Origin of the sequence: Dinghuibacter sp., from assembly GCF_035492835.1 — a bacterium.
Lineage (GTDB): Bacteria > Bacteroidota > Bacteroidia > Chitinophagales > Chitinophagaceae > Dinghuibacter.
Genome location: NZ_DATJIY010000193.1, coordinates 1 through 44,488 on the forward strand (window position 1 = coordinate 1; position 44,488 = coordinate 44,488).

The following is a 44,488-nucleotide window of genomic DNA, read 5'->3' on the forward strand; positions in this document are numbered from 1 at the left end:
CTGGTCCCAATTATTAACAAAATCGACGCTGTCGTTCCCGGTGTCCCAGGGTTTGTTTAGCGTTACCTTATCCTTTAGGGTAAAGAGATCGCCATCGATCATTACTTTGGTTTCGTCATCGGTATTGAACCATTTGATGAGGTGAGGGGGGATTTGAATGCTGGTTTGGTTCCCTTCGGTGTTGTTGACGACAACCGAGGGTTGGATCTCGTACGTGTAAAAATAGTCCGTCAGCATTTTTTCCGGAGATGTTGCCGGAACGGTCTTTTTGCTGACGCAGGACTGGAGGAGACAGGCAAGGACTACGATTGCAATCGCTTTCATAGAAGAAAGATAGGGATATGTTGCCATTTATGCCCGCCTACAAGGATTTGGTGCCGCCCAGTTGGGACCTAATGATCCTAAATTACAAGAATACAAAGGCAATTCTATCTAATTTATAAAAATCCCTCCCCGTTAGCCGAATATTAATCCCTCCGTTAGTCTTAAATCCCTTGCTTTGTAGCACTAACGAACCAACCACATGATACGATGCTTGCTGTTGACAGCATTGGCGTTACAAACAGCCGTGAGCCACGCGCAAGGCCCGAGGCCGCAAAACCATGGCCCGAACCAGCAAAACCAGACCGAGAACCTGAAACTCTGGTACGACTCCCCTGCCGGCGCCACGTGGGAGTCCGCCCTCCCCATCGGTAACGGCCGCCTGGCCGCCATGATCTACGGGAACCCCGACGAGGAGACGATCCAATTGAACGAATCGACGGTTTGGAGCGGCGGCCCTAACCGGAACGACAACCCGAACGCCCTGAAGGCGCTACCCGAGGTCCGCCGCCTGATCGCCGAAGGCAAAACCGCGGAAGCCGCCGATCTGGCCGCGAAGAACATCCAGTCGGAACGGATCAACGGTATGGAGTTCCAGCCGGTCGGCAACCTGAAGCTGACTTTCCCCGGCCACGACCACCCCGATGACTACTACCGCGACCTCGACCTGGAAACGGCGACCCAGACGACAAGGTACAAAGTTGGTAATACCACCTACACCAGGACGGTCTTTGCTTCGATCCCCGACCAGGTCATCGTCATCCATCTCACCGCCGACAAGGAAAAGAGCCTGACATTCGCAACAACATTCGAAAGTCCGCAAAAGACAACAAGCACAGCAAAAGAGAACAAGCTCAACCTCGACGGCATCACCGGCGACAAGGAAGGCGTAAAAGGCGCCGTAAAATTCCGGGCGACCGCACAAATCGACGCCAAAGGGGGAAAGGTCGAAACGACAGGCGACAAGATAACCGTAACCAACGCCGACGAGGTCACGATCCTCGTCGAAATCGCCACCAACTTCGTCAACTACCACGACCTCAGCGGCGATCCGGTAGAAAGGACAAACGATTATCTCAAAAAGGCGGAAACAAAATCTTACGAAACCCTATATAAAGACCACGTCCAGGCCTACCAAAAATATTTCAACCGCGTGAGCCTCAAGCTCGGCAACGATCAAAAAAACCTCCAACCCACCGACAGGCAGCTCGCGGGCTTCGACACCGACAACAACCCCCACCTGGCCGAGCTCTACTTCCAGTTCGGTCGCTACCTCCTCATCTCCTCCTCCCAGCCGGGTGGCCAACCCGCCAACCTCCAGGGCATCTGGAACAACAAGATCCACCCGCCCTGGGGCAGCAAGTACACCATCAACATCAACACCGAGATGAACTACTGGCCGAGTGAGGAGGACAACCTTCCGGAAATGCACGAGCCGCTCATCCAGATGGTAAAAGACCTAAGCGTGACCGGCGAAAAAACCGCGAAAGTTATGTATGGCGTAAACGAAGGCTGGGTCGCCCACCATAATACCGACCTCTGGCGGATCACCGGCCCGGTGGACGGCATCTATTCCGCCATGTGGCCGATGGGCGGCGCCTGGCTCTGCGAGGACCTCTGGCGGCACTACCTGTACACGGGGGACAAGGAGTACCTGAAAACAGTCTACCCCGCGCTAAAAGGCGCCGCGGAATTTTATGAAGGCTTCCTTATCGAAGAGCCCACCCACCACTGGCTCGTAGTGAGCCCCAGCATGTCCCCCGAAAACAACCCCAAAAGCACTCCCGGCCACTCCATCGCCGCGGGCACGACGATGGATAACCAGCTCCTGACCGAGCTTTTCACGAACGTAATAGACGCGGCAAAAACACTAAACACAGACGAAGACCTACAGCAAAGACTAAAAACCAAAAGGGAAAAACTTCCCCCGATGCACATCGGCCAATACGGCCAGCTCCAGGAATGGCTTCAGGACCTGGACGATCCGGATGACCACAACCGCCACGTATCCCATCTCTTTGGCGTGTATCCTGGAAATCAAATCGCACCCAAAAGAACACCGCAATTATTCGCAGCCGCAAAACAATCCCTCCTCTTCCGCGGCGACGTCTCTACCGGCTGGTCGATGGGATGGAAGGTCAACCTTTGGGCCCGTTTTCTGGATGGGAACCACGCCTACCAGCTGATCCGGGACCAGCTGACCCCCGTGGGCCGCAACAAGGGTGGGGGAGGCACCTATCCGAACCTGTTCGACGCCCACCCGCCCTTCCAGATCGACGGCAACTTCGGTTGCACCGCAGGCATCACCGAGATGCTGCTCCAGTCCGCCGACGGCGCCATAAGTCTGCTGCCCGCCCTCCCCGACGCGTGGCCCGATGGGAAGGTAACCGGTCTAAAAGCCATCGGCGGGTTCGAGATAAAAGATTTGGAGTGGGAAAACGGGAGCCTTAAAAAAGTAACGATCCTATCGACGCTCGGCGGCAACTGCCGGATAAGGACAAGCGCGCAGCTGAACCTCAGGAAAGCGGAAGGTGGCAACCCCAACCCATTCTTCCAGCTGCCACCCACTAAGGATCCGATCGTCAGCGAAAAAGCGCCACAACTGGCGGCAGCGACCCCGAACGAAACCTACGAATACGACCTGAAAACCGAACCGGGCAAAACATACACCATAGACGTAAAACCGGGAAACGCCCAAAGGAAATTCAACACCTACAAAGGCCTCCTCATGGCCGGCTACCAAGGCTGGTTCAACGCCCCCGACGACGGCGCCGGCCGCGGCTGGAACCACTACCACGCCCGGGGCCCTTTCGAAGACGGCAACTGCAAATTCGACCTATGGCCCGACGTCAGCGAATATGCGAAAACCTACCCTACGCCGTTCAAACACGCCGACAGCAGCACCGCCTACCTGTTCAGCTCCTACGACGCCAGCACCACCGACCTCCATTTCAAATGGATGAAGGACTACGGTATCGATGGCGTTTTTATGCAACGTTTCGTAGGTAGCGTCCGCAACGATCCCAGCCGTCACCACACGAACGTGGTGCTGCAACACGCACTGGAAGCAAGTAACAAATACGGAAGGGCCATCAGTGTCATGTACGACCTCTCCGGCATGAACGACAGCAGCGACATCGACCTCGTCAAAAACGATTTTAAATACCTGAGGGACAGCGTCATAAAAAATGAATCCTACCTCTTCCACAACGGCAAACCGCTGATCGCCGTATGGGGCGCCGGTTTCAATGACCACCGTAAATATGGCGTAGAAGCGGTAGAAAAAATCATCGACTACCTCAAACAACAAGGCTGCGCCATCCTCCTGGGTGTTCCCACCTATTGGAGGGACGCCGGCAGCGACATGGAAAAGGATCCACGATGGCTAGCGCTTTATGCAAAAGCCGACATCATCCAACCCTGGATGGTGGGTCGCTACCACGAGGATACCTATCCCAAATTCAAGGACCGGATAAAGGATGACATCGCCTGGTGCAAAGCCAGACATATAGACTATGTCCCCGTCGTTTTCCCCGGCTTCAGCTGGCATAATATGAACCCCCGTTCGCCGTCGAACCAGATCCCCCGCGACAGCGGCCGGTTCTTCTGGGAGCAGGTGACGGGCGACCTCCAGGCCGGTGCGGACATGCTCTACGTCGCCATGTTCGACGAAATCGACGAGGGTACGGCGATCTTAAAGTTGTCGGAAAACCCGCCCGTCGGCCAGAGCACCTTTGTGCCCCTTGACCCGGGTATTCCGTCGGATTACTATTTGTACCTTGCCGGATATGCCGCTAAAATGCTCAAATACGAAAAACCCTTCGTAACTGAACCCCCAACAGAAAAGAAATGAAAAGACTCACAACCGTAGTCGCGCTTATAACAGCCCTAACGACAAACGCCCAGCAGCACCTCACCCAATACGTCAACCCCCTCATCGGCGCCGGCGGCCACGGCCACGTCTTCGTGGGCGCCAGCGTGCCCTTTGGCGCCGTCCAGGTGGGCCCGCAAAACATCCCCAAGGGCTGGGACTGGTGTTCGGGCTACCACTATTCCGACAGCCTGCTCATCGGTTTTTCCCACCTTCACCTCAGCGGCACCGGTGGCGGCGACCTGGGCGACGTGCTCATCATGCCTTTCACGGGTAAGACGGAGACCAAAAGAGAGCTTTACGGCTCCTATTTCCACAGGAACAGCCAGGAAGTACAACCCGGCTATTACAAAGTCCACCTCGACAAATACGACATCGACGCCGAGCTAACGGCTTCGGCCAGGGTCGGTTTTCACCGGTATCATTATAAGGGACCCGCGAAGGTCCTGATCGACCTCAAAGAAGGCGTCGACGACAAAACCACCGACAGCTACCTCAAAAAGGTCGACGATCACACCATCGAAGGCTGGCGCTTCTCCAGGGGCTGGGCCCGCGACCAGCGCGTCTATTTCGTGATAAAAACCGACCAGCCCATAACCGATATAAAACTCTACAACGACAGCGTCCAACTAACGGGCGACGCCGCCGAAACCGCCGCCGTCAAGGGCATACTGACCTTTAAAAAGAACACCCTTAGCCTCAAGGTCGGCATCTCCCCGGTCAGTATGGAAAACGCGGAGAAAAATATAGCATCAGAAATTCCTGGATGGGACTTCGACAAAACAAAACAAGCCGCGGACAATGCCTGGAACGACGAGCTCAACAAGGTCCGGGTCGAAACCCCGAACAAGGAAGACAAAATCGTCTTCTACACCGCCCTCTACCACACCATGATCGACCCCACCCTGTACAACGACCACAACGGCGACTACCTCGGCACCGACAAAAAGGTCTACAGGAACGCACCTTTCCAGAACTACACCGTCTTTTCGCTCTGGGATACCTACCGCGCCCTCAACCCGCTCTACACGCTCATCCAACCCGAACGCGTAAACGACATCGTGTCTTCGATGCTGGCCATCTTCCAGCAACAGGGCAAGCTCCCCGTGTGGCACCTCGAGGGCTGCGAGACCAATACCATGCCCGGTGTCAGCGGCGTACAGGTCGTGGCCGAAGCCTATACCATGGGTTACCGGGGTTTTGACACCGCCCTGGCCTGGCTCGCGGTGGACAGTACCCTGCACCGTAAGGACTTTGGGCTCAACTACGACCAGCAGGATGAATACATACCGTGCGACAAGGTCCGCGAAGCCGTCGCCAAGGCCCTCGAATACAGTGTGAGTAACGCCAGCGTCGCCCTCATGGCCAAAGACATGGGGCGCACAACAGCGTACGAATATTACCGGAAGAGAAAAGAGAACTATAAGCTCTACTGGGATGCAAGCACCGGCTTCTTCCGCGGTAAAAAAGCCGATGGCTCCTGGAATCCCGTTTTTGACCCCGTCAAATCCTCCCACCCCTGGATCGACGACCTCAGCGAAGGCAACCACTGGCAATACCTCTGGCTCGTACCGGGGGACGTTGAAGGTTTGATGCGCCTCATAGGTGAAAAATCATTTACCAACCGGCTGGACTCGCTCTTTACGATCCAGGCCCCCCCGGACCCGAACGCGCCCCCGGACATCGCGGGTCTGATCGGCCAATATGCGCACGGCGACGAGCCCGGTCACCACACCATCTATCTCTACGCCTATGCCGGCCAGCAATGGAAAGCCGCGGAAAAGGCGCGCTACATCTGCACGAACCTCTACCGCGACAGCGTGGACGGCCTTTCCGGTAACGAAGACTGCGGCCAGATGTCCGCGTGGTACGTCCTGTCGTCGATCGGTTTCTACCCGGTCTTCCCCGCCGGCGGTCAATACGTCCTGGGCAGCCCGCTCTTTAACAAGGCGACCATCAAGGTCAGGGACGGTAAAACATTCACCGTGGAGACGGAGAATAACGGTCCCGGTCACCCGTATATCCAAAGCGTGACCCTCGACGGCCGTCCTTATACGCACGCCTGGCTCACCAACGACGACATAGTAAAAGGCGGTGTCCTAAAAATCACCATGGGCGCTACCCCCAATAAAGCATTCGGCGCGGCCACGACCGATCGCCCGTTTACCGTAAACTAAGCATATGAAAAGAACGATTGCCATAGCCTGCATCATGGCCGCAACACAAGCGACCACCGCACAAACGTACAAAGACCCCACCAAATCCTTCTCCGAGCGCGCCCAAGACCTCGTCTCCCGGATGACCCTCGAAGAAAAGGTCTCCCAGATGATGAACAACTCCCCCGCCATCGACCGCCTGGACATCCCGGCTTATAACTGGTGGAACGAGGGGTTGCATGGCGTGGCGCGCACGAGCAAGCACGCCACCGTTTTTCCCCAGGCCATCGGCAACGCCGCCACCTTCGACGAGCTTAATCTACACAACATGGCCACTATGATCTCGATAGAGGCCCGCGCGCTCCACAATGAATTCGTCCGTGAAGGCAAACGCGGTATCTATGAAGGCCTGACCTTCTGGAGCCCGAACATCAACATCTTCCGCGATCCCCGTTGGGGACGCGGCCAGGAAACCTACGGCGAGGACCCTTACCTCACCGGCCGGATGGGCATGGCGCTGGTAGAGGGTTTCCAGGGGAATGATCCGCACTATCTCCGGATCACCGCCTGCGCCAAGCACTTCGCCGTCCACAGCGGCCCGGAGTCGACCCGCCACACATTCGACGCCAACATAAGCCCGTACGATCTGCGCGACACGTATCTCCCCGCCTTCCGCAACCTGGTGGTCGACGCCCGCGTCGCCTCGGTGATGTGCGCCTACAACGCCCTGGGCGGCCAGCCCTGCTGCGGGAACGACCTCCTCATGACGAACATCCTGTATAACGAGTGGCACTTCAAGGGATACGTCACGTCCGACTGTGGCGCGATCGACGACTTCTACCGCGGCCATAAAACCAGCGCTGACAAAGAGCACGCCTCATCCGACGCCGTCCTCCACGGCACCGACATCGAATGCGGCAGCTCCTACAAATCCCTGGTGGACGCCGTCCACAACGGCCTGCTCCCAGAAAGCAAAATCGACAGCTCGGTCCTCCATCTCCTGGAGATCCGCTTCCGGCTGGGGATGTTCGATCAAACCCCGATGGACACCATTTCGATGGCGCAGGTGGAAAGCCCGGAGCACCAGGCGCAGGCGCTGCTGATGGCGCGGGAATCGATCGTGCTGCTCAAAAACGACCGCCTGCTCCCCTTAAACAGGCAGATCAAAAAGATCGCCGTCGTCGGCCCCAATGCCAACGATAGCACAGTCGTCCTCGGCAACTACAACGGCTTTCCGACCCACACCGTAACCGTCCTCGAGGGTATAAAATCCAAAGTCCCCAACGTCTACTACCAAAAAGGCGTAGACTATGTCAACGGCGACATCGACCCCGATTTGATAAAGAATGTACAGGACGCTGACGTCATCGTCTTTGTCGGCGGTATCTCCCCCCGGCTGGAAGGTGAAGAAATGCCCGTCAAGGTCGAAGGCTTTAGCGGCGGCGACCGTACCTCCATTTCGATCCCCGCCATCCAAACCAAATGTCTCCAGGCCCTCCAGGCTACCGGCAAACCCGTCGTCCTGGTGATGATGACCGGGAGCGCGTTGTCCACCGAGTGGGCATCCCAAAACCTCCCCGCCATCGTCGACGCCTGGTACGGTGGCGAAGCCGCCGGTACCGCGGTCGCCGACGTCCTCTTTGGCGACTACAACCCCGCCGGCCGTCTCCCGGTAACCTTCTACCGCTCCGTCGACGACCTCCCGGCCTTTGACGATTACAGCATGGCGGGTCGCACCTACCGCTATTTCAAGGGCACACCCCTCTATCCCTTTGGATATGGCCTCAGCTACACCACCTTCCAGTACGAGGAGCTGAAGGCCCCGGAAACGCTGGACATACAGTCGCTAAAAGCCCTCAGCATAGCGGTAACCCTGCGCAACACCGGTAGGCTCGCCGGCGACGAAGTCGTCCAACTCTACGTAAAGCATGAAACCGGACCTAAGTGGGCCCTCAAAGGCTTCAACCGCGTCCACGACATCCAGCCCGGGGGCAAGGCGGGTGCCGCCCTATACCTGACCCCGCGCGACCTCGCGCAGGTAGATGAACAAGGACGCATCTGGATAAAACCCGGTCTCATCGACCTCTATGCCGGCGGCGGCCAACCCCTCCCCGGCGCCAAAGTGCTCCATAAACAAATCCGGCTGACCGGTCAACCCATCGAGCTCCCGCAATGAAACATATACTCGCCGTCATCGCCCTGCTGAGCGTAACCGCCATCAGCGCCCAGGTCCATTATACCAAAGCCTTCGCGCCCACCGACGATTACGTCCCCGCCCCCGAACGCCCCTACCGCGACGCCGTCTGTCTGAACGGCTACTGGCGCTTCGCCCCCGCGACACACGAGGCCAGCAGCAACGCGCCTGCCGGCAGCGGCACACCCGATTGGGACCCCACCCCCATCAAGATCCCCTCCCCCTGGAACGTCAACAGCTTCGCCGGCAAAAACGGCGGCGACTTCGTCACCTACCCCAGCTACCCCGCCTCCTGGGATACCGTCCACACCGCGTGGCTGGAGCGCGACCTCCCCTACAAAAAGGAATGGACCGGCAAACGACTGATCCTCCATTTCGAGGCCGTCGCCGGTATCACCGAAGTCTATATCAATGGAAGAAAGGTCGGCGGGAACGCAGACATTTTCCTGCCGTTCGATATCGACATCACGCAAGACGTCAAACCCACCGACCAGAACCGCCTCACCCTAAAAGTCACCGACCCCGCCCTCACCAACCGCCCCGGCCGCTACGGCCGCCGCCTCTACGTCGCGGGCTCCTTCTGGGGCCAGCACATCCGCGGTATCTGGCAGGACGTCTATCTCCTCGTCAAACCACCGGTATACATTACGGGAACTGCCCTCAACCCACAGGTATCAAAAGACACCCTGAGCATATCCGTCACCGTAGCCAACAACACGAACATCCCGCAACTCATCGGTCTGACCGCCCACATACAACCCTGGAACGGCGGCGTACCCAACCCCGAACCCCACTGGACCCTTGGCGTTCCCGTGCTGAACGCCGCCGCGCGCGCAAAAACCGTCGCCGCACACGACAGCACGACCATAACGATAAAGGTCAAAGTAGACAGCAAACTAAAACAATGGTCCCCGGACCAGCCAAACCTCTACGGCCTGGTGGTCGATGCAACGGCCGGGCCCGCAACTGCCGGGTCCGCAACGGCGCCAAAAACCGCAGATGTGAAATACACCCGCTTCGGCTGGCGCGAATTCCACATCGACGGGAAAGACCTCACCCTCAACGGCCACCCCATAAAGCTCCGCGGCGACTCCTGGCACTTCATGGGCATCCCCCAGATGACGCGCCGGTATGCGTGGGCCTGGTACACCGCCATGAAGGACGCGAACCTCAACGCCGTCCGGCTCCACGCCGAGCCCTATCCCTCGTTCTACCTGGACATGGCGGACGAGATGGGTATCTGTGTCCTGGACGAAACCGGTATGTGGGCCAGCGATGGCGGTCCCAAGATCGATTCCAAAGAATACTGGGAGCGCGCCGACGACCATCTCCACCGGCTGATAAACCGCGACCGGAACCACCCGGGCGTTTTTGGCTGGAGCGTTTGCAACGAAAACATACCCGTAGCTGTTAATGTATTCCACGCACCTGACAGCCTGGTCCAGCGCCAGCTCCAGGCCATCGACCACTGGGTCGACATCGCCCGCGCCGACGATCCCAGCCGTGACTGGATTTCCGGTGATGGGGAGACGGGCCGGCCGACGACGCTACCCACGCTCGTGGGTCATTACGGCGGCGAACCCGCGCTAAAACAATGGTCCGCCCAACCCCTGGTATGGGGCGTGGGGGAATCGGGGATGGCCTACTACGGTACCCCCCGGCAGGCCGCGAACTATGCGGGAGACGTTGCCTACGTCTCCCAATACGGCCGTATGGAAGGCGTAGCCGCCGAAGCCACCAACATATTCAACCTCCATCAACAATACGGCGCCACCTACAGCTCGGTCTTCAACCTGGTATGGTATGGGCTACAGCCCCTCGAGCTCGGGCTAAAAGACACGTCGCGCGCGCCAAAGTCAACGGACGGCATCTTTTTCCCACCCTATAAAGAAGGTCAGCCCGGCGTCCAGCCCGAGCGGCTGGGCCCCTACACCACGACGCTCAACCCGGGCTACGACCCGAGCCTGCCGTTGTACCGTCCGTGGCCGCTCTTTGACGCGATAAAAAAAGGCCCACAAAAAATAACACAACCCACTCCCACAGACAAAGCAACAAGAAACGGCACCCATACGATAACGCTGCTCAGCACTGACGACACGCTGAAGAACCTGTTACAGGACCTCGGCGTCACCCTCAGCGATACATCGACCCTTGTCATCATCGACGGCGCCCACCCGGTGAAACTGAACCGACAAGCCGAAAAGGTCCTCATCTGGAACCCACCCGGCAACACCGACCGCGCCGCGACCAGCTTTATCCTGACCCACCCCGACTCACTAACCGAAGGCTTAGAAAACGCCGACTTCTACTTTACAGAGAACACGACCGGTCCTGTAAGTCGTCACGGCCTCGAGCTGAAAAACGGCACGACCCTCGTTACCGACTGTAACACCGATTGGGCGAAATGGAACAACCGCGCCGAATATGAAAAGACCGCGGCCGTCCTTCGCAGCCAGCGCGAAGCCAAACCCCGCGGCGACGTCCTCGTCAAAACCGGCAACACCTATTACCTGATGATGGACCCCATGGTCATGGCCCGTGCAAACGAAAAGACCGTGCAACGGCTACTCGTCAATTTCGGCGCGGCGCTCCGGGACCGAGGGAATGACAGCCCGCTCGACCCCACCGGCCGCCTCAGGGAGGCCATGGTCAACGGCCAGGCAAAACGCGCCTACGGCGGCAGCTTCGACCTCAACCCCAGGATGGACACGGCGCTGACATTCTACCTGTACAGCCCCCGGAGCCTGGTCAACCTGCTCGTCGAGCCCAACATCCCCGTCCTGAAAATAACGGCCAAAGAAATACGCGTCAACGGCAAACCCGCCGACCCCAACGCCCTGCCCCTGGAAAAAGGCTGGAATGCCATCACCATCAAAACAAAAAACCGTACCGAGACCATTTCGCTGACCAGCGACCAACCCGGTTTTATCCAGCAGTGCCAGACAGCCCTAAAGCCCCGGTAGGTCGCAGCATTTTCAAGATTAGTTGACAAGCGGTCCCGGCAAACACGCCGACGCCGTAATTTTCAGGCAAATCAAGCAAATGGATCAACCTCTTGGACCACTCATGCTGGAAGTCGAAGGCCTCAACGTCCGCTATGGCAGCTTCCACGCCGTAAAAGACGTCTCCTTCGACGTCCGCCCGGGCGAGATCTTCGGGATGCTGGGCCCAAACGGCGCCGGCAAAACGAGCACGCTCAGCGCCATCGAAGGCCTCCTGAAACCCACCTCCGGGAACATCCGCGTGGCGGGCTACGACCTCCGTCAGAAGCCCCTCCACGCCAAGGCCGCGATGGGCGTCCAGCTACAAGCCACCAGCTTCCAGGCCGAGCTTACCGTCTCCGAAATCATCCGGCTCTTTGCCGGTATCTATGGCGTACCGATGAGCGCCGACAAGATCGAGCACCTGCTGGAAGAAATAAAACTGGCTGACGCCGCCGGCAAAAAATTCGGCCAGCTCTCCGGCGGTCAGCAACAACGCGTGTCCCTCCTCATCGCCACCATCCACCAGCCCCGGCTGGTGCTCCTGGACGAGCCCACCACCGGTCTGGACCCCCAGTCCCGCCGTCAGTTGTGGGAACGCATCGAAGCCATCCGGGAAAAAGGCTACGGCGTCCTCCTCACCACCCACTCCATGGAAGAAGCCGAAGCCGTCTGCGACCGCGTCGCGATCATCGACCACGGCCAGGTCATGATTACCGACCAACCCCAGAACCTGATCGACCGCTACCGCCAAGACCCCGAAGTCCTGGCCGTCTCCCGCCGCGGCAAAGTCACCCTCGAAGATGTATTTATCGCCCTCACCGGTAAAACCGTACGCGCATGACCTCTATACCTTCTTCCACCAACGTACTGGGCGCTCTTTTCCGCGCCGACATGACTACCCAATGGCGTAACCGCCGCTCCGCTGTCCTCTCCCTGCTCGTGCCGGTGATCATGCTCATTTCCTTCAAAAATTTTGTCAGCGTTGTGGGCGCCGCCTATGTCATGTCCACCAGCATCACCATAGGCATCGCTGCCTCCTGTCTCATGGGTTATACCAACGCCCTTGCCCGCGACCGCGATAAGGGGATATTCCAACGGCTACGCGTAGCGCCCATGCCAACCTGGGCCATCATGATGAGTAGGCTTGGCGTCCAATTGGTAACGATCGTCGTATCCGTGTTGGGAGTATATGTCATCGGTTTTTACATCGACCACATCCAATTAACCCCCGCCGCTTATGGATTCGGGATGTTGGCGGCTCTGATTGCCGCCTCGGCGTACCTGGGTCTGGGACAATTGATCGTCGGCCTCGTCAAAAACCCCGAAACGGTCAACTCGACAACACGTCTTGTTTACCTGTCCCTGATCATCATCGGCCTGTTTGGTGAAAGAGGCGGCCTTGGCGAAGAAATGAAGACGATCACGAAATGGTCCCCCTACGGCACCGTCAAATCCGTCCTCGCCGCCGCGCTGGAACCCGGCGCCTGGACCCACGACAGTACGATTGCGCTGCTCGCCACCCTGGGCTACGCCGTCGTCTTTACCGCCGCCGGCATCCGCAACTTCAGCTGGACGAGCCGTTGAGTAACGGCAGGAGACCCGTCTGACGCGCGGCTTCGATCAGGTCCCTGACCGAAGTCACCCCAAACCGGTGCTGTAGTTCATACAGGTGCGTCTCCACGGTACGCTTCTTACACCCGAGCTTGAACGCGATCTCCTTATGGCTGAACCGCTTCTCCACCAGCTTGAGCACCTGCTTTTGCCGGACGGTCGCGCCGTGCGGGTTGGCGAGCATAACGTCGCGCAACCACTTTTCAGCGGCAGAGATATCCTGGCATAACGCCGCCGGTATACCCGGCATACATACCTCGACCACGGCATTCCCCTGTTGCCAGGTAACATGGTCCGGCGCGACGATGGCCGCCGCCGCGATCCCCCGTATGCCGGAGGCGCTGGCCAGAAAAGCCGCCGCCTCCGGCTCGACAGTATTCCCGTGGGGATTACAGATAACGATGTACATCGTTTTCCCGAGCCGCCGGACGGCCGCAGGCGAACAGCGGTCGGAAACGATCTTTAAAGCAATGGGGAGGGTTATTATTCCGATCGGCTTATACGTTCCGATCCATATGCCAGATGATAATCTGACATAAACTACGTGTGTGGTTTCGAACATGGTATCCGTATTTCAGCGGATAAATCTACGTCTTTAAACGGATGCTCTTCTCTGTATTTATACGTAGTTAACGATAAAACTGATGTATTAACTTCTTTTTTCCCACACGTAGTAGGTTGATCGGAGTGAGAAAGTTGTTCATTACTTTATAAACTTGCTCCTCTTTGCCGCCAGCACCAGGTCCACCGTATTATGGACCCCGAACTTCCTCCGCAGGTTTTCCCGGTGCTTATTCACGGTCGGTTCCAAAATTCCCAGACTCTTTGCGATTTCCCGACTCGTAAGACCGCGGGCTACCAACGGCAGGATGGTCCGTTCGCGGCGCGTAAGCCGTATCTTGGCGATGGCGGCGGGCGTTTCGCTGCGGGCGCAGAGCGCCAGGCATTCCCGGAGGATGCTTTGCTCCTGTGCGTCGCGGGTGGCCTCCAGCGCGAGCCGGAGCGTTTCGGCGATGCCGTCCAGCCGGAGGGGCTTTCCCATGACCAGTATGTCTTTTTGGCGACCCCAGCCTTCTGGGAGATAGGTGGCGCGGAGCTGCACGGGGAGCCATTGTCCCGATGCCGTCGGGAGCCGGTGGATCGGCAGCGTCAGGTCGCCGGAAGAGGGCATATCCATCCAGAAGGGAGAGTCGCCGAACGGCTGACCCAGCAATCCCTGGCGCCCAAGGCCGAGCCAGGTGCAGGCGGCGTCGTTCACTTCGGCGATCCGGCCGCCTCCGTCCAGGATAAACACCATATCCGTGCAGGCGTTTATAACCCGCTCGTAGTAGTCCCTGCTAAGGGTTTTCACACGAATCTCCTCCCCGGTCATGCAAATGACGGACGAGATGATATCGGTGTTATCCGGAACAAGCTGAAGAAGATCGAAGGCTCCCTGGGCCAGGTAAGTGAACTGATCTACGATCTTGTCCAATTCGCTATTGACTTCCATTTCCCATCCCATGTTTTTTTAACCAGGCCTTTGCCTTGCGTTCATCCGAGAAGTAAGCCATAGGGATCGGTGGCTTCCCAAATATTGACATGAAGCGTGCCGTAACGAGATCGATGGGGTTTCTCAGGAGGATGGCGGCGGCAGCGATGCCTTCCGATCCTTCCGGACCGGCAAGGTAATCCCTGGCCGGCTTATCAAATGTAAAACCGGCGTCGTTCCGGATCAGCAGGAGCTGGTTATCCCCCAGCCCCAGGGCTTTCCGGTCACTCACCATTTTCATGGCAGCCTCCAGGTTAATCACCATGGGTTGGCCCTGTAGGCTGGCTACCAAAATCCCATCCTCTCCGATTGTGTATCGGGCGTAGTCTGTAACGTCTTCGTATATCATCTTCAAAAGGTTACGCTGCAACGTATTTTCAGGGCGGGAAGGGTACGGTGTTGACTTCCTGCGGGGGCTCGGGCTCGCCGATGCGGTGCATGAGGTCTTGAAAAACGTCTTTTACGGGCCGGGTACAAGACTCGTAGCGACGCAATTTGGCAAACAAGTTGGTAGGGTCGGACAGCTCGGTATAACAGTTTCGGGCATTGGCATGCGAACACATCCACTCATCTACGGCTGCCGCCCCCGCTTCGTCCTCCCAGTCCAGCATGAGCCGGTCCACCAGGAGGCCCGCCATCAGTTTGGCAGCTTCCTCTTCGTTTTGGATGGCATTTTTTTTCATATAGCTAGGCGCTTATAGGTATAAACGAATGCGGGAAATTTTCGTTGTACGCTGAAAGCGACTATTTTCTGAAGGGAGGAAAAATTATCCTGTACGCAGCATCTTACGTAGGGAGGCCAGGGCCTTGGCCCGGTAGCCCCGGACGCAGCCCTCGGTAATTTGAAGGGTGCGGGCGATTTCAGCGGAGGACTTTTCTTCCAGGTCCATCTTGACGACCTTTCGTTGCTGGGTCGGCAGCCGTTCCAGCGCGGCCGACAACGAATCGATCGTCTTTTCCCGGAGCAGGGCGGTTTTCTGCAGGGCCAATATAGAATCCTCAGGCATTTGGTGGATGTCGGCCCGGTAGGCCAGGTGGAGGTTGAACTTCTTTTGGGTCTTACGCTTACGGATGTTGTCGATACAGGCGTTCTGGGTCATCGTCCGCAGGTAGCTGGCCAGCTTCCGCTCGTTATCGAAGCTCAGGGTAGCCCTCGATTCCCAGACTTTCTGAAATATCTCCAATACGATATCTTTGGCCGAGGGACGGTCACCCAGGTTTTCTTCCGCCTGATACGTCAGTTTCTGGAAGTACTCGTAAAAGATTATTTTCAGCGTCCCCTCCGTTATGCGGATCGGGATATCGTTAGGACCCTTATTCATGCGGGTTAAAAATTGCCTTATAAAATTAGCCATTGCAGGGATATTTCCTACAGGTATATTTTAATACATTTAGTTAATTGATAGGTTATGCATTATTTTAGGCGCTCAATATTTCTCTTCTTGTTGAAAACGGCATCTTTTGTTTGCGGCGCTCAGTCTTTGCCGCAATTGTCTACGCATAAATACGGATTCACGCTCGACCACGGATTCGACGTCCGCACCTGCGATACGCTCCGCGTCCTGCTCAAACCCTACCGCCTGGTCCTTCAGGCCGAAGGCGGTTCGCACGACCTTTCAATATATCTCCGCCTGCCGTTGGTGTGGATACGTTTCCTCCACGAGTCCTTCGGCCTGCAACATTTTTTCTTCGAAGGCGGACACGGCGGCGCCGTTTTGCAGCGACAATACCTACGCACCGGCGACACATCGGTGCTCCATCTGAAATACAAAACCTTCTGGGAAGACCTCCGCGCCTATAACACGGGCATAAGCGCCAACGGCGCAGGCATATCTCCCGGGGGCGGCGTCGACTTCGAACGCCCACGGCAAAGCGTACCCGCACTTCAACTCCTCTGGAAAAAACCACCACCGTTGGTAGCCGACACCTCAACCGGTTGCGATGCCTGGACCGCGCGCGTAAGAGCGCTGCAAAAACAACTACCCGACTTAAAATCCGAACTACCCGACAATTATCAGGACATTTCCGACATAATCAACAACCCCGGCTCCTGCAACGACGCCCTGCGCAACCGTAACTCCCATATGGCTGAAAGGTTGAAAGATTTCGCCGAAAGGGAGGGCGACCCCCTCTACTTCGGCGAATTCGGCGAGGCCCACACCGTCCTCAACGCAAAACAATCCCTCGCCCATCTCATCAACCGCAGCCCCGGCTGGGAAAATAAAGTCTGTACGGTTAACCTTTACTGTTACCAATGCACCGCCGACGAACCCGTGAGCAACTGGCCGCTCAAAGGCATGGAAGCCGATATACAAAAGTATTTCCTGCCGCTGTGCGACACCGATTTCACCCTCTTCGACCTTACCGGCTTCCCGCAGTACGCCGCCTACGGCCAGCTCCTGATCGTTGCAAAGGGCCAGCACTAGACTTCGCCCCGTCGCGCCCGCGCCGAAGGTACGCTAGTCTTCGCCGAGGACCTCCTTCACCAGCTGCTCGCGAAACCCCGCCAGCAACTCCGCCTTCCGTCGCGCCATCTCCCGCCCCGCCTCCGTCTGCATCGTCTCCGGAAGACGCAATAGCTTCAGCGCAAAATGATCCAGGGCGAACCGCGCGTCATCCAGCGGACGCGATAGCCCCAGCGGGTCCTCCTCGTGGAACATCCCGCTCCGCATAAACCCCGCCGTATAAAACGTCCGCGCGATCCCGATCGCGCCCAGCGCCTCCATCCGGTCGGCGTCCTGGAGCACGCGCGCCTCATATGTTTCCGGTGTTATCCCCGCCGAAAAACTATGCGCCTCGATCGCGTGACGGACAAAAGGTATTTTATCCAAGGGGAACATTGGAAACGACGAAGCCAGTAGCGACGCCGTTCGTTCTCCACTCAAAACCGACGCCCTGCTCCGGTCGGGATGATTCTTCGGTACGCTGACGATATCGTGAAAGTAGCTCGCCGCCAGTAATACATACAGGTCGCCGCGGGAACCCTCTGACGCGTCGATACGCTGGCACGTATGCCACACCCGTCTAAAATGCCCGAGATCGTGCGAACCATCGTCACTGTGGATATTATTCCGCAGATATGTTGCAAACGCGTTTTCTAGTGCCTGTATATCCATGAAGCAATGATAAATCTTTTTTAAACCCAAAACCATTGTCATTCGATTGTCGTAGGTTCTAGTGTAGGGAGGTTGCACCTTACGAACTCCTCTGGTAAATACTTCATTTATGAAAAAGAAGACTATTAAAAGGATTTTAATGGGCGCCGGAGGCGTGTGCCTGTTGCTGGTTGCAGTGCTTGGGGTACATATCTACCTGGCGTTGAAACCCAAACCAATTACCCCTGGCCTGCGCGAAATGGCGCGGATCGACGTTCGCCAGCCATTGACCAAAAACGACGCGGCAAGGATCACCGACTGGCTCTACCGCGAAAAAGGCGTCGACCATGTGCTTGTCAACCCGCAAACCCAAAAGGTAGTCTTCACCTATTTCCCTTACCGGAACAGCGCCCAGCAGATCACAAAGGACTTCAAGGCATCCCTGCCCTATGACGCCGACCAGTTCATGCCGACGGAAGACCAGATGTCGGCCGGCGGGTGCCCGGTCGCCGCGGTCAACTTCACGCTGAAGGTGCGGCGCATGCTGAGGCAGATTTTTTAAAACCGAAAACAAATGAATATGAAAAATGCAGCATTGTTCCTGTCAGTGCTGGGGCTTCTCGTTGTCGTGTCGATACTCCCGTCCTGTTCAAAGAGTAGCAACAACAATAGCACCAAACCGACATTGTATGATTCCCTCGGGGGCACGGCCATGGTCTCGGACCCCGCCAACAGCGGCCAGATGATCGAAAAGGGTCGCCTCGGCATCCGGAGCGTGGTGGACAGCGCGATCTTCGTGATCGCCGGGGATGATTCCATCAACCCTTATTTCATGACGCTTTTGGCCGAGGTGACCGCCAATAACTTCAGCGGCTTTAACGAGCTGAGCAAAAACCTGACGGACTTCTTTTGCGTGGGTACCGGCGCCAAGGATTTCACGTACTCCGGTCTGAGCATGGCCAACGCGCACAACCCCGCCACCAACCCGCGCATTTCCGAAAAGGTATCCGTAAACGCATTCAATGAATTTATCGTCGATGTCGGCAAGGCAGCCGTCAAAAACGGCCTGCCGTCGAACCTGATCAACTCACTGGTAGTGGTGATCAATTCGCAGATGTCGCTTGTTGTACAACGATAGAGCCCTTAGCCGTTGTTGAGCGCCGTGTGAACGGCGCTCTTTTTATGCCTGGACACCGGCACGTGCGTCCCGTCCTCGAGCAGCAAATAGCCACCGTCTTCCTTCACCCAGCTGCGCACAAAACGGCGGTTGACGAGGTGCGATTGATGGCAACGGAAGAACCCGTATCCGGCAAGCATGTCCTCGTATTCGTGTATGGCCTTGGAGGTGGTGAGGCGTTCGCCCCCTTCGAGATAAAAATGGCTGTAGTTGTTGGAGGATTCCAGGCGGATCACCTGGCGGACGGGTACGAACCGCGTTTCGCGCAGCGTAGTCAGCCCGATCCGGTGATCGTCGCGGGGCTGCTGGCGGAGCAGCTGCATGAGGTTGTCCATTTGCGCGCGGTTGCTGCCACGTCTCGAAATCGCCTTTGAAACCGCCGACCGGAGCTCGTCAATGTGTATCGGCTTTAGCAGGTAGTCGAGCGCCGAGAGCTTGACGGCCTGTATACCGTATTGATCGAAGGCTGTTACAAAGATCACGTCGAATCCGTAGCCCTTCAGGGATCGCAGGAGGTCCAGCCCGGATTCCCCGGGCATCTGTATATCCAAAAAGACGAGGTCCGGGTTAAATTGCTCCAACGCCACCCGTCCCGACATAGCATTCAACGCGGTAGCCACCACCGTTATCTGCGGACAATAGGCCTCCAGCATCCGGGAAAGGTTGTCCAGGTTGTGCTGTTCGTCGTCGATGAGTACCGCCCGCAGCGTCAGTTGATCCATTGTTGAAAAATAAGGATGATACGCGTTCCCCACCCGGGCGACGACTCGATCCTCCAGTCGATCGTGCGGCCGTCCAGCGCCTCGTTCAGGAGCCGGATGCGGTCCCGCGTCAGCGATAGCCCGTAGCCGCCGGCTGGAGCGCCGGTATCGAAGCCCTGGCCGTTGTCCCGGATGGTGCAGGTGAAATTAGCATTTTCCCGCGTGAAGCCGATCTCGATGATGCCGCCCGATGGCATCGAAGAGACGCCGCCCGGCAGCATCGCGGAAACGCCATGTTTAACGGCGTTCTCCACTAACGGCTGGAGCAACAGCGAGGGCACCTCGATATCCCGGACCGGCAGGTCCGAGGCGGTCTGGATATGATAGACGAACGGAAAGCGCAGCTGTTCCAGCTTCAGATACGTGTCCAACGTCGCTATCTCGGTAGCCAGTGGTACAAAATCCTTGCGCGCGCCGGAAAGGGTTTCCCGCATCAGCCGCCCGAATTCGGATAAATACCGGTTGGCCGGTTCGATCTGCTGGTTGTTGACCAGACCCTGTATCGACGCCAGCGCGTTAAAGACAAAGTGCGGGTTGAGCTGGGACCGGATCGACTTCAATTCGAGGTTCAGGCGCTCCCGTTTGCGACGTTCCTGGACGACCCGTGTTCGTAGCCGGATCAAAACCCAACATAGAACGCCCAGCAGCACCACGCCAGCCATCACCGCGACCTTGAACCAGACCGTTTCCGTCCAGGCGGGTTCGACGGCAAAAGAATAGCCCGTGACGTTGTGCCGTTGCGACCTGAACCGCATCGAAAGCGTATATTTCCCTGTCTGTAGCCCGCGCAACCATATCAGGGGCAGATCGAACTCGTTGCTCCGCCAGGGGATCACCGTCGATCCGTTCCGGACCAGCTGGTACTCGAGCGCCTGTCGCTCGATGATGTGGGCGTTCAGGTAAAAGACCAGGTTGTTCTCCTCGTGCTTGAGTCGCAGGAAATAGGGGATACCGGTCGCCGTGTCCAACTGGTTCCGCGCGTACCGGCGCAACCACTTCAGCGTATCCTCCGCGGTCGGCCGGAGGTAGTAATTGTTGGTGAGGTGCTGGAGGAACTCGTTCATTTCGAGGAACGCTCCCAGCTCGTCGGGCATATAAATGTTGAACAAAGCCGGTTTGACCTCCTGCCAGTATATGACCGTGGTGGATATAAACCTACCGGTCTTCTTTTCCCGGAGCTCTGCTTCGATATAGTGCCCCCACGTGGTATGATACCCACCCAGCAGCCCGCACGGCTTGCCTTCGCCATTCGGCGCAAAAACGTCGGTAAACCGGTTGATCGGGCTCCACGGAATCACCACCCGCCCCGAGTCCAGCAGCACCCGGTATTCAAAGCGCCCTGCGTTGTCCGGATTCAACCTCGGCGCGTATACGTATACGTCAGCCGAGTCATAGGCATTGAGCTCCCGGAACGTACCCCTCGACGGCTCCGGCTCCAATGGCACCCGTGGCGAATGGTCGATGGCGGTGAAATAATAACCTTTGTAGGGCACGGCCGTCTCCAGGAATGGGTCCTGGCTGTGTGGGCCCGGCTCCGCGTAGGACGTCGAGTAGTTTCCCCAATCCGCCCCCGTGGGCGCCGGCGTGTTATCGCCCCCAAAGTTCTGCGCGGCCGCCGGTGCCGCGACCAGCAAAAGCGCCCAGGCTAGTTTGGCGCCGCCCAAAACGCCCCCGGATTATTGGTCCTGTACGTAACAAAATTCCCGCTCGCACTCGAATCCGGCCCCTGCTTAAAGTAATCCAACGGCAACAACAAAACCATCTCACGCTTCTTCCCCGGCGCCGCCGTCTCCACGTCAAAACCGCTGTTGGTATTGCATTCGAGCATATACAGGTTCTTGGCCATATAGTTGTACAAATAGTCCTCCTTCAGCGTGGACTGCCGGCGGTTCCAGTTGGCATCGGGGTTGACTATGAGCATACGCCCGTCGATCACCCGCTCCCGGACCGACGCTATATCCAGCAACTGCCCACGCTCGTCCATTACATAAGCATCGTTCGTAGGGTCCATCCAAACCCAATGGCGAAGCGACGGAAGATACACCATGTCGATTACGTGACAGTCGTTGTCGACATGCAGGCTGTCCTTTGGCAGACAGGTCACGAATCGCGACTTGAAACCCATCGCCAGGTAGCACTCGTTCAACACCGTCGCCAACCCGCGGCAGTTCAGCCCGCGGTTATCCCGTTTGCACACCGTGATCAGCGACATTGCGTTCATCACCGCCGGGTTGTTGTGTTGCCCGTCGTGGGGTACCAGGTCGTGTATCCAGTGGAGCAGGTTGATCACCTGCGACGCCTCGTTCCCCCCGCCCGCGATCGAGTCCAGGTTGAACCCCTTGCGCAGCGCCGCCAGGTTCGGATCGCTCGCCGGCGCATATGTAAACGCCGGGAACGGGCGCTTGTCCGAAGTATTGTAAGCCCCGGCGTGCGCAAGGATGTACATATAATCCCCCAACCGGCGCGTCGGCTCGACCATCGGCTTGAATCGGGGATCGTCCCGTATCGACACCAGGTCCGGGTCCGACAACAGGTGGGTGTAGTTCGTCATCCCCGCCTTGATCGATTCGTCCAGGTAATAAAACGCCCTTTCCTTTTGCCCCATCAGGGCAAACGTACAACACAGGTTGTAGTACGCGTCAAAATGATAACCGGTGAAATTCCGACGCTCGTCCGCGCCGAGCTTGTCATACCGCCCGAGGAACTCCGCCAGCAGCGAATTATACGTCACCGTATCCCTGGCCTCATAGGCCTTCTGAAAGAGTTGTGCCTGCCGCTCCGCAAAACGCCCGAACCCCGTGTCCGCCACCGCGCCCCCGCCCCGCAGCAGCATCATCAAAATAAACAGTTTAATCATGGCTGTACTTCTTGTTTCAGCCAAAGATACCCACCCCGCCCATATCTAGGTAGCCCAGTGTGAATCAGGCCCCTCCCAGGTCGGATCCGGCCTTCCCATACGCCGAAGGCGTCTTCCCAAACACCTTTTTAAACTCCCTCGAAAAATACTTGCTATCGCTAAATCCCACCGCATACGCCACCTCGTACACCGACAGCTGCCCCTCCTCCAGGAGGCTCGCCGCCTTGCGGAAACGGACCTGGCGGATGAAGTCTCCCACGGAGAGCCCGGTGACGGCCTTGACCTTCTTATACAATACGCTTTGGCTCATGGCGACCTTAGTGCAAAGCAACGGGATGTCGAAGTCTTCGCTTTCCAGGTGCTCCTCTATCAACAAAACCAGCTCACGGAGGAAGTCGTTGGGGATGGGCTGTGGCGCCGACTGGGAAAACTGCAAGCCATACTTGCGGCGCATCGTCTCCACCGAGGCCAGCAGGTTCCGGATGTGCAGGAGCAGCACCTGCACGCTAAAGGGTTTGGTCAGGTACACGTCCGCGCCCTTTTCGAGCCCGTCCACGTGGTGGATGGGGGACGCCCGCGCCGTCAGCAAAATCACGGGTATGTGGTTGGTGCGGGGATCGGATTTTAGCATGCCACACAACGTCAGCCCGTCTATGGATGGCATCATGACGTCGCTGATAATGACATCGGGTATCTCAAGACAAGCCGTCGCCCACCCGGCAGCGCCATCGGCGCACTCCAGCACGCGGTACTCCGCGGGTAGCGACTGCAGGATGAACGCCCGTACTTCTGGATTGTCCTCCACCAGCAACAAAGTAGCCGAGCGACCGGAGCGAACGATAGGCGAGGAAACGGCCAACGAAGGCAAAATCGTGCGAACCGGCGCGTCAAAAGACCGCGTCACCAGCTGCTCCTTCGTAAAATGCCGGAACCCGGTCCGTAGCAAAACCGTAAAACACGTCCGCACCCCCGGCTCGCTTTCGACCTCGAGGCGCCCGCGGTGTAATTGAACGATACTTCTTGATAACGCCAGCCCGATCCCGTACCCCGCCACCTTATCGTCCACCTGGAAAAAATTGACGAACAGATTCTGCAGGTGCTCGGAAGCGATCCCCCGCCCGTTATCCGCCACGCTCAGACAAACCCAACCCGCCCGCTCCGAAACCGTAACACTGACAAAGCCGCCGTCCGGCGTGAATTTGAATGCATTCGACAAGAGGTTGTACAACACCTTCTCCATTTGCACGGGATCAAGATAGCAGGGGACGTCCTCGACCGTGGCAATAAAATCGAACTGCACGGAACGCGAGGCTGCCAGGTCCCCAAAGGAAGAGAACACCTCCCGCGCAAACGCCACTATATTCAGCGGAGCCACGTGTAACCGCAGGTGATGGGTCTCCGCCTTCCGGAAGTCCATCAGCTCCTCCACCAGCTGGAGCAGCCGGTCCGCGTTGTTTTTGACGTGCGTAAGCTGCGCCACCGCCAGCGAATCCGACAGCAGGACTTTTTCCAACGGCCCCGCGATCAGCGTCAGCCGCGTCCGGATTTCGTGTGAAATATTGGTGAAAAAATTCAGCTTCGCCTGGTGGAGCGCCTGGTCGCGCACCAGCAGCGCCCTGATCCAGAAGTAGCGTATGACCAGGAACAATACTGCCGCAAAAAGCAAAACATACGCCGACCACGCCCACCATGTCCGCCACCAGGGTGGCAAAACGGAAATCGACAAAGAAACCGGGCTGCCCCAGACCCCGTCGTTGTTGGCGCCCTTCACCAGGAGCCGGTAGTCGCCCGCCGGCAGGTTCATATAGCTCGCCGAAGGTTGTGCCGTATAATGCCAGCCCTGCTCGAAGCCGGCCAGCATATAGGCATATTTGTTCTTGTCCGACTTGATGAAGTTGAGCAGCGCAAAGTCGACGGTAAACACATTCTGACGCGCGCGCAGCGTAATCCCGCCGGTATAGGCGATGTCGTCCTCGAAACCGTCGAGCACCCGCAGCCCCGTAAAGACCAACGGCGCTGAAGCCCGGTTGGTTTCGATCCTGTCCGGGTAGAACGCCGTCACCCCGTTATACCCACCAAAGAACAGCTCCCCATCGGAACTCTTATAATAGGAGTTGTAGTTGAACTCGTTTGCCGCCAATCCATCCGTTCGGGTATAGGTCCGGAAGCCCGGATAACGCGACAGCCCATTGCCCGTGCTGATCCACAGGTTGCCCTGTTTGTCCTCGAGGATGCCGGTCACGTTGTCGTTGGGCAGGCCGTCTTTTCGGGTATACGTCGTCCATTGCCCGGTGGCCCGGTGAAAGACGGAGAGGCCGCCGAAATACGTTCCGACCCAGATGTCGCCGTGCACGTCTTCGTGCAGACAGTTGACCGATCCGGCAAAGACAGGCCGGCAGACGCCACCGGCAAAACAAAAAAGCCCGTTAAACGCCCCGATCCAAACCGCCTTCCGGCTGTCTTCCAGTAACGCGCGGACCTGGTTGCCCCGCAGTGACGCGGGTAAAGCCGGTCCCGGTAACGACGTAACATCCGCTCCCCGCAGGAACCGTAGCCCGTTTCGTGTGCCCACCCAAAGCAGGCCGGAGCTGTCCAGCAACAGCGAATTGATCTCCGAATTGAGCGTTACCGGGTCATTGGGCGTATACAGGAACCGTTTGAACCCATGCCGTACAGGGTCATACAAATCCAACCCGCCCCCGTGCGTCCCCACCCAAACGCGTCCTAGCCGGTCCCTGTAGACAACCTTAACCAGGTTCGAGCCCAGGCTGCCCGGGTCCCCGGGGATGTTTTTATAAAAATGAAAACGGCCGGTTTCCCGATCGAGCTCGTTTACGCCACCGCCTTCGGTCCCCATCCACAGATGATGCTCGTCGCCATCGATCCCGCTGACGACATTGTTGTCGATGCTGGCCGTCGATTTGTTGCTTTGGTAGACCATAAAGGGCGTGGAGGCGGCGTAAGACACGTTCACCCCGCCAAAGTAGGTGCCCACCCAAAACGACCCGCCGGTATCCTGGAAGATGCTGTAGATCGAGTTCTGGCTAAGGCTTTGCTTGTCCGCCGGGTCGTGCTGAAAGGCGTCGAAAACCCGGCGGGCCGTGTCGTAGCTGACCAGCCCCTCCTGTGTCCCGATCCACAACCGCCCGGCCCGGTCAAAAAGGACCTTACGGATATTGTTGTTGATCGATCCCGCGGGTAGGGGAGTGAAGCCGGAGGCGTCATGGACATAGACCCCGCCGTGCTGGGTCCCGATCCACAGGCGGTCCCGGCCGTCGCCGGTCAGCGAAGTAATATACGTATCCTTCAAGCCCTCGTGGATAAAACGGGTATTGTACACGCCATCCGCCGCGGGCGTCATACAAACCAGGCCCGCCCCGGTTCCCACCCATAGGTCCCCCGCGGCGTCCTCGTACAGGGCATGGATGCTGTTTTCCCCATCCCCGTACTGGCTCCCGGGGAAAACGTATACCCGCGAAATCTTCAGCTGTCCCGCCTGGATAAAGTCCAGCCCGCGCGAGGTGCCCACCCAGATGTTGCCCCGTTTGTCCTCGAGGAGACAGTTGATGGGTAGCGCGGCTATATGACAAAACACGTTCTTTACCGGGTCGTATCGGTCCAGGCGGCTGGTGCCCACCCAGAGATACCCCCGGCTGTCCGCCAGGAGGGCGTTGATATAGTTGTCGGAAAGGCTGTTGCTGTCCGCCGGGTCGTTTCTATAAACCTTGAAACGAACCCCGTCGTACCGGTTCAGCCCGTAGTGCGTCCCAAACCAAAGGAAGCCCTTGTGGTCCTGCGCGATCTGCATCACCGAGTTCTGAGAAAGCCCCTCCTCCACCGATAGATGGGTGAACGTCCGTCGTTGGGCGACGGCCTGTCCCAACAGCAGCAATCCTATAAGCGCCTTCTTCACGGGGGAAATTTAGGGGTTATTTTCCTGCTTTTTCCGCTCCTGGCGCCAGAAAACGGAAAAGTCACCCCTTTAAAAATGGATTTTCCCCCCTATGCCGGCGCGGCGGCCCGCATATTTGGGGTCACCAAAATCCCGATTGTTATGCATATGAAAAAACCGCGGTGGGCGGCCCTCCTGGCCGTAATCGCGTTGTACCTGGCCCCCCAGCTGCTGCGGGCCCAATCCAAAAACGTTTCGGGCGTTGTCACCGACGAGGCGGGCAAGCCCATACCTTATGTATCTGTCCTTATCAAGGGCAAAACCTCCGGGGCCCAAACCGATGAGACCGGCCATTTTACGATATCCGTCCCCCGGGGAGCCATCCTCGTTTTTTCCTCCATCAACTACGAAACCATCGAACAGACAGCCGGCGACGGCGTCCTGACTGTTACCCTCAAAGCAAAAGGCGCGGGGATGTCCGATGTGGTTATTGTTGGCTACGGCACCCAAAAGAAAGTCGATCTGACGGGATCGGTCTCCACGGTCTCCTCCAAGGAGCTCGACAACCGCCCGGTGACCAACGTCTCCAGCAGCCTCGCGGGCCTCGCCTCCGGGGTATACGTCCACCAGACCTCCGGTCAACCCGGGAGCGACGGCGCGAGTATCAACATCCGCGGCGTCGGCACCCTGAGCAGTACCTCCGCCCTGGTGGTGGTCGACGGGATCGTCTCCAGCATGGACGCTGTGAATCCTTCCGACATAGAAAGCATCTCGATATTAAAGGACGCCGCCAGCGCCGCCATCTACGGCGCCCAGGCCGCCAACGGCGTCATCCTGATCACCACCCGCAAGGGTGCCCGCAGCCGGCCGACGGTGTCGTACAGCGGGCTTTTTTCTCAGACCAACCCGACGGGTTTGCCGAAATTCGTGACCAACAGCGCCCGGTACATGCAGCTGCTGAACGAGGCCTACTCCAATGTAGGCGTGGCTAAGGTCTTCGACTCGGCTACCGTCATCCAGCCCTTTATCGACGCGGAAAAGAACCCCAACGGCCTCACGAGCCTCGGCGTCCCTAACTACGTCGCCTATCCCAACACCAACTGGGAAAAGGTGCTTTTCCAGCATAAGCTGCTCCAGAACCACAACGTATCGGTCAGCGGGGGCGGCGACAATACCACCTATCTCCTCTCCCTCGGGTACCTCAATAACCCGGGGCTGATCACCAACTCGGGTATCGAAAAGTACCAGTTCCGGGCCAACTTCGAGGCCCGCATCGGCAAGAACATCACCGTCGGCACCCAGACCTACGGATATACCCAACATACCGGGATGGCCGACCTGGGCGACCTCTTCAACTACCTCGTCCAAACGTCGCCGATGATCTATCCCTATTACAAGGGGATGTACGGCTCGACCTCCGCCGCGGGCGACGTGATCGGCAACGCCAGCAACCTCCTCAACTTCACCCAGGCCAACAACGGTGGCCAGCAGACCACCTTCGTCAGCACCACCTGGTACGGCAAGGTAAATATCATCAAGGGGCTCACCTTCGAACCCCGGGTGAACTACGGCGCCAATTTTTACGAGGAGCAATACAGCACCAACCCCGTCGTCCAGGAGCGCTGGAACTTCCTCACCATGCAGGAGGTCACCGCGCCGCCGCCGGCGAGCCAGCTCTCCACGACCAACTATTTCTCCAAGTGGTGGAATTATACCCTGGAAAGCGTCCTCCGCTACAACACCACCCTGGCCGGCGTCCACAACATCGGCGCACTCGCGGGTTACAACGAATACTACTATAACTCCTACTTCAACAGCGAGACCGGTCTGGGGCTGATCGATCCGACCATCACCGCCATCGGTACCGCCACCACCTTCCCGACCAACCCCACGGGCAGCGCCACCAACTGGGCCACCCGCTCCTGGTTTGGCCGCGTGAACTACAACTATAAGGACAAATACCTGCTGGAGGGCAACCTCCGCTATGACGGCTCCTCCCGTTTTGGCCCCAACCAACGGTGGGGGACATTCCCCTCCGTCTCCGCGGGGTGGAACATCATGGAAGAGCCCTTTATGGCCGGTCTAAAGGACCGCAACATCCAAAGCATCAAGCTGCGCGGCTCCTACGGTACGCTCGGAAATACGATTTCCGTCGTCAACGGCTCGACCAACAACTACCTCTGGCAGGCCACCTACGGCGTCGTCGACTACTCCTTCAACGGCCTGGCCTCTAACGGTCTCCGTCAGGGTCAGATCGCCAACAACAACCTCCAGTGGGAAACCACCGGCGTGACCGATATCGGCGTCGACCTGGTCGCCCTGAGGAACCTCACCGCCACCGCGGAATACTACCGCCGCTTTACCCACGGCATCCTCTTCCAGCCGCCGTTGGACCCGACCGTGGGGACGGCATCGGCCCCGGTCGAAAACCTTGCCCAGGTCCTCAACAGCGGCATCGAGCTCCAACTGGGCTGGCACGGTAACATCGACAAGTTCTCCTATGCAGTCTCCGGCAACGTCGGGTACAATTACCTGAACCGCGTCGTCCGCTACAAGGGCCCGCTCGTACAAAGCCTGACCACCGACGCCAGCGGCAACAAGACCTTCAACTCCAATATCTCCGCGGTATCCGCGGGGGGCAACAACCGCATCCTCGAGGGACACCCCATCAATGAATATTATCTCCAGACCGTGTACAAGGGCACCGGCAAATACTTCAACGCCGATGGCAGCGTCGACCCTAAGGGCGGTCCCAAGACCGGTATGATCCGCACTACCCAGGACCTCCAATGGGTCCAGGCCATGATCGCCGCCGGGTATAAATTCCCGGTCAACACCGTCGGCCCCAGCCAGTTCTACTACGGCGACCTGATCTATGCCGACAACGACGGCGACGGCACCTACGGGACCGCGAACGATCAGCAATTCCAAAACGTCACCACCACCCCCAAGGTGGTCTATGGCTTCACCCTAAGCGCCGCCTGGAAGGGCATCGACTTCAACATGATCTGGGCGGGCGCCGCCGGTATGAAGTACTATTGGAACCAAACGTACTACAACAGCAGCTCCATCGCCCTGGGCGGCACCATCCCCGAACGCATCGCGGACAACCACTACAGCGCGACCAACCCGGACGGCTACTTCCCCCGCGTCAAATCCTCCGACGGGATCAACAACATCGCCAGCACCTTCTGGCTCTACGATGCCTCCTACCTCCGTCTCAAGAACCTCCAGGTCGGTTACACCTTTCCCGAGCGGTTGCTGCGTGGCGCCGGAAATTACGTGTCCCGCATCCGCGTCTTCGTCTCCGGCGAAAACCTCCTCACGTTCACCAAGTACCCCGGCCCCGACCCCGAGACCGGTTCCTCGGTGACGTATCCGACGATGAAACAATATGCCTTTGGTATTAACGCAACTTTTTAAATCATGAAAAAACTACTCCCCATATTTCTTGCGGTCCTCGCGGCATCCTGCCAGAAAGGCCTCCTGGACACCAAGCCCAACAACCAGGTGTCCTCCGCCAACATGTGGTCCACCGACAACCTTACGGACCTCGGCGTAACCGGCGTCTACAATGCCCTTCGCGGCGGCGGCAGCTCCGGCGGCTCCGGCGGCGACATGCTTTATGAATTGTATTCCACGGACCGGCTGGGCTATACCGGCCAGGCATACTTCACCACCAGCGACGGCGGCCTGACCACCGCCACCGCCACGCCCGCCAACAGCCTGTATTCCACGGCCTGGTCGGCGCTGTACGAAGGTATCAGCCGCGCCAACGACGCCATTACGAACATCCCGCTGAAGTCGCCGAGCGACTCCGCCAAAAAGGCGCGGTACGTTGCAGAGTGCAAGTTCCTGCGCGCTTACTTTTACTACCGGCTCAACCAGGTATGGCAGGGCGTCCCGGTCTACCTCCAGCCCACCGACTTCACCCAGTTCAACCACCCCGTCACTTCCGCCGACAGCGTTTGGCTGTATATCGTCAAAGACCTGACCGACGCCATCAACGAACCAGACCTGCCCCTGAAATATACTGCCGGGAACGCCCTTTACGGGCACGTCACCAAGGGCGCCGCATACGCGCTCCGCGGAAAGGTCTATATGTACCTCAAGCAGTGGACCAACGCCATCGCCGACTTCCAGCAGGTCCAGGCCGCGGGCTACGCCCTCTACAGCGGTTCCGGCGCAACCAGCTACAAGATGCTGTTCAAAACCGCCAACGAACAGTCTCCCGAGATGATATTCTCGATGCAAAACATCGACCTGGCTGGTTACGGCGGCGTCACCGAGTTTTATTGCGGGACCCGCTCATCGTATGGTTCCTGCTGGGACTACTATAGCCCCTCCACCGACCTCGTCGACCTCTATGAGAATGCCGACGGCACCAAGTTCAACTGGGACAACGTCATCCCCGGTTATAACGAGATGACCCCGGCCGCCCGCGAAGTCTTTTTTATCCGCAACAACGCTACGGGCGCCGAGCTCAGCGCGGCGCAGGCACGCGGCGCCGACATCTCGCAGTACCTGCCCACCGGTAACGAAGCCCGTATCGCCGCCGCTTATGCCAACCGCGACCCGCGTCTGACGCAAACGATCATCACACCGTATTCGACATATCTCGGGGCGCCCATCGGCACCTCGGGTGATTTGACCTATGTATTACGCTGGCCCTACCGGGACATGAACCCACCCACCCAGGACATCAAAAACGACAAGACCCAGTACGGTCTCTACTGGTACCGGAAATTCGTGTACGAAGGCAGCTCCGAAGGCTCCAACCGTTCCCAGGTGCCCATCGACCAACCCATCATCCGGTATGCCGACGTCCTCCTCAACTGGGCCGAATGCCTTGACGAAAGCGTCGGGCTCACCCAGCAGGGCCTTGACCTCGTCAACCAGGTCCGCACCCGCGCCGGCATGCCGAACCTCCAGATGACCGATCCCACACAGCCCACCTACGTGGCCAGCCAGGACGACTTCCGGACCCGCATCCGCAACGAGCGCCGCGTCGAATTCCCCAATGAGGGCGTCAATTATTTCGACGAGCTCCGCTGGGGCACCTGGACCACCAATAAATTTTACGCCGGCAATGGCGCCAGGGAAATGTGGGGTACGGTAATTTCGCCATATACCTTCCAGGGTAACTACACCACCACCTGGCCGATCCCCACCTCCGTGGTCCAGATCTCCAACGGCGCGGTGGCGAAGACCCCCGGATGGACCTACTAAAAAGCTTTGCCATGCGAATCGTTCTCCTTTCCGCAGCCCTCTGCGCACAACTGACCATCGCCGCCCCCGCGCCCGCGCCCGCCCCGCGACCCGCGCCCGCGGCGCCGCGCAACTACCTTTCCTCCGCCCTGCGGTCATCCGGTCTTCGCCTCAGCGTGGACCAGGTGACCGCCTGGCGTGAGGCGCGCAAACAGCGGCTGCTGGCCGACGTCCAGGCGCTGCCCGACTCCGTCAAGGCGGCCCTCGTCACCCGCGCCGACGAAGCGACAAAATTCACCTGGCCCGCCCTCCCGGTAAGCCTTTACCACGAATTCAAGACAACCGGCAACCGCACCCGCTGGGAGGCAAAAATGTTCGAACGCCGCGCCGCGCTCACCGCCCTGGTCGCCGGCGAGCTCGTCACCAAAGACCCAAAGTACCTCCCCGCCATCGCCGACGGCCTTTGGGCGACCCTCGAAGAAAGCACCTGGGTGCTCCCCGCCCACGTCGGCGCCCAAAAAATCGGCACCGATCTGCCCGATCCCGCCGAAGCCATCGTCGACCTCTTCGACGGCGAAACCGCCGCGGCCGTCGCCACTACGCAATGGCTCCTCTCTGAAGAGCTCGACCGTTTCTCAAAGGTCATCGCCCGGCGCGTCCGCTACGAGCTCGCCCGCCGTGTCTTCGACCCGTACCTGGCAAGGGACAACTTTGGCTGGATGGGCTTTACCGGCGGCGTGCCCAACAATTGGAACCCCTGGATCAACAGCAACGTCCTGACCAGCGTCCTTTTGACCGGCATACAGGCCGACACCCTCAACCTCGTCCTGGACAAAGTCCTCCGTAGCACCGATAATTTCATCAACGGCTATGGCGACGACGGCGGCTGCGACGAAGGCCCCGCCTATTGGAGCGAGGCCGGTGGAAAATTGATCCATATCCTCGGCCTGGCCACGTCGGTGACCCAGGGCAGGCTCGACTGGTCGGACATCCCGCTCCTCCACAAGATCGGCGCCTATATCTATAAGATGCACATCGCCGGTCCCTGGTACGTCAACTTCGCCGACGCCACGGCCCGCGTCACCCCCGACGCCCCCAGCGTCCTGGCCTTCGGTCAATACTTCCACGACGACACCCTCCAACGCTTCGCCGCCTATATTTTCGCCGGCAAAAAGGGCTCCCTCCAACCCGCTAGCGTCCCCGAGCTCGCCTCGGCCGTCGAGTCCTACGCCGCCCTGTCGACCACGCCACCGTTGTCCCCCGAGCCCCCGCTGGAATGGCTCCCCGACGTCCAGGTCATGATCGCCCGCGCGCCGGCCGGGCCCGGCGCCCAAGGGGACCTCGTTTTCGCCGCCCAGGGCGGCAACAACGGCGAAAGCCACAACCACAACGACGTCGGCAATTTTATCCTTTTTAAAGGCGGCCTTCCCGCTATCGTCGACGCCGGCGTCGGCACCTACACCGCCAAGACATTCAGCAAGGAACGCTACACCCTCTGGAACATGCAGTCCCAGTGGCACAACTGCCCTTTGATCAACGGCGTCCAGCAAATGGACGGCAGCCGCTACAAGGCGACCGACGTGACGCAAATAGCCGCCGACGCGACGCGAAAACCAACAACGCTGAAAATGGACATCGCCGCGGCCTACCCACCAGCGGCGGCCGTGACGACCTGGTACCGCACCTTCGACTTCGGTCCGAAGGGGCTGGAGCTAAAAGACGAATACGACCTGAAGGCCCGCAAAGACACCACCGCACTCCACTTCATGACCCCCTGCACGATCGAGCACACCGCCAAAGGACAGCTCCTGTTAAAATACAATGGCGCGCCCCTGTTAAAGATCGAATACGACGAATCCCAGCTTGCCTGGAGTACTACCCCCAGGGCAATGGACGACGCCCGCCTCCACGACAGCTGGGGCGACAGCCTGACCCGGCTTGACCTGGTATACAAAGACAAAGCCCTCCGGGGAAAAACAACCGTCCGGTTTTCCACACCATGAAGCACATACACACAACCCTCGCCCTTTTCCTCATCCTGCATACCCACGCGCAAACGCTGGTGTGGAGCGACGAATTCAACTACCACGGCCGCCCCGACAGCACCCGCTGGACCTACGAGCAAGGCTTCGTCCGTAACCAGGAGCCGCAACGCTACACGACCGACAACGCCATCGTCGACAGCGGTATGCTCATCATCGAAGCGCGCAAAACCCCGGAGGGCTATACCTCCGCCAGCCTGACCACCCAGGGAAAAGCCTCCTGGCAATACGGCCGCATCGAAATCCGCGCCAAGGTCCCCGCCGCAGCGGGCTCCTGGCCCGCCTTCTGGATGCTGGGCGACGACCGCGGCAAAGTGAAATGGCCGTTGTGCGGCGAAATCGACATCATGGAATTCCTCGGCAAGGACCCGCTGACGGTTTACGGTACCTCCCACTACGCCGACTCCACCGACGCCTATCGCCACCAGGGCGGAACCTATACCGCAACGGAATCCCCCGCCAATGGGTTTCACGTCTACGCCCTGGACTGGTACCCCGATCACATGGACTGGTACTACGACAACCAAAAGTATTTCACCTTCGACGTAAAAAAATCGACGCGCGGGGTAGGGAAGGGGAACATCTATCAGAAACCCTTCTACCTCCTCCTCAACCTCGCTCTCGGCCACGAGGGCTCCTGGGCCGGTCCCGTAAAAGACAGCGCATTCCCTATGCGCTACTACATCGACTACGTCCGGGTCTACCAAAACGACCCCACGTTGACAGCCATGAAACGCGTCGCCGACTGGCAACTGAACAACAAAGCGAAGTATCCGGCCTGGGACTGGGTCAACGCCGTAGGCTATACCGGCATAAGCGCGCTGGCCAGGATAGACACCACCTATTATCGCCCCCTGCTAAAGATCGGCGAAGCCCTGAGCTGGAACACCGGACCCACCCGCCAAATGGCCGACGACTACTGCATCGGCCAAACGTACGCGCAGCTCTACGAGCGATACGGACAAAAAGAGATGATGCAGCGCTTCCAAGCCCTCGCCGACTCCATTCAAAACAGACCGCATAAAGAACCCCTTGAATGGAAAAACAAAATCCAGCTCAGGGAATGGGCCTGGTGCGACGCCCTCTACATGGGCCCCCCGGGTCTGGCCATCCTCGCAAAAGCCACCAACGAGAAAAAATACCTCGACCTCGCCGACAGCCTCTGGTGGAAAACGACCGACTATCTCTATAGCAAAAAAGACAGCCTCTACTATCGAGACAGCCGCTACTTCGGCCAGCGCGAACCCAACGGCCAACCCATGTTCTGGTCCCGAGGCAACGGTTGGGTGATGGCCGGTCTGGCCCGCATGTTAGACAACATGCCCCTGCGCTATAAGGACCGCAAAAAATACGAGAGCCTCTACAAGGCGATGGCCCATAAAATAGCATCCCTCCAACAACCCGACGGCTCCTGGCACGCCTCGTTGCTCGACCCCGAAAGCTATAAAACAAAAGAAACCAGCGGCACTGCGCTGTTCTGCTACGCCTTCGCCTGGGGGATCAACCACCATATACTTTCCAGGGAATACAAACCCACCGCCGAACGTGCGTGGCAGGCGTTAGTAGAAGCCATCCAGCCCGACGGCCGGCTCGGCTACGTCCAGCAAATTGGGGAGAACCCGCAGAATACGACGGAAAACAGCACCGAAGCCTATGGCACCGGCGCCTTCCTGCTGGCGGGGTCCGAGATGCGCAAGCTACAATGACTTCCGCATCGTCAGCCGGAACGGCAACGCCGTATGTTCCGTCGACTTTGACAGTACCAGCCGGGCCGCCTCCTGTCCCATCAGCAGGAAATCGGTGGACATCGTCGTGATCCCGTCCAGGATGATGCGTTTCAACGGCGTGTCGTTGTAGGAAATGACGCCGACCTTTTCTCCCAGCGGCAACCCCGCGTCCAACACCTTCTCCAGGAGGACCACCAAGTCGTCCTCCATGAGGCTGATATAAGCCGTGCCCTCCTGGATGACCTCCTGGGTCACGTCGGTCACGATCTGGTAGGGGAAGGCGTAGTCCTGGCAAAAACCGGTAAACCCCTCCAGGATGTCCCGTGGATGGTAGGTATACTCGGGAAAAATGATTTTCAGGGTTTGGTACTTGGACAAAGGTTCGAGGGCCTCCTGGAGCGCTTGATAGATATCCTCACGGAAGCGCTCATACACCGCGCCAAATACGCCGTCGACCCCAGGGGCGAGCTTGTCCAATAAAACGAGCTGATTTTTTGGCAGCGTATTGAGCAGGTCCGCCGTACCCTCGCCGCCGCCCTGGAAGTGCGGAATGATGACGAAGTGCGTGTAGCCCTCCTTTTTTTCCAACAACAACTTCTTGAACAGCGCATAGTCGTTGTTGTAGATATAGAAATCGATCAGCGCGTCCGGCCCGAGCGCCGAGGCAAAGGCGTCATAAACGATCCGCTTGTGCTGGCTCAGCTTGTTGAATAACAGGAAAACCTTTATCGCCGGCGCGGGCGCTTCCGCCGTGATAAAGTAACCCTTGCCGTGGACCGAGCCGACGATCCCCCGCTGTTTGAGGTGCTTGTAGGCCTTTTCCACCGTATCCTTGGCTATATCCAGCTCAAAACTCAGGTCGTTGATCGACGGCAGCGGGTCGCCCCTCAGCAGGCTGCCCTGCTCCACGCCTTTCAGGATGGAGCCCGCCAGCTGCAGATACTTTGGGGTAACCGATAGCTCGTTGATACTGATGAGCTGGTAGATGTTCGCCATCCATCAAAGGTACATGAAAGCGCAGGATAGTTGCCAAAGTGGCGTTTTCTATCTTCACGGCATGCAGGTACTCCTTGGTATCTTTTTTCACTTCATAGGCGGCGCCGCCTCCGGCAGCTTTTACATGCCCTACAAACGGGTCCGCGGCTGGCATTGGGAAAGCTACTGGATCATCGGTGGACTGTTCTCCTGGCTGATCGTACCGCCGCTGGCGGCGTGGCTGACGATCCCCGGTTTTGCCGATATCATCCGGAGCACCCCGTCATCTACGATCGGTTATACCATGCTCTTTGGCGTGCTGTGGGGCGTCGGCGGCCTGACCTACGGGCTCGGCGTGCGCTACCTCGGGATGTCGCTGGGTAACTCGGTTGTGCTCGGTTTCTGTTCCGCCTTTGGCGCCCTGCTCCCGGCCGTCTACTACAATTTCGTCCCGCAAGACGGGAAAACCACTTTTTCCGAGCTGTTGGGCACCACCTGGGGCCGGGTTGTACTGGTCGGCGTCCTCGTCTGTCTCCTGGGCATTTACATTTGCGGCCGTGCCGGCATGCTCAAGGAAAAAGAACTGCCCGAAGAAGAAAAGAAAAAGAGCGTCTCCGAATTCAACCTCACCAAGGGGCTGGTGGTCGCCATCATCAGCGGTATCCTGAGCGCCTGTTTCAACTTCGGTATCGAAGCCGGCAAACCCATGGCCGAGGCCGCGGTCAGGGCCGGCTGCAACCCCCTATATCAAAACAACGTTATTTACATAACATTGCTATGGGGCGGCCTGGCCACCAACGCCATCTGGTGCCTCATGCTCAACTTCCGCAACCGCTCTTTTAGCGACTACGGTAACAAGCAGACGCCGCTGCTGAAGAACTACCTGTTGTCCGCCCTCGCCGGCACCACCTGGTTCCTCCAGTTCTTCTTCTACGGCATGGGTGAAAGCAAGCTCGGCAACGGCGCCAGCTCCTGGATACTCCACATGGCTTTTATCATCCTCATCGCCAACGCCTGGGGCCTGGTCCTAAAAGAATGGAAGGGCGTCAGCGCCAAAACCCGCATCACGATCACCCTCGGCATAGCCGCCATCCTGATCTCCGTGTTGCTGGTAGGTTACGGTAATTCGTTAAAGTAGTTAAAGTATTCATATGGAATTCAAACATGTTTCTTATCTGTGGGACGAGGCCGAAGCGGCCCGGCTGGCAGGGGACGAAGTCGCCCTGTTGGTTTACCGTTCCAACCTGTTGGGCGCCGACCTCCGGCTGACCAATTACGGCGGGGGGAACACCTCGTGCAAGGTCCTGTCAAAAGATCCCTTGAGCGCCCAGCCAGTCGAAGTAATGTGGGTAAAGGGTAGCGGCGGCGACCTGGGTACTATGAAACGCAGTGGTCTCGCTGCACTGTACGTCGACAGGTTACGCAGCCTTGTCAACGTTTACGAAGGGGTCTCCAAGGAAGACAAGATGGTCGAGCTCTTCAACCACTGTATCTACGACCTCGCCTCCAAGGCGCCCTCCATCGATACGCCCCTGCATGGCTTTTTGCCCTTCAAGCACATCGACCACCTGCACCCCGACGCCGCCATCGCGATCGCCGCCGCCAAGGACGGCAAGCGCATCACAAAGGAGCTGTTCGGCGGCAAGATCGGTTGGGTGGAATGGCAGCGGCCCGGTTTCGACCTGGGGCTCAAGCTTAAGGCCTGCCTTGACGAAAACCCCGGTATCCGTGGCATCATGCTGGGTTCGCATGGCCTCTTCACCTGGGGCGATACCGCTTACGAGAGTTATGTCAACACCCTGGAAGTGATCGAGCGCTGCGCCCAGTATATCGAAGACAACCTTGGGAAAAAAGGCCCGGTTTTCGGCGGGGCCAAAACGCAGCCCCTGGAAAAAGCCGCCCGCCTGAAGCAAGCCGCCGCGCTCGCCCCGGTGCTCCGCGGTTTATGCTCTTCCAAGACCCGCATGGTCGGCCACTTTACCGACGACGACCGTGTCCTGGAGTTTATCGATTCCAATGACCTCGCCCGTTTGGCGCCCATGGGCACGAGCTGTCCGGACCACTTCCTGCGCACCAAGATTTCCCCGCTGGTGCTGGACCTGGCGCCCGACGCCGACCTGACCAACATCCGCGCGACCCTCGAGCCCGCCTGGGAAGCCTACCGTGCCATGTACGCGGACTATTATAATACCTGCAAGCACCCCGACAGCCCCGCGATGCGCGACGCAAACCCCGTCATCATCCTGTATCCCGGCGTGGGGATGTTCGCCTTTGCGGTCAACAAGCAAACCGCCCGCGTAGCCGCCGAGTTCTATACCAACGCGATCAACGTCATGAAGGGCTCCGAAGCGATCAGCGAATACACGTCGCTACCCCGCCAGGAAGCCTTCAACATCGAATACTGGCTGCTTGAAGAAGCCAAGCTCCAACGCATGCCCAAACCCAAGTCCCTCAGCGGGCGCGTCGCCCTGGTCACCGGGAGCGCCGGCGGTATAGGCAAGGCCATCGCCCGTAAGTTCGTGGACGAAGGCGCGTGCGTCCTGATCAACGACAATGACAGCGGCCGCCTGGCGGGCGCCGTGGAAGAATTCCAAACCGCCTACGGCAAAGACGCCTTCGCTGCGTCCGTCCTCGACGTCACCTCCAAAGACGCCATCGACAAGGCTTTCGCCTCCGCCTCCCTGGCCTTTGGCGGTGTCGACCTCGTCGTCAACTGCGCCGGCCTGTCCATCTCCAAACCGCTCGAAGACCATACCGAAGCCGATTGGGACCTTCTTTATGACGTCCTCGTCAAGGGCCAGTTCCTTGTCACCCAGGCCGGGGTGCGTATCATGCGGCTCCAGGGGTCTGGCGGCGATGTCCTGAACATCGTCTCCAAGAACGCCCTCGTCAGCGGCCCCAACAACGCCGGTTACGGCTCCGCCAAAGCCGCGCAGCTCCACCTTAGCCGGCTCAACGCCGCCGAGCTGGGCAAGGACCACATCCGCGTCAACACCGTCAACCCCGACGCCGTCATCAGCGACAGCAAGATATGGGAAGGCGCGTGGGCCGAAGGCCGTGCCAAGGCCTACGGCGTGACGGTGGCCGAGCTGCCCGCCTACTATGCCAAACGCACCCTGCTGAACGAGATCATCTCGCCGGCGGACATCGCCAACGCCTGTTTCGCCTTTGTCGGCGGCCTCCTCGATAAATCCACGGGGAACGTCCTCAACGTCGACGGCGGCGTAGCGATGGCTTTTGTACGTTAACTTTACCCCCGGCCCCCCCGGAGGCGGGCCGCCCCACAACAACGAACCGCCCCCGGGGCCCTCAACAAAGACCATGAACATTACATCCACAACGATTGCAAAATATAACGACCAGGCCCTGACCGCGCACCAGCGCCGCCTGGCAAGCCTTACCGCCGAGCTCCCCCAGGCGACGAGCCTCCTCAAGCTCCTGGAAGCCTTCCAGGTCGCCATCCCCTCCTGGGCCCTCGGCACCGGCGGCACCCGCTTCGGTCGTTTCGGCCTCGGCGGCGAGCCCCGCAACCTCGAAGAAAAGATAACCGACATCGGCCTCCTGCACACCCTCAACCGGTCCAGCGGGGCGGTATCGCTCCATATCCCCTGGGACATCCCGGAGGACGCGGCCAAGATCAAGGCCCTCGCCGGTCAATTCGGCCTGGCCTTCGACGCCATGAACTCGAATACCTTCCAGGACCAGGAAGACCAACCCCTGAGCTATAAGTTCGGTTCCCTGCAGCACGTAGACAAAGCTGTCCGCGCCCAGGCCATACAACACAACATCGACGTCGTAAAATACGGCGAGGCCCTCGGCTCCAAAGCCCTCACCGTATGGCTCGCCGACGGCTCGTGCTTCCCCGGCCAGCTGAACTTCCGCGAAGCCTTCAACCGCACGCTGGACAGCCTCCGCGAAATCTACGCCGCGCTGCCCGGCGACTGGAAGCTCTACCTCGAATACAAGGCCTTCGAGCCCAATTTCTATTCCACCACCGTCGCCGACTGGGGCCAGTCGCTGCTCTTCGTCAGCAAGCTCGGCCGCCAGGCGTATACGCTCGTCGACCTGGGCCACCACCTCCAGGGGGCCAACATCGAACAGATCGTCGCGCTCCTGCTGATGGAAGGCCGTCTCGGCGGTTTCCACTTCAACGACAGCAAATACGGCGATGACGACCTGACCGTGGGCAGTATCAAGCCCTACCAGCTCTTCCTGATCTTTTGCGAGCTCGTCGAAGGCATGGACGCCCGTGGCATGGACCACGCGCGCGACCTCGGCTGGATGATCGACGCCTCCCACAACGTCAAGGACCCGCTGGAAGACCTCCTCCAGTCGGTGGAAGCCATCATGCTCGCCTACGCCCAGGCCCTCCTCGTCGACCGCCCCGCGCTGGCCGACGCCCGCGCGCAAAACGACATCGTCCGCGCCCAGGAGATCCTCCAAACCGCCTATCGCACCGACGTCCGCCCGCTGATCGCCGAGGCCCGCCTCCGCACCGGCGGGGCCCTCGATCCGCTGGCGGTCTACCGCGGGGAAGCTGTGCGGCAGCAGTTAACCAAAGAGCGGGGAACCGGAGGCCGCGCTACCGGGCTCTGACTTCACCTGCGGCCGGCTCCGCCGGCCGCAGCAGCGCCCCCACAAACGACATCGACATGCCCACCCCGGTCATCGCCATATTCGACATTGGCAAAACGAACAAAAAACTCCTCCTGTTCGACGAATCCTACCGCGTCAGATGGGAGGAGTCCATACAGCTCCCCGAAACAAAGGACGAGGACGGTTACCCCTGCGAAGACGTCGCCGCCCTCACCGCCTGGGTACAGATAAAAGCCGCCGAGGTAACGACGGACGCCCGGTGGACGGTCCGCGCGATCAACTGCTCCGCCTACGGCGCCAGCTTCGTCCACGTCGACCGCGAGGGCCGCGTCGTCGCCCCTTTGTATAACTACCTGAAACCCTTCCCGCAGCCCCTGCTGGACCAGTTCTACTACGACCATGGCGGCGCCGCGGCGCTTTGCTGCCAGACCGCCTCGCAGCTCAAGGACAGCCTCAGCTCCGGTCTCCAGCTCTACCGGCTGAAGTACGAGCAACCCGCACTGTTCGAGGAGATCGCCTGGTCCCTTCACCTCCCGCAGTACCTGAGCTACGCGCTGGGCGGCCCGCTGGCCTCCGACATCACCAGCATCGGCTGCCACACCGGTCTCTGGGACTTCGAACGCAACGCCTACCACCGCTGGGTCGTGATGGAAGGGGTAGGGGACAAGCTTCCACCGCTGCTGGCTTCCGATACATGTCTCCCTATCGGCGCGCGACGGCTGGGCATCGGCCTCCACGACAGTTCCGCCGCGCTCATCCCGTACCTCCGCACCGTCACCGAACCCTTCCTCCAGCTGTCCACCGGCACCTGGTGCGTCAGCCTGAACCCTTTTAACGAGACGCCGCTCACCCCGGCCCAGCTCGACCTGGACTGTCTCTGTTACCTGTCCTACCAGCGCAAGCCCGTCAAGGCCGCCCGTCTTTTCGCCGGCTACACCCACGAGCAGGAAACGCAGCGTCTCGCGCGTGAGTTCCAAAAACCCCTGGATTACTTCGCGGGCGTGCAATACGACCAGTCCCTCACGGGCACCGCGACCTACGAAGCCGCCTACCACGACCTCATCCGGGACATCGTCCGTCAACAGGCAGCCTCCACCCAGCTGGCCCTGGACGGCAGCAACGTCACCCAGATACTCGTCGACGGCGGTTTTAGTAAAAATCCTATTTTCATGCACCTGTTGGCCCAGGCCTTCCCCGGTTTCCGGGTCCAGGCGGCCTCGGTAGCGCAGGCCTCGGCGATCGGCGCCGCACTCTGCCTCCACGAGCACTGGAACACCGGCACCGTGCCAGGAGACCTGATGACCGCCGGCGACTAGTCGCCCAATGCCCCCGACAGGCATAAGCCATGCCCACGCGCAAGATCATCCATATCGACATGGACGCCTTCTACGCCTCCGTCGAGCAACGCGACCACCCCGAATACCGGGGCAAGGCCATTGCCGTCGGCGGCTCCCCGGAAGGCCGGGGCGGCGTAGTGGCCACCGCCAGCTATGAAGCCCGCAAGTTCGGCGTACGCTCCGCCATGCCCTCCAAACGCGCCCGTGAGTTGTGCCCCGGCTTGCTATTTGTCCGCCCGCGGTTTGACGTGTACAAGGAGGTATCGACCCAGATCCGCGCCATCTTCCATCGATACACCGACCTCATCGAGCCCCTGTCGCTGGACGAGGCCTACCTCGACGTCACCGAAGACAAGCTCGGTATCGGCTCCGCCATCGAGATCGCCCAGCAAATACGCAAGGCCATCCGCGATGAGCTCAACCTCACCGCGTCCGCCGGCGTCTCCGTCAACAAATTCGTCGCCAAGATCGCCTCCGACCTCAACAAACCCGACGGCTTCGCGTTTATAGGTCCCAGCTCGATCGAAGCCTTTATGGAAAAACTTCCGGTAGAAAAATTCCATGGCGTCGGTCGCGTCACCGCCCAGAAGATGAAGGACAAGGGCCTTTTCACCGGCGCCGACCTCAAAAAGCTGACCGAAGCCGAGCTCATTAAGAGCTTTGGCAAACCCGGCGCCTTCTACTACCGCATCGTCCGCGGCCAGGACGACCGCCCCGTACAACCCGAGCGCGAAACCAAGTCCGTCGGCGCCGAGGACACCTTCCCCGAAGACCTGTCCACCCTCGAAGAAATGGGCCCGGAGCTGGACCGGCTGAGCGCCATCGTCGAAGGCCGTCTCCGCCGCTACCAGCTCAGGGGCCGCACCATCACCCTCAAGGTCCGTTTCAGCGACTTCCGCCTGATTACCCGGAGCCAGTCCCTGGCCCAACCCACCGATGAGGCCGTCACTATCCAAGCCACTGTCCGTCGCCTCCTGGCCATCGTCCTCGAGGGCGGTCCTGTGAAAGTCAGACTGTTAGGAGTCAGCTTGGCCAACTTCGGCGACCCCCGCGCCTCCGGCAGGCGCAGCCCCCAAAGCCCAGGCGGCCCCAAGGGCCCCAACGGGCCCAACGCCCCCGCAGGCCCAGTCCAGCTGGGCTTCTCCTTCACCGAAGAATAACATGATACATTAGCTTTTTCGTGTATTTTTGGACGTTCCCCAAGGACCGCCAAATACCCCTGAACCCAGAAAAAAACCACATGCTCACCTCACTTAAACGCGCCTTCGCCGTATTCCTCTTGCTCTCATCATTCACCCTATGCGCGAGTGCGCAAAAGGTCTTTATTCAGAATGTTTATCCTACTTTTGATACGGCCGGTGGGACGGTTACCCTGTATGGGCGCGGTTTTACGAATATGAGGTCCCTCAATTTCGACAACGCCCAAGTCGCTTTCAATGTGCTTTCCGATACCGTTGCGACAGCCATAGCTCCTGTAAGCTGTCGAAACGGAATCGAGGCAACCGCTGATGATGGCAGCTATAGCTTTTTGAATTTCATCGTGGTACCCACTCCCGCCCAAGGCGAGGTATATGTCAGTGATTTTAGCCCGAAATATGGCCACACAGGGAGCATCGTTACCCTTCGGGGCAGGGGTTTTACCGGTGTTTCTTCCGTTCAGATGGGTGGAAAGCCGGCTACGTCATTTACCGTGGTATCTGATTCTGTTATCAACGTCGTCGCCAATGATACGTCGATTGGTTGGTTCGAAGTAGATGGTACCTTGCCACAGGCAAACGGCTTCATTCCTAAGGGCAACGTATTTATCAACCTTGATACCTACAAGGACCCTTATATTATCTCCTTTTCCCCACGCTTTGCCACTACTGGGACCAAGCTCACCATCAATGGAATAAACTTTACCGGCGCAACGGGAGTCGTGCTGCCCAATGGAAATCCGTCAAGTTTCACTGTCGTGTCACCGACACAGGTGGTCGCCGTTGTAGGCAGTGGGAAGACTTCCTTAACTACACAGCTTGCTGTGCTAACGCCCAACCAACAGATATACATATACGACAGTACCGCTGGTCCCACCATGTATCCCCTGGCAACACCGGTAGTTACCGGGTTCACACCCCCATCGGACACTGCGGGCGGTCTTGTAACCATAACTG

At 58.8% G+C, this 44,488-nt stretch carries 31 protein-coding genes; 19 read left to right on the forward strand and 12 right to left on the reverse strand.

Going from position 1 to position 44,488, the window contains the following annotated elements:
• A partial coding sequence (locus VL547_RS18345; protein ID WP_325580600.1) for a hypothetical protein occupies positions 1–324 on the reverse strand: 324 nt, incomplete at its 3' end.
• 199 nt (positions 325–523) lie between these two features.
• Between VL547_RS18345 and VL547_RS18350 the strand changes: the two genes are divergently transcribed.
• From VL547_RS18350 to VL547_RS18375, 6 genes are all read left to right on the forward strand, one after another.
• On the forward strand, positions 524–4,174 hold the full coding sequence (locus VL547_RS18350; protein WP_325580602.1) for a glycosyl hydrolase family 95 catalytic domain-containing protein: 3,651 nt from the start codon (positions 524–526) through the stop codon (positions 4,172–4,174).
• Complete coding sequence (locus tag VL547_RS18355) at positions 4,171–6,369, forward strand: GH92 family glycosyl hydrolase (RefSeq protein ID WP_325580604.1); 2,199 nt, start codon at positions 4,171–4,173, stop codon at positions 6,367–6,369. Before VL547_RS18350 ends, VL547_RS18355 begins: the two co-directional genes overlap by 4 nt.
• Before the next feature lie 4 nt (positions 6,370–6,373).
• Entirely contained in the window at positions 6,374–8,524 is a 2,151-nt protein-coding gene (locus tag VL547_RS18360; protein ID WP_325580606.1) for a glycoside hydrolase family 3 protein, read from the forward strand.
• Positions 8,521–11,505, forward strand: coding sequence for a glycoside hydrolase family 2 protein (locus VL547_RS18365; RefSeq protein ID WP_325580608.1), 2,985 nt, complete (start codon positions 8,521–8,523; stop codon positions 11,503–11,505). Before VL547_RS18360 ends, VL547_RS18365 begins: the two co-directional genes overlap by 4 nt.
• A gap of 79 nt (positions 11,506–11,584) precedes the next feature.
• Positions 11,585–12,367: an ABC transporter ATP-binding protein gene (locus tag VL547_RS18370; protein ID WP_325580610.1), complete on the forward strand. Its 783-nt coding sequence runs from the start codon at positions 11,585–11,587 to the stop codon at positions 12,365–12,367.
• Complete coding sequence (locus VL547_RS18375) at positions 12,364–13,110, forward strand: ABC transporter permease (RefSeq protein WP_325580612.1); 747 nt, start codon at positions 12,364–12,366, stop codon at positions 13,108–13,110. The genes VL547_RS18370 and VL547_RS18375 overlap by 4 nt, the downstream gene beginning before the upstream one ends.
• Here the strand turns inward: VL547_RS18375 and VL547_RS18380 are convergent.
• From VL547_RS18380 to VL547_RS18400, 5 genes are all read right to left on the reverse strand, one after another.
• The gene (locus VL547_RS18380) at positions 13,091–13,546 is read right to left on the reverse strand and encodes a response regulator transcription factor (RefSeq protein ID WP_325580614.1); all 456 of its coding nucleotides are present in this window, start codon (positions 13,544–13,546) and stop codon (positions 13,091–13,093) included. The genes VL547_RS18375 and VL547_RS18380 overlap by 20 nt on opposite strands.
• A 294-nt stretch (positions 13,547–13,840) precedes the next feature.
• Positions 13,841–14,629 (reverse strand): LuxR C-terminal-related transcriptional regulator, encoded by a 789-nt coding sequence (locus VL547_RS18385; RefSeq protein WP_325580616.1) that lies wholly within the window; start codon positions 14,627–14,629, stop codon positions 13,841–13,843.
• A complete protein-coding gene (locus tag VL547_RS18390; protein ID WP_325580618.1) occupies positions 14,616–15,017 on the reverse strand; it encodes a hypothetical protein in 402 nt (133 codons plus the stop codon). Before VL547_RS18390 ends, VL547_RS18385 begins: the two co-directional genes overlap by 14 nt.
• Before the next feature lie 28 nt (positions 15,018–15,045).
• Positions 15,046–15,351 (reverse strand): hypothetical protein, encoded by a 306-nt coding sequence (locus VL547_RS18395; protein ID WP_325580619.1) that lies wholly within the window; start codon positions 15,349–15,351, stop codon positions 15,046–15,048.
• Between the two features lie 84 nt (positions 15,352–15,435).
• A complete protein-coding gene (locus tag VL547_RS18400) occupies positions 15,436–15,990 on the reverse strand; it encodes an RNA polymerase sigma factor (RefSeq protein WP_325580621.1) in 555 nt (184 codons plus the stop codon).
• Positions 15,991–16,158: 168 nt separating this feature from the next.
• Here VL547_RS18400 and VL547_RS18405 point away from each other — a divergent pair, with 168 nt between their 5' ends.
• Positions 16,159–17,094, forward strand: coding sequence for a hypothetical protein (locus VL547_RS18405; RefSeq protein ID WP_325580623.1), 936 nt, complete (start codon positions 16,159–16,161; stop codon positions 17,092–17,094).
• Positions 17,095–17,127: 33 nt separating this feature from the next.
• Here VL547_RS18405 and VL547_RS18410 read toward each other — a convergent pair whose 3' ends face one another.
• A complete protein-coding gene (locus tag VL547_RS18410; RefSeq protein WP_325580625.1) occupies positions 17,128–17,826 on the reverse strand; it encodes an HD domain-containing protein in 699 nt (232 codons plus the stop codon).
• A gap of 67 nt (positions 17,827–17,893) precedes the next feature.
• Between VL547_RS18410 and VL547_RS18415 the strand changes: the two genes are divergently transcribed.
• Together VL547_RS18415 and VL547_RS18420 are read left to right on the forward strand one after the other, a co-directional pair.
• A complete protein-coding gene (locus tag VL547_RS18415; RefSeq protein ID WP_325580627.1) occupies positions 17,894–18,325 on the forward strand; it encodes a hypothetical protein in 432 nt (143 codons plus the stop codon).
• An 18-nt stretch (positions 18,326–18,343) separates the two neighbouring features.
• Positions 18,344–18,901, forward strand: coding sequence for a group 1 truncated hemoglobin (locus VL547_RS18420; RefSeq protein ID WP_325580629.1), 558 nt, complete (start codon positions 18,344–18,346; stop codon positions 18,899–18,901).
• A 5-nt stretch (positions 18,902–18,906) separates the two neighbouring features.
• Here VL547_RS18420 and VL547_RS18425 read toward each other — a convergent pair whose 3' ends face one another.
• The 4 genes from VL547_RS18425 to VL547_RS18440 all read right to left on the reverse strand — a co-directional run bounded on the left by VL547_RS18425 (position 18,907) and on the right by VL547_RS18440 (position 26,471).
• Complete coding sequence (locus VL547_RS18425; RefSeq protein WP_325580631.1) at positions 18,907–19,662, reverse strand: LytTR family DNA-binding domain-containing protein; 756 nt, start codon at positions 19,660–19,662, stop codon at positions 18,907–18,909.
• Entirely contained in the window at positions 19,650–21,335 is a 1,686-nt protein-coding gene (locus tag VL547_RS18430) for a sensor histidine kinase (RefSeq protein ID WP_325580633.1), read from the reverse strand. Before VL547_RS18430 ends, VL547_RS18425 begins: the two co-directional genes overlap by 13 nt.
• 11 nt (positions 21,336–21,346) lie before the next feature.
• Positions 21,347–22,558 carry a TPR end-of-group domain-containing protein gene (locus VL547_RS18435; protein ID WP_325580635.1) on the reverse strand — a complete coding sequence of 404 codons (1,212 nt, stop codon included), beginning with the start codon at positions 22,556–22,558 and terminating at the stop codon, positions 21,347–21,349.
• A 64-nt stretch (positions 22,559–22,622) separates the two neighbouring features.
• Positions 22,623–26,471, reverse strand: coding sequence for a two-component regulator propeller domain-containing protein (locus VL547_RS18440; protein ID WP_325580637.1), 3,849 nt, complete (start codon positions 26,469–26,471; stop codon positions 22,623–22,625).
• A 141-nt stretch (positions 26,472–26,612) separates the two neighbouring features.
• On the opposite strand from VL547_RS18440, the gene VL547_RS18445 reads away from it, so the two are divergent.
• The 4 genes from VL547_RS18445 to VL547_RS18460 are packed head-to-tail and all read left to right on the forward strand — an operon-like array spanning position 26,613 to position 35,406.
• Positions 26,613–29,873, forward strand: a complete 3,261-nt coding sequence (locus VL547_RS18445) for a TonB-dependent receptor (protein ID WP_325580639.1) — start codon at positions 26,613–26,615, stop codon at positions 29,871–29,873.
• 3 nt (positions 29,874–29,876) lie between these two features.
• Positions 29,877–31,679, forward strand: coding sequence for a RagB/SusD family nutrient uptake outer membrane protein (locus VL547_RS18450; protein WP_325580641.1), 1,803 nt, complete (start codon positions 29,877–29,879; stop codon positions 31,677–31,679).
• A gap of 11 nt (positions 31,680–31,690) precedes the next feature.
• The gene (locus VL547_RS18455) at positions 31,691–33,661 is read left to right on the forward strand and encodes a heparinase II/III domain-containing protein (RefSeq protein ID WP_325580643.1); all 1,971 of its coding nucleotides are present in this window, start codon (positions 31,691–31,693) and stop codon (positions 33,659–33,661) included.
• Positions 33,658–35,406 carry a glycoside hydrolase family 88 protein gene (locus tag VL547_RS18460; RefSeq protein ID WP_325580645.1) on the forward strand — a complete coding sequence of 583 codons (1,749 nt, stop codon included), beginning with the start codon at positions 33,658–33,660 and terminating at the stop codon, positions 35,404–35,406. The genes VL547_RS18455 and VL547_RS18460 overlap by 4 nt, the downstream gene beginning before the upstream one ends.
• Here VL547_RS18460 and VL547_RS18465 read toward each other — a convergent pair.
• Positions 35,398–36,423: a GntR family transcriptional regulator gene (locus VL547_RS18465; protein ID WP_325580647.1), complete on the reverse strand. Its 1,026-nt coding sequence runs from the start codon at positions 36,421–36,423 to the stop codon at positions 35,398–35,400. The genes VL547_RS18460 and VL547_RS18465 overlap by 9 nt on opposite strands.
• Positions 36,424–36,484: 61 nt before the next feature.
• On the opposite strand from VL547_RS18465, the gene rhaT reads away from it, so the two are divergent.
• The 6 genes from rhaT to VL547_RS18495 all read left to right on the forward strand — a co-directional run.
• Positions 36,485–37,540 (forward strand): L-rhamnose/proton symporter RhaT, encoded by a 1,056-nt coding sequence (rhaT, locus tag VL547_RS18470; RefSeq protein ID WP_325580649.1) that lies wholly within the window; start codon positions 36,485–36,487, stop codon positions 37,538–37,540.
• A gap of 13 nt (positions 37,541–37,553) precedes the next feature.
• The gene (locus VL547_RS18475; protein WP_325580651.1) at positions 37,554–39,650 is read left to right on the forward strand and encodes a bifunctional aldolase/short-chain dehydrogenase; all 2,097 of its coding nucleotides are present in this window, start codon (positions 37,554–37,556) and stop codon (positions 39,648–39,650) included.
• A gap of 73 nt (positions 39,651–39,723) precedes the next feature.
• Complete coding sequence (locus tag VL547_RS18480; RefSeq protein ID WP_325580653.1) at positions 39,724–40,998, forward strand: TIM barrel protein; 1,275 nt, start codon at positions 39,724–39,726, stop codon at positions 40,996–40,998.
• A 56-nt stretch (positions 40,999–41,054) separates the two neighbouring features.
• Entirely contained in the window at positions 41,055–42,314 is a 1,260-nt protein-coding gene (locus tag VL547_RS18485; protein ID WP_325580655.1) for an FGGY family carbohydrate kinase, read from the forward strand.
• Positions 42,315–42,343: 29 nt separating this feature from the next.
• A complete protein-coding gene (gene dinB / locus VL547_RS18490) occupies positions 42,344–43,495 on the forward strand; it encodes a DNA polymerase IV (RefSeq protein ID WP_325580657.1) in 1,152 nt (383 codons plus the stop codon).
• Between the two features lie 80 nt (positions 43,496–43,575).
• A partial coding sequence (locus VL547_RS18495; protein WP_325580659.1) for a hypothetical protein occupies positions 43,576–44,488 on the forward strand: 913 nt, incomplete at its 3' end.

Excerpts from the sequence above, each read along its gene's own strand:
- VL547_RS18350 (WP_325580602.1), top strand. The coding sequence starts at position 524 with ATGATACGATGCTTGCTGTTGACAGCATTGGCGTTACAAACAGCCGTG.
- VL547_RS18355 (WP_325580604.1), top strand. The coding sequence starts at position 4,171 with ATGAAAAGACTCACAACCGTAGTCGCGCTTATAACAGCCCTAACGACA.
- VL547_RS18360 (WP_325580606.1), top strand. The coding sequence starts at position 6,374 with ATGAAAAGAACGATTGCCATAGCCTGCATCATGGCCGCAACACAAGCG.
- VL547_RS18365 (WP_325580608.1), top strand. The coding sequence starts at position 8,521 with ATGAAACATATACTCGCCGTCATCGCCCTGCTGAGCGTAACCGCCATC.
- VL547_RS18370 (WP_325580610.1), top strand. The coding sequence starts at position 11,585 with ATGGATCAACCTCTTGGACCACTCATGCTGGAAGTCGAAGGCCTCAAC.
- VL547_RS18375 (WP_325580612.1), top strand. The coding sequence starts at position 12,364 with ATGACCTCTATACCTTCTTCCACCAACGTACTGGGCGCTCTTTTCCGC.
- VL547_RS18380 (WP_325580614.1), bottom strand. The coding sequence starts at position 13,546 with ATGTACATCGTTATCTGTAATCCCCACGGGAATACTGTCGAGCCGGAG.
- VL547_RS18385 (WP_325580616.1), bottom strand. The coding sequence starts at position 14,629 with ATGGAAGTCAATAGCGAATTGGACAAGATCGTAGATCAGTTCACTTAC.
- VL547_RS18390 (WP_325580618.1), bottom strand. The coding sequence starts at position 15,017 with ATGATATACGAAGACGTTACAGACTACGCCCGATACACAATCGGAGAG.
- VL547_RS18395 (WP_325580619.1), bottom strand. The coding sequence starts at position 15,351 with ATGAAAAAAAATGCCATCCAAAACGAAGAGGAAGCTGCCAAACTGATG.
- VL547_RS18400 (WP_325580621.1), bottom strand. The coding sequence starts at position 15,990 with ATGAATAAGGGTCCTAACGATATCCCGATCCGCATAACGGAGGGGACG.
- VL547_RS18410 (WP_325580625.1), bottom strand. The coding sequence starts at position 17,826 with ATGACAATGGTTTTGGGTTTAAAAAAGATTTATCATTGCTTCATGGAT.
- VL547_RS18415 (WP_325580627.1), top strand. The coding sequence starts at position 17,894 with ATGAAAAAGAAGACTATTAAAAGGATTTTAATGGGCGCCGGAGGCGTG.
- VL547_RS18420 (WP_325580629.1), top strand. The coding sequence starts at position 18,344 with ATGAAAAATGCAGCATTGTTCCTGTCAGTGCTGGGGCTTCTCGTTGTC.
- VL547_RS18425 (WP_325580631.1), bottom strand. The coding sequence starts at position 19,662 with ATGGATCAACTGACGCTGCGGGCGGTACTCATCGACGACGAACAGCAC.
- VL547_RS18435 (WP_325580635.1), bottom strand. The coding sequence starts at position 22,558 with ATGATTAAACTGTTTATTTTGATGATGCTGCTGCGGGGCGGGGGCGCG.
- VL547_RS18445 (WP_325580639.1), top strand. The coding sequence starts at position 26,613 with ATGCATATGAAAAAACCGCGGTGGGCGGCCCTCCTGGCCGTAATCGCG.
- VL547_RS18450 (WP_325580641.1), top strand. The coding sequence starts at position 29,877 with ATGAAAAAACTACTCCCCATATTTCTTGCGGTCCTCGCGGCATCCTGC.
- VL547_RS18455 (WP_325580643.1), top strand. The coding sequence starts at position 31,691 with ATGCGAATCGTTCTCCTTTCCGCAGCCCTCTGCGCACAACTGACCATC.
- VL547_RS18460 (WP_325580645.1), top strand. The coding sequence starts at position 33,658 with ATGAAGCACATACACACAACCCTCGCCCTTTTCCTCATCCTGCATACC.
- VL547_RS18465 (WP_325580647.1), bottom strand. The coding sequence starts at position 36,423 with ATGGCGAACATCTACCAGCTCATCAGTATCAACGAGCTATCGGTTACC.
- rhaT (WP_325580649.1), top strand. The coding sequence starts at position 36,485 with ATGCAGGTACTCCTTGGTATCTTTTTTCACTTCATAGGCGGCGCCGCC.
- VL547_RS18475 (WP_325580651.1), top strand. The coding sequence starts at position 37,554 with ATGGAATTCAAACATGTTTCTTATCTGTGGGACGAGGCCGAAGCGGCC.
- VL547_RS18480 (WP_325580653.1), top strand. The coding sequence starts at position 39,724 with ATGAACATTACATCCACAACGATTGCAAAATATAACGACCAGGCCCTG.
- VL547_RS18485 (WP_325580655.1), top strand. The coding sequence starts at position 41,055 with ATGCCCACCCCGGTCATCGCCATATTCGACATTGGCAAAACGAACAAA.
- dinB (WP_325580657.1), top strand. The coding sequence starts at position 42,344 with ATGCCCACGCGCAAGATCATCCATATCGACATGGACGCCTTCTACGCC.